Origin of the sequence: Rheinheimera mesophila (genome assembly GCF_000986865.1) — a bacterium.
GTDB classification, from domain to species: domain Bacteria; phylum Pseudomonadota; class Gammaproteobacteria; order Enterobacterales; family Alteromonadaceae; genus Pararheinheimera; species Pararheinheimera mesophila.
This window is the reverse complement of record NZ_LAVS01000030.1, coordinates 1-43602: the sequence shown is the minus strand read 5'-3', so window position 1 is coordinate 43602 and position 43602 is coordinate 1. Positions and strand designations below refer to the sequence as shown.

Here is a 43602-nt window from a genome sequence, read left to right as displayed (position 1 = left end):
TTAGATACTACACCTGCACCTACTGTGCGGCCACCTTCACGGATTGCGAAGCGTAAACCTTCGTCCATCGCGATTGGGTTGATCAGCTCAACCACAAACTTCAGGTTGTCGCCTGGCATTACCATCTCTACGCCTTCTGGCAGTTCTACTGAACCAGTTACGTCTGTGGTACGGAAGTAGAACTGTGGACGGTAACCTTTGAAGAATGGAGTATGACGACCACCTTCTTCTTTTGATAATACGTACACTTCACCTTCGAACTTGGTGTGTGGCTTGATTGAACCTGGCTTCGCTAATACCTGACCACGTTCTACGTCTTCACGCTTAGTACCACGTAACAGTGCACCAATGTTCTCACCTGCACGACCTTCGTCTAACAGTTTGCGGAACATTTCAACGCCAGTACAAGTCGTCGTCACTGTGTCTTTCAGACCTACGATTTCTACGGCTTCACCTACTTTGATGATACCTTGCTCTACACGGCCTGTTACTACTGTACCGCGACCAGCAATTGAGAATACGTCTTCGATTGGCATGATGAATGGCTTATCAATCGCACGTACTGGCTCTGGAATGTAAGAATCTAAAGCTGCTGCTAATTCCAGGATTTTTGGTTCCCACGTCGCATCGCCTTCCAAACCTTTTAACGCTGAACCACGGATAACCGGCAGATCATCACCTGGGAAGTCGTAGTCTGACAGAAGTTCACGTACTTCCATCTCTACCAGTTCTAACAGCTCTTCGTCATCTACCATGTCACATTTGTTCATGAATACAACGATGAAAGGTACACCTACCTGACGAGATAACAGGATGTGCTCACGTGTTTGTGGCATTGGGCCGTCTGTTGCAGCTACAACCAGGATTGCGCCGTCCATCTGAGCAGCACCAGTGATCATGTTCTTCACATAGTCAGCGTGGCCTGGGCAGTCTACGTGGGCGTAGTGACGGGTTGGAGTATCGTATTCAACGTGAGACGTGTTGATCGTGATACCACGTGCCTTCTCTTCCGGCGCTTTGTCGATTTGATCGAAAGCGAACGCCTGACCACCGTAGTGCTTAGCCAGTACGTTAGTGATAGCAGCAGTTAAAGTAGTTTTACCGTGGTCTACGTGACCGATGGTGCCCACGTTAACGTGCGGTTTATTACGTTCGAATTTAGCCTTAGCCATTTTAATTACCTTCTGTTAAATAGATCCAACTTTAAAGTGGACCAAATTAAGTGATTAATCGTTACTACCAGTACTGCTACGAGCTGCAATAATTGCTTCAGTCACGTTGCTTGGTGCTTCCATATACTTCAATGGTTCCATTGAATAAGAAGCACGGCCCTGGGTCAATGAACGCATGCTGGTTGCATAACCAAACATCTCAGACAGAGGAACCTGAGCGTCAACGATCTTGATACCACCAGGAGCATCTTCCATACCGTTGATGATACCGCGACGACGGTTTAAATCACCTACGATGTCCCCCATGAAGTTTTCCGGTGTTACCACCTCCACTTTCATGATAGGTTCAAGGATCACTGGTTTAGCTTGCAGTGCGCCTTTTCTGAAGCCCATAGAGGCGGCAACTTTGAACGCCATTTCGTTTGAGTCCACATCGTGGTATGAACCATCGAATACGGTAACTTTCACGTCAATGACCGGATATCCAGCAAGGATACCGTTTTTCATTTGTTCGATAATACCTTTGTCGATAGCCGGAATGTATTCTTTTGGAATCACACCACCGACCACAGCATTAACGAACTCATAGCCTTTGCCTTCTTCCTGAGGTTCGAGTCTTAGCCAACAATGACCAAATTGACCACGACCACCAGATTGACGAACAAATTTACCTTCAACTTCAGTGCTGGCGCGAATAGTTTCGCGATAGGCAACCTGAGGTTTACCGACGTTGGCTTCCACCTTAAATTCTCGTTTCATACGATCCACGATAATTTCCAGGTGCAATTCACCCATGCCAGAGATAATAGTCTGACTGGTTTCTTCGTCGGTGTGAACACGGAAAGATGGATCCTCAGCAGCAAGTTTGCTCAGAGCAATACCCATTTTTTCCTGGTCCGCTTTAGTTTTTGGTTCCACTGCAATAGAAATTACCGGTTCCGGGAATTCCATACGCTCCAGTGTAATGACGTGATCCGGGTCACATAAAGTGTCCCCTGTAGTCACATCTTTAAAACCTATGCCAGCAGCAATATCACCTGCACGGACTTCTTTGATTTCCTGACGGTCATTGGCATGCATCTGCACCAGACGACCAATACGCTCTTTCTTCTGCTTCACAGGGTTATACACACTGTCACCAGAGTTAATCACGCCGGAATAACAACGGAAGAAAGTCAAAGTGCCAACAAAAGGGTCAGTTGCGATTTTAAACGCAAGTGCCGCAAATGGCTCATTGTCATCAGAGTGGCGTACGCCTTCTGATTCATCTTCGTTGATCCCTTTGATCGCTTTCACTTCAGTTGGTGATGGTAAGTATTCAATCACAGCATCAAGCATCGCCTGAACGCCTTTGTTTTTGAATGCCGAACCACAAAGCACCGGAACGACTTCGTTAGCAAGAGTACGTTGACGCAAAGCTGCACGGATTTCGTCTTCAGTTAGCTCTTCGCCTTCTAAATAACGCTCCATCAGCTCTTCATTCGCTTCAGCCGCAGCTTCCACCATGTTCGCACGCCACTCTTCACACTCAGCCAGCATCTGCGCAGGAATATCTTCGTACGTGAAGGTCATACCCTGGTCAGCTTCATTCCAGTTGATCGCTTTCATTTTTAACAAGTCAACCACACCAGTGAAGTTATCTTCAGCACCAATAGGTAACTGAATAGGAACTATAGTGTGATTCAGACGATCACGGGCTTGCTTCACTACACGCAGGAAGTTAGCACCGGTACGGTCCATCTTGTTCACGAAGATCAAACGTGGAACTTCGTATTTATTTGCTTGACGCCATACAGTTTCAGTTTGAGGCTGAACACCTGACGAGCCGCATAATACAACCACTGCACCATCAAGAACACGCAGGGAACGTTCGACTTCAATAGTGAAGTCGACGTGCCCTGGTGTATCGATCAGGTTAATACGGTGCTGTTCGAACTGTTGCTGCATACCAGACCAAAAGGCCGTAGTGGCAGCGGACGTGATAGTGATACCACGTTCCTGCTCTTGCTCCATCCAGTCCATAGTGGCTGCGCCATCATGAACTTCACCAAGCTTGTGCGAACGACCTGTGTAGAACAGCACACGTTCGGATGTTGTGGTTTTACCCGCGTCAACGTGAGCACAGATACCAATATTACGGTAGAGCTCAATAGGAGTTGTACGTGCCACAATCGAATCCTCTTAAAAAGGTCTGTCTTACCAGCGGAAATGAGCAAACGCTTTGTTTGCTTCAGCCATACGGTGAACGTCTTCACGTTTCTTAACAGCAGAACCTTTATTCTCAACGGCATCCAGCATTTCACCAGCTAAACGCTGGGCCATTGATTTCTCGCCACGTTTACGGGCAGCTTCAACCAACCAACGCATAGCTAAAGCATTACGACGAACCTGACGAACTTCACATGGAACCTGGTACGTAGAACCACCCACACGGCGTGATTTAACTTCTACCGTAGGACGAATGTTGTCTAATGCAACTTCGAACAGATCCAGTTCAGCTTTTTTAGATTTTGTCGCAGCGATGTCTAATGCGCCGTATACAATTGATTCAGCTGTAGATTTTTTACCGTCGATCATTACGACGTTTACGAACTTGGCAAGTAATTCACTTCCGAACTTAGGATCTGGAAGGATTTTACGTTGACCTATGACGCGTCTTCTTGGCATTCGAAACTCCGATTGCTTCAGGGGATTCCAAAACTTTTAATGAAAAAAGTTACTTAGTTTGGCCTTACTTAACGGAGTTAAGTTATTTATTCTTCGGCCGTTTAGCGCCGTATTTAGAACGGCCTTGCTTACGATCTTTAACGCCAGCACAGTCTAAAGTGCCGCGTACGGTGTGATAACGCACACCTGGAAGGTCTTTTACCCGGCCGCCACGGATCAGAACAACGCTGTGTTCCTGTAAGTTGTGGCCTTCACCGCCGATGTAAGAAGTCACTTCGAATCCGTTGGTTAAACGAACACGGCATACTTTACGTAATGCAGAGTTAGGCTTCTTAGGTGTGGTGGTGTATACGCGGGTACAAACACCACGCTTCTGTGGGCAAGCTTCAAGCGCCGGCACGGTGCTCTTAGAGACCACCTGGCTGCGCGGCTTACGCACTAGCTGGTTGATTGTTGCCATTAAATACTCCTGGTTAATAACTACCTATAAACGTGAAAATTCCGCACCCAGTTTTGGGGCTGCGGAATTCTACTGGTCAACCTTTGACCTGTCAAGGAACAAAAAGGGGTGGCCATTGGCTGGCGACCACCCCAGTTTGCGGCTTTGACTTATTCGTCGTTGCCAGACAAGTCCATATTCAGAGCGTCAGTCAGAGCCTGTTCAGCACTTTCTGCACTCATCGCCGGTTCAGCGACTTCGCCATTGGCGATACGTTGACGCTGACGGATACGGTTTTGGTGATACGCAAAACCAGTACCTGCCGGGATCAGACGACCGACAATAACGTTTTCTTTCAGGCCACGCAGCTCGTCGAACTTTCCGCCAACCGCAGCTTCTGTTAATACGCGTGTGGTTTCCTGGAACGACGCCGCAGAAATGAAAGAGTCCGTTGACAGTGATGCTTTGGTAATACCTAACAACGACCGCTCGTACTTCGCAGGGATTTTACCTGCAGCTTCCAGTTCAGCGTTTGCGATATTAACGCGTGACACTTCCGCCATTTCACCTTCTAAGAACTCACTGTCACCCGGGTGAATGATTAAACATTTACGCAGCATTTGACGAATGATGGTCTCGATGTGCTTGTCGTTAATTTTAACGCCTTGCAGACGGTATACATCCTGTACTTCATTTACGATGTAACTGGCTACGTGGTGGATACCACGTAAACGCAGGATATCGTGTGGTGACTCTGGACCTTCGGAGATCACTTCACCTTTTTCGATACGTTCACCTTCGAACACGTTCACCTGACGCCATTTCGGGATCATCTCTTCATGAGAATCACCTTGCTCTGGTGTGATGATCAGACGACGTTTGCCTTTGGTTTCTTTGCCGAAGCTAATAACACCAGAAATTTCGGCCAGTATGGCAGGGTCTTTTGGCTTACGGGCCTCAAACAAGTCAGCAACGCGTGGCAGACCACCGGTGATGTCGCGTGTTTTCGAGCTTTCTTGTGGAATACGGGCTAATACAGCACCGGCTTTTACCTGAGAGCCATCCGCCACTTCAATAGTGGTGAAGCTCGGTAAGCGGATTTCCTGTAATGCACCATCGTCCATTTCTAAAATTAACTTAGGTTCTTTCGCATTGGCCTTGGACAGGTCTTTTACCACAGTACGGGTTAAACCAGTCAGGTCGTCCTGCTGAACTTCAGTGTTGGTATCGTCCACATCGCTGTGCGATACCTTAGCACCACGCTCTACGATAATTGGGTGTGAGTGCGGATCCCAGCTTGCAACGATTTGGCCTGATGTGACCTTGGCGTTGTCATCTGTGGCTAACACAGAACCGTATGGCAGCTTGTAACGCTCTTTCTCACGACCTTGTTCGTCAAACACTGTGACTTCAGCCGAACGTGAGGTGATAACAATCTTGTTCTCACTGTTACGTACGAACTTGGCGTTGTGTAATTTCAGGATACCTGAGTTTTTCACTTGTACGCTGTTCTCAGCAGATGACCGCGACGCCGCACCACCGATGTGGAATGTACGCATCGTTAACTGTGTACCTGGTTCACCGATGGACTGAGCGGCAATAACCCCCACAGCTTCACCGGCGTTGATGATGTGGCCACGGGCCAAATCACGACCATAACACTTGGCACACACACCAAAGTTGGTCTGACAGGTAATTACAGAACGAACATAGACTTCGTCAATCGAGTGTTTTTCAATCGCATCACACAGCTTCTCGTCCAGCATAGTACCGTCTTCAACCAGCACTTCGCCCGTTGCAGGAACCACTACGTCACCGATCACTACACGACCTAATACGCGCTCACGCAGACCTTCTACAACGTCACCACCTTCAATCAGTGGTTTCATCATGATGCCTTCGGTTGAGCCACAGTCGGTTTCCGTCACCACTAAGTCTTGTGCAACATCAACCAGACGACGAGTCAGGTAACCGGAGTTTGCTGTTTTTAACGCTGTATCCGCCAAACCTTTACGAGCACCGTGAGTAGAGATGAAGTACTGCAGTACGCTCAGACCTTCACGGAAGTTCGCTGTAATTGGCGTTTCGATGATTGAACCATCTGGTTTAGCCATCAGACCACGCATACCGGCTAACTGACGGATCTGAGCTGGAGAGCCCCGTGCGCCAGAGTCGGCCATCATATAAACAGAGTTAAATGACGGTTGAGTGACTGTGTTGCCATCGCGATCCACAACTGACTCTTTCGATAAGTTGTCCATCATCGCCTTAGATAAGGCTTCGTTGGCCGTTGACCAAATGTCGATGACTTTGTTGTACTTTTCACCGGCCGTAACTAAACCTTGTTGGAACTGGTCCTGGATCTCAGCCACTTCCGCTTCTGCAGCAGAAATGATATCAACCTTGGCTGCCGGGATGACCATATCGTCAATGCCAACAGACACACCAGATAACATGGCGTAGTGGAAACCTGTGTACATGATCTGGTCCGCTAAAATAACGGTATTTTTCAGACCAATGCGACGGTAAGAGCCGTTCAGTAAACGTGAAATCTGTTTCTTACCCATAGCCTGATTGACTGAATCAAAGGCTAAGCCTTCCGGCATGATGGAGTACAGAATGGCACGGCCTACTGTAGTGTCACGTACTGCAGTCACAGAAGTACGGCTGCCGTCTTCGGCAATAGTTACTTCAGTGATACGCACTTTGACACGGGCGTGTAAGCTGGCAACACCGGCACGGAATGCTTTTTCGGCCTCTTTCGGGCTCTTAAACAGCATGCCTTCGCCTTTGGCGTTGATGGCATCACGCGTCATGTAATACAGACCCAATACAACGTCCTGAGAAGGAACGATGATTGGTTCACCGTTGGCTGGCGACAGAACGTTGTTGGTCGACATCATCAGCGCACGGGCTTCTAACTGAGCTTCAATGGTCAGAGGCACGTGAACGGCCATCTGGTCACCGTCGAAGTCGGCGTTGTATGCAGCACAGACCAATGGGTGTAACTGGATTGCCTTACCTTCGATCAGTACAGGTTCGAATGCCTGAATACCTAAACGGTGCAGTGTTGGTGCACGGTTTAACAGCACCGGATGTTCACGGATCACTTCGTCCAGAACGTCCCATACCGCGCCTTCTTCACGTTCAACCATCTTTTTAGCCGCTTTAATAGTGGTGGCTAAACCGCGGGCTTCTAACTTACCGTAGATGAAAGGCTTGAATAATTCTAAAGCCATTTTCTTTGGTAAACCGCACTGGTGCAGACGTAAAGTAGGACCTACTGTGATGACAGAACGGCCTGAGTAGTCAACACGCTTACCTAATAAGTTCTGACGGAAACGACCTTGTTTACCTTTGATCATATCAGCCAAAGATTTCAGAGGACGCTTGTTCGAACCTGTGATAGCGCGGCCGCGACGACCGTTGTCTAACAACGCATCCACAGCTTCCTGCAACATACGCTTTTCGTTACGTACGATAATATCAGGCGCTGACAGGTCCAGAAGACGCTTCAGACGGTTGTTACGGTTGATCACACGGCGGTATAAATCGTTCAGATCAGAAGTGGCAAAACGGCCACCGTCCAATGGAACTAAAGGGCGCAGATCCGGTGGCAGTACTGGCAGTACTGTCATGATCATCCACTCTGGTTTGTTACCAGAGGTGTGGAATGCTTCCATCAGTTTCAGACGTTTGCTGATCTTCTTACGTTTGGTTTCAGAGTTGATAGTTGGCAACTCTTCACGCATTTGTTTGATCTCTGTGGCCAGATCGATGCCACGTAAAATGTCCAGAATAGCTTCTGCACCCATTTTGGCTTCGAACTCGTCACCATGCTCTTCCAGCACGTCCAGATATTCTTCTTCAGTCAACATCTGACGACGCTCTAAAGAAGTCATGCCTGGTTCAGTCACCACATAAGATTCAAAATACAGTACACGTTCGATATCACGTAATGTCATATCTAACAGCAAACCGATACGGCTTGGCAGTGATTTCAGGAACCAGATATGGGCTGTTGGGCTGGCCAGTTCAATATGACCCATACGCTCACGACGTACTTTAGTCAGCGTAACTTCAACACCACATTTTTCACAGATCACACCACGGTGTTTTAAGCGTTTGTATTTACCACACAGACACTCATAGTCTTTGACCGGGCCAAAAATCCGCGCACAAAACAAACCATCGCGCTCTGGCTTGAAGGTACGGTAGTTGATCGTCTCAGGCTTTTTCACTTCACCAAAAGACCATGAACGGATCATGTCTGGTGAAGAAAGGCCGATACGGATCACATCGAATTCTTCGGTTTTAGTTTGTTGTTTCAGAAACTTTAATAAGTCTTTCACCTTTGCTCTCCTGTAAGAGGTTAACCAGCAAGGGGCGGCGTACCGCCCCGGACAATTCGATTAGTTTTGCTAACCGGGGTTATTCCTCTTCCAATTCGATGTTGATACCGAGTGAACGGATCTCTTTCATCAATACGTTGAAAGATTCTGGCATGCCTGGTTCCATGCGGTGGTCGCCATCCACGATGTTTTTGTACATCTTGGTACGGCCATTCACGTCATCAGACTTGACTGTTAACATCTCTTGCAGCGTGTATGCTGCGCCGTATGCTTCCAGAGCCCACACTTCCATCTCACCGAAACGCTGACCACCAAACTGGGCTTTACCACCCAATGGTTGTTGAGTAACCAGACTGTACGAACCAGTAGAACGGGCGTGCATCTTGTCGTCAACCAAGTGGTTCAGTTTCAGCATGTACATGTAACCCACAGTGACCTTACGCTCGAAGGTATTGCCGGTACGACCATCGTACAATGTGATCTGACCGCTGGTCGGTAAGTCACCTAAAGTTAACAACTCTTTGATTTCGCTCTCTTTGGCGCCATCAAACACTGGAGTAGCTACAGGTAAACCTTTACGCAGGTTTTCTGCTAAACGACGTACTTCATCATCCGTGAAGCTCTCGATATCCACGTCCTGACGTGATTCACCCAGAGCATAGACCTTTTTCAGGAACTCACGGATTTCCGCGACTTCTTTCTGGTCTTTGATCATGCCGTCAATCTTGTCACCTATACCACGGGCCGCTAAGCCCAGGTGAGTTTCCAGGATCTGACCTATGTTCATACGAGACGGTACACCCAGCGGGTTCAGTACGATATCAACCGGCTGACCTTTTTCGTCATATGGCATATCTTCCACAGGAACAATGGTAGAAACCACACCTTTGTTACCGTGACGACCGGCCATCTTGTCACCAGGCTGGATACGACGTTTCACAGCTAAGTACACTTTAACAATCTTCAGAACGCCTGGAGCTAAATCGTCACCCTGAACAATCTTGCGACGTTTGGCTTCGAATTTCTTATCGTATTCAACACGGATTTCTTCGTACTGAGCCGCTAATTGTTCCAGATCGTTTTGCTTATCTTCATCCGCCAGACTGTAGCCTAACAGCGCATCACCACGTAAGCCGTTCAGCTTAGTGCGGTCAACGCCTGTACTCTCAATCAGGTTACGGGCACGTGAGAAGATACCTTCTTCAAGGATGCGGAATTCTTCATTCAGGTCTTTCTTCGCCTGTTTGACTTCCATCTCTTCGATTTCACGGGCACGTTTGTCTTTTTCAACGCCATCACGGGTGAACACCTGAACGTCGATCACTGTACCAGTGACAGAGTTAGGCACACGTAATGAGCTGTCTTTTACGTCGGATGCTTTTTCACCGAAGATAGCGCGTAACAGTTTTTCTTCTGGCGTTAACTGGCTTTCACCTTTAGGTGTGACCTTACCAACCAGAATATCGCCGCCTTTCACTTCAGCACCGATATAAACGATACCGGCTTCGTCCAGCTTAGATAAAGCAGACTCACCTACGTTTGGAATATCGGCAGTGATTTCTTCAGGCCCTAATTTGGTATCACGAGCGATACAACTCAGTTCCTGAATGTGAATAGTGGTTAAACGATCTTCCTGCACTAAACGCTCGGATAACAAAATCGAGTCTTCGAAGTTGTAACCGTTCCACGGCATGAATGCCACGCGTAAGTTTTGACCTAACGCCAGTTCACCTAAGTCCGTAGACGGACCATCGGCCAGTACATCACCACGTTCAATCGGCTCACCATGGTTTACACATGGACGCTGGTTGATACAGGTGTTCTGGTTAGAGCGGGTGTATTTCGTCAGGTTGTAGATGTCGATACCGGCTTCACCGGCAACCATTTCTTCTTCGTGTACTTTAATCACGATACGGCTGGCGTCGACATAGTCCACAGTACCACCACGTTTCGCTACTACAGTTACACCAGAGTCTTTGGCAACAACACGTTCTACACCAGTACCTACTAACGGCTTATCAGCACGTAAGGTAGGAACGGCCTGACGTTGCATGTTTGAACCCATTAATGCACGGTTAGCGTCATCGTGTTCCAGGAACGGGATCAGAGCAGCAGCAACAGATACGATCTGTTGTGGTGCAACGTCCATATACTGAACCTTGTCGGCCGGCATTAAGGTGAATTCGTTTTTGTAACGGCACGGTACTAAGTCTTCAACCAGACGGTTTTCTGCGCTTAACTCGGCGTTCGCCTGAGCGATCACAAAGTTACCTTCTTCAATCGCAGATAAGAAGTCGACTTCGTCAGTCACAATCCCATCTTCAATACGACGGTAAGGTGTTTCGAGGAAACCGTATTCGTTGGTCTGGGCAAACATAGACAGCGAGTTGATCAAACCGATGTTTGGACCTTCTGGCGTCTCGATTGGACAAACACGACCGTAGTGGGTTGGGTGAACGTCACGAACTTCGAAGCCTGCGCGCTCACGGGTCAAACCACCAGGGCCTAGGGCAGAAATACGACGTTTGTGCGTCACTTCTGACAGTGGGTTGTTCTGGTCCATAAACTGAGACAGTTGGCTTGAACCAAAGAACTCTTTCACTGCGGCAGAAATAGGCTTAGCGTTGATCAGATCCTGTGGCATCACAGCGTCCAGATCACCTAAAGACAGGCGCTCTTTGACTGCACGCTCCACACGGACTAAACCAACACGGAATTGGTTTTCAGCCATTTCACCAACAGAACGGATACGTCTGTTACCCAAGTGGTCGATATCGTCCACTTCGCCTTTACCGTTACGAATGTCGATTAAGACTTTCATCACAGCCAGAATATCTTCTTTCGACAGCACGCCTGTGCCAGTGCCTTCTTCGAAATCAACACGGCGGTTGAACTTCATACGGCCTACAGTGGACAGGTCATAACGGTCTTCAGAGAAGAACAGGTTTTCAAATAAAGTTTCAGCAGCTTCACGTGTTGGTGGCTCGCCTGGACGCATCATGCGGTAGATTTCTACCAATGCTTCCATGCGGTTGCTGCTTGGATCGATCCGGATGGTTTCAGAAATATAAGAACCCTGGTCCAAATCGTTAATGTAAAGAGTTTCGAAACTTTCGTAGCCCGCTTTGGCTAGTTTTGCTAACAGCTCCAGTGTGAGCTCTGCGTTCGCCTCGGCAATAATCTCTCCGGTTGAACGGTCAGCGTAATTTTTTGATAAAACGCGGCCTACGACATATTCATGAGGTACTTCCATCAGTGTCATGCCAGTTTTTTCTAACTGACGCACGTGACGGGCAGTAATACGACGACCAGCTTCTACTATCACTTCGCCATCGTTGTCTTTGATATCAAAAGCTGCTGTTTCACCACGTAAGCGGTTTGCCACCACTTCCATCAACAGTTTGCCGTCTTTAATTTCAAAACGGGTGCTTTCGAAGAATGTACTTAAAATATCTTCAGTACTTAAGTTCAGCGCACGTAATAAAATAGTGGCTGGTAATTTACGGCGGCGATCGATACGCACGAACAGGTTATCTTTGGCATCAAACTCAAAGTCTAACCATGAACCACGGTAAGGGATCACGCGAGCATTGTATAACACCTTGCCCGAAGAGTGCGTTTTGCCACGGTCGTGGTCAAAGAATACACCCGGACTGCGGTGCAGCTGAGAAACGATAACACGTTCAGTACCGTTGATCACAAAAGTACCGTTTTCAGTCATCAGTGGGATTTCGCCCATATAGACTTCTTGTTCACGGATATCTTTGATTGTACCTGGTACTTCTTTATCAAATAACACCATGCGCAGTTTGACACGCAGCGGAGCTGAGTAAGTCACACCACGAATTTGGCACTCTTTGACATCAAAAACCGGCTCACCAATACGGTAGCTGACATACTGCAGCTCGGCACTGCCTGAGTAGCTCTTGATTGGAAATACAGAACGGAATGCAGCTTCTAAGCCGTATCCACCTTCTGGATCAGGTTCGATAAATTTGCTGAACGATTCGATTTGAATCGACAGCAGATATGGCACATCCAAAACCAAAGGACGTTTGCCGAAGTCCTTACGGATACGTTTCTTTTCAGAATAAGAGTAAGTCATGGGGTTCCTCAGCTTGCTGATTTTTTACCCTACCTACCCTCTAAGGGGCGGCTTGAATGTTGCCGACATGGCAACATTGGGGTGGGGAAAATCAATGTCCCACAGCGCAAAAAGGCCGGTGGTTATTTCACCACCAGCCTAGCCTGAAATCAGGCGTATAATCCAGACAAATCTGGATTATTTAACTTCAACAGTAGCACCAGCTTCTTCTAACTCTTTCTTCAGAGCGTCAGCTTCAGCTTTAGAAACTGCTTCTTTAATTGGAGCTGGAGCAGCTTCAACTAAATCTTTAGCTTCTTTCAGGCCTAAACCTGTAGCACCACGTACTGCTTTGATAACAGCAACTTTGTTCGCACCAGCAGCAGCCAGAATTACGTTGAATTCTGTTTGTTCTTCAACAACAGCAGCTGGACCAGCAGCAACAGCAACAGCTGCAGCAGCAGAAACGCCGAATTTTTCTTCCATAGCGCTAACTAATTCTACAACTTCCATTACAGACATTGCAGCGATAGCATCTAAGATTTGATCTTTAGTAACTGACATTGCTCAGATTCCTAAATTAAGGGGACGTATCCCGTATTAAACTTTAATTCTAAACAAAACGTAAAATGACGTTGTTTAGCCTTGTTTTTGGTCGCGAACTGCGGCGATGGTACGTACCAATTTGCCGGCTGCTGCTTCTTTCATAGTGCTCATTAAACGTGCGATAGCTTCGTTGCGCGTTGGCAATGATGCTAAAACGTCAATGCTTACTGTGGCGCCATTGAAGGCTGCGCCTTTCAGCTCAAACTTAGCATTGTCTTTGGCGAAATCTTTGAAGATACGCGCTGCAGCACCTGGGTGCTCTTTAGAGAATGCAATCAGTGTTGGGCCAACGAACGCGTTGCTTAAACACTCGAATTCAGTGCCTGATACTGCACGGCGTACTAACGTGTTACGGACAACTTTCATCCACACGCCAGCTTCACGGGCCTGCTTACGCAGTTCTGTGATTTTACCTACAGTGACACCACGAGCGTCTGCAACTACCGCAGATAAAGCACCTATGGCAGCTTCCTGAACTTCAGCAACGATCGCTTTTTTGTCATCAAGCTTAATAGCCATTGGCTCTTAACTCCTGGTTCATCCAGACGGTATTGTCTGGTTGCCTACACAACGTTAGAAAGTAAAACTTACTGTCTAACGCGCGATTTACGGTGAGAGCCAGATTGATAGGAATCTTTCTGGGGCTAACACCGTCTGCGTAGGTTGTTGTTTTAAGCCACTTCTTTTTTAAAAAAAGTTGCGGCACCTACGGTCTTGGACGGAAGCCGGAAGTCTTGCGAACAAGATTCCGGCTTCTACCCGAATTTTTGAGCGCGAGATTATAAAATAACCATGCACTCCTGTAAAGCAGCTATTTCAGCGGGCTGAATTAGATCTTGGCGTCTAAAGAAGCTTGATCCAACACGATACCAGCGCCGTGCGTAGTAGAGATAGTTACTTTCTTGATGTAAGTACCTTTAGCTACTGATGGCTTAGCACGTTTCAGAGCAACTAACAGAGCCTCAACGTTTTCTTTCAGCTTGTCAGCGTCGAAGTTTACCTTACCTACTGTAGAATGGATGATACCATTCTTGTCGTTACGGTAACGGACCTGACCAGCTTTAGCGTTTTTCACTGCTTCAGCAACGTTTGGAGTTACTGTGCCGGTTTTCGGGTTAGGCATTAAACCACGTGGGCCTAAGATCTGACCTAACATACCAACAACACGCATTGCGTCTGGAGAAGCGATAACAACGTCAAAGTTCATTTCGCCTTTCTTAACTTGCTCAGCTAAGTCTTCCATACCCACGATGTCAGCGCCTGCAGCTTTCGCAGCTTCAGCGTTCGCACCCTGAGTGAACACAGCAACACGTACAGTGCGGCCAGTACCGTGTGGTAACACAGTAGCGCCACGAACGTTTTGATCTGATTTACGAGCGTCGATGCCCAGGTTGATTGCAACATCAACAGACTCAACAAACTTACCAGCTGTTAATTCTTTTAATAACGCAACTGCGTCATTGATCGCGTATTCACGAGTAGAATCTACTTTTGAACGGATTAATTTAGCGCGTTTTGATAATTTAGCCATTGATTAACCCTCTACCACTAAGCCCATAGAACGAGCAGTACCAGCGATAGTGCTGATGGCCGCTTCGTCGCTACCTGCAGTCAAATCAGCACGTTTGATCTTCACGATCTCTTCCAGCTGAGCCTGAGTCACTTTACCCACTTTCTGAGTATTTGGACGGCCTGAACCACCTTTTAAACCAGCAGCTTTCAATAATAAGAAAGAAGCAGGTGGAGTGCGGGTTTCAAATGTAAATGAGCGGTCGCTGTATACAGTGATCACAACTGGAATAGGCATGCCTTTTTCCAGTGATTCTGTACGGGCGTTGAAACCTTTACAGAATTCCATGATGTTCACACCGTGTTGACCCAATGCTGGACCAACTGGTGGCGACGGGTTTGCCATACCAGCTTTAACTTGTAATTTTACAAGTGCCGTGACTTTCTTTGCCATGTTTCACCTCAATTTAGGGTATTCGCCTCGTAAGTGCGAGGACACTTACTCAAACGGCTCCCCTGACGTTAAAAAAGGCCGCGATTATATTTTAATCAGCGGCCCGTTACAAACTATTTCTGCTTAAGCTTTTTCGACCTGGCCAAATTCCAGTTCAACAGGAGTAGAACGCCCGAAAATCAGCACTGATACTTTCACGCGGCTTTTCTCGTAATCCACTTCTTCAACCACACCGTTAAAGTCAGCAAATGGACCTTCAGTCACACGTACTACTTCACCCGCTTCGAACAGGGTCTTCGGTTTCGGCTTGTCGGCATTGTCCTGCAGACGGTTCAGGATCGTCATGGCTTCTTTTTCAGAGATAGGAGCAGGACGATCTGAAGTACCACCGATAAAACCTAAGACACGAGGCACACTTTTCACTAAGTGCCAGGCCTCTTCACACATTTCCATCTGAACTAACACATAGCCAGGGAAAAATTTGCGTTCAGACTTACGTTTTTGGCCAGCGCGCATTTCCACAACTTCTTCAGTCGGAACCAGTACTTCACCAAACTTGTCTTCCATATTCTGGATCTTGATATGCTCACGCAATGAAGTCGCTACGCGCTGTTCAAAACCCGAAAAAGCCTGAACTACATACCAACGCATTTTTCCTGACATAACTTAGATCCCCAGACCTGTGATAAATGATACAAGGCTTAATAAAATTGAATCTAAGCCCCAAAGTAACAACGCAACAATCACAGTTGCGACCATTACAATAATAGTGGTTTGCATGGTTTCCTGACGGGTTGGCCATACAACTTTGCGAACTTCAGTTCTGGCTTCTTTGGCAAACTCAATAAATGCAGAGCCTTTGCTGGTCTTCGCAGCAATAAAAGCTGCCAGACCGACTAAAACCACTATGCTTGCAGCTTTTTCAACTGCAGAAAACTCATATATATAGTTGGCTGCGACCATCAGGGTCAGCAGAACTAAAACGCTCAGCCATTTGACTAAATCTAAGCCGCTTTTTGGGGTTTCACTCGTTGCATTCATGCTTTAACTCACTTTCCCATGGCTTGTTGTTACAAGCTACTACTTCGACTAACGTGTAAAACACCTTAGCGCCTAATATAAGTGGCAGGGGCGGAGGGATTCGAACCCCCAACCATCGGTTTTGGAGACCGCTGTTCTACCAATTGGAACTACGCCCCTACAAAAAAATTGTGCTGACCAACAACGCAGTCCCACAAAAATAGCCGCTCATTATACTGCCTTAGACGACTAAAACAAGACAAGGATCCGACTTGGAACTATTTAATCAGGGTTAGCTGCGTTGAACTCAAGCCTGTAGTTGTTAATTTTCCGGCTTAAGTCAGCAAAGCGACATCATTAAATACTACCTATATAGCCAAAGTCATTGGAGTTGCAGGGCGGCGGCAAGTGATTGAGACCCCGGGAGCATAGTTTCCTATGTGACTGGGGCGAAACCACGCAGCCAACAAAGCTGCAGCTTCAAGTACGAAGGCTATATAAAAAAGGCCCCGAAGGGCCTTTTTCAACGTGCTGACAATTAAGCCAGTACTTTAGATACTACACCTGCACCTACTGTGCGGCCACCTTCACGGATTGCGAAGCGTAAACCTTCGTCCATCGCGATTGGGTTGATCAGCTCAACCACAAACTTCAGGTTGTCGCCTGGCATTACCATCTCTACGCCTTCTGGCAGTTCTACTGAACCAGTTACGTCTGTGGTACGGAAGTAGAACTGTGGACGGTAACCTTTGAAGAATGGAGTATGACGACCACCTTCTTCTTTTGATAATACGTACACTTCACCTTCGAACTTGGTGTGTGGCTTGATTGAACCTGGCTTCGCTAATACCTGACCACGTTCTACGTCTTCACGCTTAGTACCACGTAACAGTGCACCAATGTTCTCACCTGCACGACCTTCGTCTAACAGTTTGCGGAACATTTCAACGCCAGTACAAGTCGTCGTCACTGTGTCTTTCAGACCTACGATTTCTACGGCTTCACCTACTTTGATGATACCTTGCTCTACACGGCCTGTTACTACTGTACCGCGACCAGCAATTGAGAATACGTCTTCGATTGGCATGATGAATGGCTTATCAATCGCACGTACTGGCTCTGGAATGTAAGAATCTAAAGCTGCTGCTAATTCCAGGATTTTTGGTTCCCACGTCGCATCGCCTTCCAAACCTTTTAACGCTGAACCACGGATAACCGGCAGATCATCACCTGGGAAGTCGTAGTCTGACAGAAGTTCACGTACTTCCATCTCTACCAGCTCTAACAGCTCTTCATCATCTACCATGTCACATTTGTTCATGAATACAACGATGAAAGGTACACCTACCTGACGAGATAACAGGATGTGCTCACGTGTTTGTGGCATTGGGCCGTCTGTTGCAGCTACAACCAGGATTGCGCCGTCCATCTGAGCAGCACCAGTGATCATGTTCTTCACATAGTCAGCGTGGCCTGGGCAGTCTACGTGGGCGTAGTGACGGGTTGGAGTATCGTATTCAACGTGAGACGTGTTGATCGTGATACCACGTGCCTTCTCTTCCGGCGCTTTGTCGATTTGATCGAAAGCGAACGCCTGACCACCGTAGTGCTTAGCCAGTACGTTAGTGATAGCAGCAGTTAAAGTAGTTTTACCGTGGTCTACGTGACCGATGGTGCCCACGTTAACGTGCGGTTTATTACGTTCGAATTTAGCCTTAGCCATAAATAGACCCTTTTTAGCAAACGGTGGTTGTATGAAATAAGTTTTTTAGATTGTACAGCAAGAGAGGCTTTCAAGATGGTGCTGATACCCAGAATCGAACTGGGGACCTCATCCTTACCAAGGATGCGCTCTACCGCCTGAGCTATATCAGCAACTTGATCTGTTTGGAGCGGGCAGCGGGAATCGAACCCGCATCATCAGCTTGGAAGGCTGAGGTAATAGCCATTATACGATGCCCGCGGCCTACTCGTAGCTATTGCACTGAAGATGGTGGAGGGGGAAGGATTCGAACCTTCGAAGGCAGTGCCGGCAGATTTACAGTCTGATCCCTTTGGCCACTCGGGAACCCCTCCACTAATGGTGCCGCTTATCCGAGTCGAACGGATGACCTACTGATTACAAGTCAGTTGCTCTACCAACTGAGCTAAAGCGGCTACGTCAGTGGGTGCGAATTCTAGTGGAATGCCCCACCCCACGCAACAGGAAATAAAAAAAAACTTATAAATTACGGCCTGAATGCTCAATAAGTACACAAAACGGTCAATTCGGCGGAATATAACGGGCTAATCCCTGAAAGATCAATTGAGGTTCAACACGAACGGGCAGATCGGTCAGGTATTTTTGTAACAGCAGTGCGTCACCCCCGGTTAACACAATAAGCTGCACTGGCTGAAGCGCAAAAGCCTGGCGAATAGCTCCCACCAAGGCAGCAATGGCTCCCTGATACAAAGCTGTGGCAGTATCTGTCGCAGGCGATAACTGCGCTGTCTCCAGTTCTTTGGAAAATACTTTAGCAGTTTTGCTCAATACAGCTTCCTGTTGCAGTTTTTGCCCGGCCATAATCCAGCCGCCCTGATGTTGTCCGGCGCTGCTGAGCCAATCAATAGTTAAAGCTGTACCAGCGTCTGCTATTAACAGATCGGTATTGGGATATGACTCCGCTGCTGCCACTAATGCCAGCCAGCGATCGACACCCAATAAATGCGGCTGCTGATAACTGTTACTGACACCAAAAGCCTGAGCTTCACTTTGTATCTGAGTAAAAGGAATAGCAGAGGGGACCTGCTGTCGGATAGCCAATACCCTGCTATCTGCGGCCACACTGGCGCAGTACACTGCTTTTATTTGCGACCACTGTGCTGTGCTGATATTTTCCAGTTGTATTTCGGTAAGCTGGCCGGCATCAAATAAACGCGCTTTGCTGCGGCTGTTGCCTATATCCAGTAGTAATTCCATCACAGTGCCTTTCTTAAGCTAAGTTCACCACCATAAAAGCTTTGCTTCTGACCATTGATCTCCAGCACCAGCCCACCTTGCGCATCCACACCGGCACAAAGACCCGTCATAGTTTGACTACCACTGGATAAAGTGACTTGCTCACCGGCAAATTGATCCAGCAGATTAAACTCCTGCACATAACCGGCAAAACCCTGCTGGCTAAACTGTTGTAATTCCAGCACCAGTTGATGCTGCAACAAAGCCACCAGTAGATTTCGGTCTATCGGCTGACCCAAAGCCGAAGTCAGATCAGCCCAGGGCTGGTCCACAGCTTTGTCGGTTTGATCCGGCATACGAATATTCAGACCTAACCCTATCACCACATCACACTGAGCATGAGTTTGCCCTGCCAGTTCAACTAAAATGCCACCGAGTTTTTTATGCTCCAGATACAAATCATTGGGCCACTTCAGCCGGACCGGTAACTGCCATTGTTGTTGCAACACTTTAGCAACGGCGAGCCCAACCACTAAACTTAAGCCCATAGCGGCCTGAATGCCCTGTTCCAGTTGCCAGTACATTGAAAAATATAAATTGCAGCCAAAAGGCGAAAACCATTGTTTGCCACGCCGGCCACGGCCCGCGGTCTGAGCTTCAGCCACCAGCACGGCACCTTTTTCCAGTACCACACCTTCTTTTAGCTTATGCATCAACTGACTATTGGTGGAGTCCGTAACTGACTGCACCCACACCGGCGCCTGCTGCAGTTGCACTGCTTTAATGAAGGCAGCGTCAAGCAATTGCACGGGCTGAGCCAAACGATAACCTTTGCCTTTAATTTTGTATAAGTCCAGGCCGTACTGTTGCAACTGTTCCAGATGTTTAGCCACAGCGGTGCGGCTTATCCCCAACTGCTCACCCAACCACTGGCCGGAGCACAAAGCGCCATTGGCCAGGTAATGCACCAGTTGACGCTGCACAACCAGACTATGAGGTAAAGTTTTGCGTGCTTCAATGGCCAAGTAATCGCACCTCGGGTTCCAGCTCAACTGCAAACTCTGTTGCAACTTTTTGCTGTATTAAGCTGATCATCTGCAGCAACTCTGCGGCTGTGCCCCGACCAAAATTCACCAGCACCAGTGCTTGTTTGTCATAACAGCCGACATCGCCAATGCGCTGCCCTTTTAATCCCACTTGTTCTATCAGCCAGCCAGCAGCAAGTTTTACCCTGCCATCCGCTTGTGAATAAAATGGCATAGCCGGATAACGCAACTGAATGGCTTCAAACACAGAGTGACTGACCACAGGGTTTTTAAAAAAGCTGCCGCAGTTAGGTAACACAGCAGGGTCTGGCAGTTTAGACTGGCGCACAGCAATCACAGCTTGTGCCACTTCAGCGACAGAGCTGTGTTCAGTTAAATGCTCTAATCCTTTGTAGCCTAATTTCGGCTGCCCTTGTTTTTTCAGTGTCAGCCCCACAGCCACTATCACACCCTGACCGGCAAGAGCCGTTTTGAAAATACTGTCGCGGTAGCCAAAACCACAGTCGCTTTTACTTAAACGCTGTACTGCACGGCTTTGCCAGTGGAAAAAATCGACGTAGTCGCAACAATCCGCCAACTCGGCACCATAAGCACCTATGTTTTGCACCGGAGCTGCACCTACAGAACCTGGGATCAGAGACAAATTTTCCAGCCCCCACCAGCCCTGAGCCACTGTCCAACTGACCAGTTGGTGCCAGTTATCCCCTGCTTCTATATGCAGCTGTACCTGATACTCGTCTTCTGCCAACAGAGTCCGGCTTTTCGCTAAATAACGCAAAATCGTCTGTGTTTGATCAGTCAGAAAAATACTGTTACTGCCCTCGCCCAACAACAAAGGAGTGGTTGTGGGCTGATAAGCTGTTAATTCAGCTAAAGACTCCAGCTCAACTAATTCTGCAAGCTGTGTATCCAGGGCAAAAGTGGAATAGGGTTTTGCAGAGAGCTGCTGTAACAGACGCATAAAAGTACCAGAGAACCAAAGTAGGGTTATTCTACTGGTTCCGGCGCAGCAGGCCAAAAAAATCTCTGCCCTGACCAACAAAAACCTCGTTAACCCTGCTTAAAAACTATGGCATCATAAGGCGAAACAGGTCCAACCAGAGAGTTTTATGTTACATCACACCTATATCAAAGTCCGGGGTTATCACCTGGACGGTTATCAGCACGTCAATAACGCCCGCTATTTAGAATTTCTGGAAGAAGCCCGCTGGGGTTATCTGGAACAACATGGTGATATCGAACATTTCGAACAGTTGGGTTTGGCCTGGGTGATCGTTAATATCAATATTAACTACAGAGCTCAGGCGACTACGGGCCAGCAATTGCGTATTGATACTGAATTCAGCGCTATTAATACCAAAAGCTCTGTCATTCATCAGAAAATCTGGCTGGATGGTACAGACACCTTAGTGGCTGATGCCAATATCACTTTTGTCTGTTTAGATAAAAAAACCGGTCGTGCTGTGGTGATTGAAGGGGATTTAAAAAATCGTCTGGAGCCGCGGTTGGCTCATCCAACCGGCATATAAGCAGAAATAAAGCCAGTCCCTTGGCTTTTAGGAGTCAAACCAGTCCGTTAATACGGGCTGGTTGGTGTGTAGAAGCTTGCTTTACTGCCATCCAGACTGATCCGGGTTGGCACTACAGAGGTGGTGTTGTTGATTAAGTTGTATTGATCGCCACTGACCAGTTTATACCGCAACAGGTTGTTCACTTTCACTGGCAAACCACAACTGGTTTGAGCGTATTGCGTCTGAGCATCCGATTTCAGGATATAGACTTCATTAGTCCCATCTACTATGCCCTGACCTGCACTGTTGATAAACAACGAGGTAGCTTCTGATATGGCCACGACACGGCTGGCAGCGCCCACTTTGGCCTGGAACACCATGGAACGTCCCATCCGGTCACGCTGACGGAAGTGAGTATCGTTGATCACCCCTTGCAACGCAGGGAAATTCAGAAAACCTGTGCTGATGTTAATAGTTTCATGGCAGAAATCTGTCACAGCTTCAGCACTGATAGCTCCAGCTACTCCATCCGGATCGTAAATATGCTGACTCAACACATGATCGCCTGCTGAAGTGCCACCTACCACACCACCTTTGTCATACACATGCTGGATAGCTGACTGCACTTTAGTTCCCTGCCAGGCATTCAGATAAGCCGACTGATCCCCACCAGCCAGCCAGACAAACTCAGCCGAGCGAATCGCCCAGTCGACATAATCCGAATTGGCCTTGGTGACAGTGTCAACAATGATGGTTTCAACCGAAGCGGCGTTGGTTAAACCCTGCAGATAGGTGTTATAGGCATTGGTACCCGCAGTGCGCAGCACCACTACATTACCACCCTGAATATGCGGACCAACGCGCAGACTAAAAGCATTGTCCACGTCGGTACCGCCCCCCATCAGCAACAAGGCAGGATTGGTTAAAGTGACACAAGTGTCAGTGCCAGCTCCCGTCATATAACTGGTCAAATTACTGGGTTTAGATGGTCTTGCGCCATAGTTACAACCTGAGGTTGGCGGTGGATTTTCGCCACCACCGGCGCTGCCAACAAAATTGGCGGTCAGCTGGTAAGTTCCTGTGCCACTGTACCGGGTGACTTTGATGTAATGACGCCCAGCCGGAGAGGCGGTATAAGTACCGGTTTCCGGGTTAGCACTGCTTTGCCCTGACAGAATATAACTGCCGGAGCTGCGATACAGATACCAGTCAAAGTCTTTGCCTGAGCCATGACTTAAACTGACACTAATATCCCCTGTTGCTGTGGTATCAAAATAATACCAGTCCACATCCGAACTGCTGCCTATGCTGGCGGCTACAGCTGTGCCACTGCATAAGGCACCATCAGCTGTGCCTTCGGTATTATTGCTTTCACTTTCTTGTTGCAAACAGGCGAAGCTGTGGCTGCAAAATAGCAGCGCCAACACGCCTAAGAGAGGTGCTTTCATTTTTATTTTCCTGCTTCTTTTTATGGTTTAGAAAAGGCCAATAGGCCATGGTTTTACAGGCAGCCACAAAGCTACCTATAAAATTCGGTCAGATTAGGTGCGGATATTTATTCGTCGAACCACTCAGATAAGTGGTAATCAGTGGAGCACGCGTGCAGACTTGCCGGAGCTGCTGTCCGGGCAAATGTTACTGAGCAAGCGTGGATTGAAGTCATAAAGTGTCAAAACTAAATAAGCGATGTCATTCAATATTTATGCTTTTGCATGATCTGTCAAGGCGAAAGAATGAACACCCATGGGTCCTTTGATAAAACTGCGCATTGACCGCAAACCTCATGACAACCAAAGCAGGCCTATGTAAAGCTAAGTAGATCTCAAACAACAAGAGTCACAAATATGGAATTAATTAGCTGGGAAGACTTTAGTGCAGTTGAACTCAGAGTCGGTACTGTCATTGAAGTGACGGATTTCCCGGAGGCACGCAAAGCTGCTTATAAACTTAAAGTCGATTTTGGCGCTGATCTGGGGGTGAAACAATCCAGTGCCCAAATCACTACTGTGTATAGCAAAGAGCAGTTGCTGGGAAAGCAAGTGATTGGGGTGGTGAATTTCCCAACCAAGCAAATAGGTCCTTTTCGCTCTGAATGCCTGATCACAGGCTTTTACCGTCCTGATGGCGCTGTGGTATTGGCAGTACCTGAACAAGAAGTGCCCAATGGCACTAAATTAGCCTAAAGCCTTAGCCCATAACTCAAGCTTCTGCTCTTTGCTTTGGCTGGCATGGGCCGGGCTGCTGGAGGGCAGCTGAACATACTTTATGTCTGTGCGGTGTTTCAGCAGAGGCAATAGATGCCGTTTAAACTCTTCAGCTGCTTTGGCACCGTTAAAACAGATCTTCCGGATCTGTGGCTCTGCTTCCAGCAATTGCGGTATCGCATTACAAATCACACTGCTTTTTTTAATGGCACTGTCCAGACTACCGGGCCGCTCGCAATGTGCTATCACATCCCACAAGGCTATGCCTTGAGCTGTCAGCCACTGACAACGCTGCTGATACCCAAGCTCAACCGGAATGCCAAACAGCTGCTGCATAAAAGGCCAGAATAAATTACGGGGATGGGCGTAATACCGTTGTTCCAGCAAAGAAGCGGCGCCCGGCATACTGCCAAGCAACAACAGACGAGGCCTGGTTCCAATAATTGGAGCCAGGCCTGTTAATAACTCCGAACTCATATCAGGACGTTTTTAAACCCGGCTGATATTGCAAGGCTTTTTGCCAGGCCATCTCAGCCTGGATAGGCTCACCGTCTTGCTCAGCACAATAGGCAAGCATGGCATAGAGCACGGCATCTTCCTGATGATCCCTTAACCAATGCTGTAGTTGCTTACGTAGCAATACCACATGACGTTTTAACGGAATTTGCTTCAACACAGGCCATGCCAAAGGCAAATCACTGTAGGCTAAGTGATCTACCAACAGCTTTTCAGCCTGTTCAGCCTGACCTGATTTCACCTTGGCCCAAACCCGACCTAATACGGCAGCCATCGACTTACGTTCTTTCGACGGCAACGCCAACCAATACTCATTACTTTCGTCGAATAAGCCCTGAGCCGCCAGATTACGGATAGCCTGCGGATAGATCTGATAACGTAGTGCTTGCCACTGCGCTTTGCTAAACCACTTTTGCTCTATGGCTTTGAGTACGGTATGGAAAACTTCAATATTGTGTCCTGCGGCTAACAGCGCCTGAAAATACAAAGGCGCTAATAAGGGGGCATCTGTTGGAGTCTGCATAGCCGGCTGCACTAACTCCAGTGCAGCTTTGGCCTGATTCTGACGCAATAATAAATCCGCTTTGACATAACAACTCTGTGCTTTTGTAGCATCCAGTTGTTCAGCCAGTTGCATAGCTTTAGTGGCATGCCCGGCCTGCAAAGCAGCGTAGCAGGCCATACTCTGGCGCAGCATAGTAAATTCTGGCATAGCATCAGAGCGGTCAAAATACTGTTCAGCATCCTGAAAACGCCCTGCAGCCAAGGCCAAAGCCGCTTGTTCAAACGCTAAACGGGCTTTGCGTTGCTGACGACCACGAAACGGATTGAGAGTCCAGTTTCGAAACCCCAAGAACGGCCGTAAAATTCGTAACATCAGCCATAACAAGCCCAGGCTTAACAACAGAAGAATAACAAAGCCCACCAGCGTCATTTCAATGGTCCATGGCCCCAGCACCAGCATCAGATAACCCGGATTCTGTGTCAGCCATGGTCCAAGCCACATGGCCGCAGCCAGCAGTAAAACCACCGTCAACAAACGGATCATGGCTGAATCTCCACCACAGTTTGACGCATCAGTTGATCAAGCACAGCGCTGGATTGCAAAGCGGCTGGCGCAGGGAAAGCCACAGGCAAAGCAGCCAATTGAACTAATTGCTCTGATGCAGCTTTGACCTTTGGATCCACAGCCGCAAAATACCGCTGTAAGGTATCCATCGCCTGCTGTAACGCCGCCTGATATAACTCATTCTGATATTTCATTGCCGCCAGTTCAGCCAGTAATAACTGTTGCTGTAAGCTGTTGCGCAAACTCAGTTGCTCGCCAGCGGATAACACCGACAAGTCTTCTGGTTGAGTTGGGCGCACATGCACTAACGAACGCCAGAATGAATGCCAGTGCTGCAGTAAAGTAGACTGCCAATCCGAGCTAGTGGCAACGACAGGTGCAGCATCCCCCAGTTCACGTTCGCTTTGACGCAGCGGTAATTCATGCACCGCCTGACGCAGACTAGTTAAACTCAGTTGAATTTTGGCTAAGTCAGGTAAAGCATTTTTCTCTAACTCTGCTACATCAGCCTGAATCGCCTGACGTAACGGCTGCATGCTACTGTCCTGCAATAAAGCCAATTGCTGTTCTGCGCCTTGCAACAAACGCAGGGCCGCAGCCATATCCTGTTCTAACCAGATTTTTTGTCCGGCCAGTTGCAACAACTGTTGAATTTGCCAGAGCTGCCAAGTGCGACCATGACTTAACTGCTTTTTACTGTCCAGTTGCAGCTGGAGCAAAGCCTGCTGCTGTTGCTGACTCAAAGCGTTTTGTTGTTTTTGCTGATCCAACACCAAGGCCAGTTGCTGCTGCACTTGATCGGTCAGTTGCTGATGTTGCTGTTTACCTTGTTCGTTTTGTTGTTCTTGCTGTTGTTGCAAAACCTGCTGCTGTTGCTGCAATTCAGACCATTGTGGCCATAACCACCAAGCCGCTGCCGCTATGCCAGCCAGCAAAACCAGGTTCAGCAATAAAGACAACCAGGCAATAGCACGGCCTGTTTTGGCTGATGGCAAAGGAGTGTTTTTGTTTGATTCTTTGTTAACCTGTTCTTTGGGAAGGGGAGATTCAGAGGCAGTAACAGCCACCGGCGTATCAGTCATGACAAGTTCCTCTTAACTGGCAAATCGCCTCCAGTAACGCCTGATCATTGGCACTGGCTGACAAATAAATACGGGATGCGTCGATCCCAAGTTCTATCGCGGCCTCTTTCATCCGCGGGCTGACCATAATCCAGAGCTGCTGTTGTAACCAGCTATGTTGCTCTTTGGGCAGTAACTCAAAAATAAGCTGTAAAATTTCGTTGCTGGTCACCACAATACATTGAATATGTTGCTGATGCCACTGGTCTGACAAGCTTTGACCATCTAAAGGTAAAGGCACCCGGCGATAACTTTGCACATAATGAATATGAGCTCCACGCTGCTGTAAGCCTTTTTTAATCAGCTCACGGCCTGCATTGCCCCGTACTATCACTATATGCTTATCGACTACATCCTGTAGTTGAGGCAACGCCAACAGTCCTTCACTACGCTGATCCGCAGGCACCAGTACTTCACGACCACTGCATTTTTCCAACACTGTGGCTGTGGTTGTACCAACAGCTATTAATGGTGCAGTAATGTTTTTGCAATCGTATTGTTGCTGCAGACAACTGACCGCGCTGACACTGACAAAAATCACCTGGTCGGCCTGCGCCAGTAAAGCGCCGGCCTTGGCTTTTAACGGCACTAACTGGGTCGTGATCAAAGGCTGATACAAATACGGGATCGCCAGCTCATCCAAACTGGCCAGCAACTGATCTGCTTTGCCCGCTGGTCTGGTGATCAGCACAGGGCTTCGTGGATCCAGCAGTGGAGCTATCATGCTGATCAAGCCTGACGATAGACCGCATCCAAAATGCGATCGGCACCTAAGGCCAGTAATTGCTCAGCCAGTTGAGCGCCCAACTGTTCAGCTTGTGTGGCTTCCCCTTTGATTTCAGAGCGTAAAATTTCAGAGCCATCCAGTTGTCCGACCAAACCACGCAGCCAAAGTTCATTTTGATGTAACACTGCAAAAGCGCCGATAGGTACCTGACATCCGCCCTGCAATTTGCGGTTCATTGCCCGTTCGGCCAGCACACAAATGCGGGTTTCTTTATGCTCCAGTGGAGCTAACAACTGTTGCACAACCAAATCATCACTACGGCATTCAATACCGACCGCACCCTGACCATTGGCAGGTAAACTGGTGCCAACGTCTAAAAAGCTGGCAATACGCCCTGCAAAACCTAAACGTAGTAAACCCGCTGAAGCCAGAATAATGGCGTCAAATTCCCCTGCGTCTAATTTCGCAAGGCGAGTGTTGACATTGCCACGTAAGTCTTTGATCTGCAGGTCGGGTCTTATCGCTTTGATTTGACACTGACGACGTAAACTGGAGGTGCCGATCACAGCGCCCTGCGGTAAATCGGCTAGCTGTTGATAGTGATTAGAGACAAAAGCATCGCGTGGGTCCTCACGCCGGCAAATAGTATGCAGCATCAGTCCTTCAGGAAAATCGACCGGCACATCTTTCATACTGTGCACTGCTATATCAGCACGACCTTCCAGCATGGCCGTTTCCAGCTCTTTAACAAACAACCCTTTGCCACCAATTTTGGCTAATGGCGTATCCAGAATTTTATCGCCCTGTGTCGACATAGGCACCAGCTCAACCTGTAAGCCCGGATGAGCCGCTTCCAGTTCAGCTTTCACAAAATTGGCTTGCCATAAAGCTAACGCACTTTTGCGGGTGGCAATGCGGACGAGGTTCATAGGTACTCCTTAAAACAGCGAAACGTAGCAGCAGCGGAATGATGATAAAGGCTGGTCTGCCTGAAAATGCCACCTAGTATATACCCAAAAGTACAGTAGCGGGCAGGGCTTGCGCCTGCCGAACTACTATTCCAGAGTGAATAGCAAAGTGTCGGGTTCAACCAAGCTTCACCTACCAAGGCTATATCATTGGTAATGAAAGTGATGGCTAAACAATAGGTTTTGTTGTGGATCAAGGATTTCGACCCGCCACTCGCCTTTTTGACTGGCGTCGAATTCTTTTCTGCTGTAGGTACGCCAGTAATCCAGCTTGACCGGCAGTTTAATCCGGGTCATCAGTTTGCCCTCGTAATACCATAAGTGTTCGATGTGCTGACCATTTAAACCTTTGACTTCAGAATACAAAGCCAACTGTGGTATGGCAGAGGCATCAATCCTTTCACCCAAACTGCGGGCTTTGGCTGAAGGCGTTTCATTAGTTAGCAGTACCAGTCTCAGTATGCCGGAATCTGCAGAAAATAATGCTGCCGCACTGTCTTTCTGCACTGCGGCAATGAACGCAGTGTCCGTTGCTGCAGGCGGCGCGATCAAGGCTTGATTAGATGACAACGGCGCTTCCGCCGCTTTTACAGCGTCAGTCGCGGTTATTTCGCTGGCTACAGCTTTATCAGCTTGTGGTTCAGGATTGTGCTGCACAGCGTGCAGCACCAGCTCTGGTGTGGAGACGTCAATAGATTCGGCGGTTATCACCACGGGAGCAGTTTCAGCGAGTGGACTCATCACGGCGTCAGGGGAGTCTACATTTAACCAGCCATACAACAACAAGGCAGCAGCACAGAGTGTCAAAGCAGCACCGGCAATACGACGCCAGTGCCAGTGTTGCTCTGTAATTGGCTCTGGCAAATCAGCAGAAGGCGCTGCAGTAGCGCCCAAACTGACCCGAACCACCAGTTTTTCCTGTGTTGTTGCCACTTTCACTATTCCATTTTTACAGTGCTGGTAATTGCTGTTGAATAAAACGACTGATATCGGCAATTTGTTGTGGGCAAACGCTATGCCCCATACGGTACTCTGACCACTTCACATTAAAACCGGCAAATTTTAACGCATTAAAAGCCGCCTGACCTGCGCTGTAAGGCACCACTTCGTCGTGAGTGCCATGGTTCACCAGTACAGCAGTAGTTTTGTTCGCAGTCGTCATTTCTTCTTTTAACTTGCCCGGCACCGCCATATAAGTGGACAGCGCCATCACACCAGCCAGTTGATAAGGCAAACGTGGCAGCAGGTGTAAGGCAATCACACCACCCTGACTAAAACCTGCCAATAGAATACGACTGGCTGGTATACCCTGTTCAATCAGTTTGTCGATCAGCGCTGTGACCGCAGCGGCAGACTCCCGCACACCGGTTTCGTCTGCTCTGTCGTTTAAATCCCAGGTTTTAATGTCGTACCAACCACGCATCTGCATACCACCGTTGATCGTGATAGGACGCACAGGTGCATGCGGGAACAAAAACCGGATTTTATGGTGTTTGGGCAAACCCAGTTCCGGCACTATAGGTGCAAAACCATCACCTGAATCACCTAAACCATGTAACCAGACCACAGCAGCATCAGCTTGAGCTGCAGGTTTTACATCAACAAAAGGAAGTAACGCCATACCAGTTCTCTTGTCCTTTACTCTGCCTGTGGAGTCAGTTTGACCTGTTGCCCGGATTGTTTACTAAAGGCTTCAGAAATTAAGGCCCAGAACTCAGCGCCCGTTCTGTTATCAATCCAGACACCGTCTTTTAATTCAAAATGATGGCCATTAAATTTAGTCGCCACCCATAGCTGATGCAGTGGCGGCTGTTTATTAATAATCACCTTGCTGCCTTCAGGAAAACTGATACTTAACAAACCACCGTGCGACTCATAATCCAGATCCAGGTCCAATGCTTCTATCGCATCTTCCACTGCAAGCAGCACCTGATCGGTCAGTTCGTCATATTCTACGTCATTCATCGGTTTCACCTGTTTGCTTTTGCTGTTAAGGATGCGATTATAGAGCGCAAAATAATTAATGAAATAAAAACCATGAATACAAAGCGACAAAGACTGGTGTGCATCCTGTTGCTCAGCCAATGGTTACTGGCCTGTGGCCAAAAAGGTCCTTTGACATTACCTCAAACCCCACAACCCAATAAAGCGCAGGCAGAACAAGCTGCGCCAGCCGATCAGCCAGTCGTTTCAAAGGAACAGTAGTGGATTACTTTAATTATCAGAATCAGAACTTATTTGCCGAAGGCGTTGCGTTAGCCGATATTGCCGCAGAATTTGGCACACCGACTTATGTCTATTCCCGTGCCACCATTGAGCGCCACTACAAAGCCTTTGCTGAAGCTGCACCCAGCCGGGATTTACTGGTCTGTTACGCTGTCAAAGCCAATAGCAATATAGCCCTGCTTAACCTTTTGGCCCGACTTGGCAGTGGTTTTGACATAGTGTCTGAAGGTGAATTACGCCGCGTTTTGCAAGCCGGTGGCGATGCAAAAAAGGTTGTGTTCTCCGGTGTAGGCAAGTCTGTCACTGAAATTGAGTTTGCGCTACAAACCGGCATCAAGTGTTTTAACGTCGAATCTATTCCCGAGCTGGAACGTATTCAGCAGGTGGCCAGCCGGTTGAATATCATTGCGCCTATTTCTATCCGGGTGAACCCGGACATCGACGCCAAAACCCATCCTTATATTTCTACCGGCTTAAAAGCCAATAAGTTTGGTATCGACATTAACGATGCGCTCGCCATGTACCAGCAAGCCGATGCCGCTTCGCATTTAAAAGTCTGTGGTGTCGATTGTCATATCGGCTCGCAGCTAACCGAAACCCAGCCGTTTTTAGATGCCTTAGATAAATTACTGGCCTTGATCGACAAATTAGCTGCGGTGGGCATTCATCTCTCTCATATCGATATAGGCGGTGGTTTAGGTGTGCCTTACGATGGCGAAACGCCGCCCCATCCGGCTGAATACGCCGCCAAAGTGGTTGAAAAACTGGCGGCTTACCCACAACTGTCACTGATTTTTGAACCGGGCCGCGCCATTATGGCCAATGCCGGTGTACTGCTGACCAAAGTGGAGTATTTAAAACCGGGGCAGGAAAAGCATTTTGCTATTGTCGATGCAGCGATGAACGACTTGATTCGCCCGGCACTATACAGCGCATGGCAATCCATTATTCCGGTGCAGCAAAAGTCGGATGTCCAGGCGCTGACTTATGATGTAGTAGGTCCGGTCTGTGAAACCGGTGATTTCCTCGGTAAAGACCGCGCTTTAGCCATAGAACCGGGTGATTTACTGGTGGTGCGTTCAGCAGGTGCTTATGGTTTTACCATGAGTTCCAACTACAACAGCAGACCCAGAGCCGCCGAAGTGCTGGTGGATGGTGATCGCAGCTATTTAGTCCGCCAGCGTGAACAATGGCAGGACCTGTGGCGCGGTGAACAGTTGGTACCCTGAATGACCCCAGACAATAAATTTAAAGACCGCAACAACCAGACCTTAGTACATTTCTCCAAAATGCACGGTTTGGGCAATGACTTTATGGTGATAGATGCTGTCAGCCAAAATGTGTTCTTAACCAAAGAACAGATCAAAAAGCTGGCCGACCGTAACTTTGGCGTAGGTTTTGACCAGTTGCTGATGGTGGAACCACCTTATGACCCGGATCTGGATTTTCATTACCGCATCTTTAATGCCGATGGTTCTGAAGTAGAACAATGTGGCAATGGAGCCCGCTGTTTTGCTAAGTTTGTCCGCTATAAAGGCTTGACTAATAAATACAAAATTTCGGTCAGTACTAAATCTGGCAAAATCACTTTGTATGTAGAGCAGGATGGTCAGGTGACGGTGAATATGGGTGTGCCGCAGTTTGATCCGGCTAAAGTGCCTTTTAAAGCACAAAAGCAAGAGCTGAACTATATTTTGCACAGCGAAGACGCCACCACCTTATGTGGTGTGGTATCGATGGGCAATCCGCATGCCGTCATATTGGTCGATGATATTCAGACAGCTCCGGTGCATCAGTGGGGGCCGGTGTTTGAACATCACGAACGCTTCCCTGAGCGCGCCAATATAGGTTTTATGCAGGTGCTGTCGCCTTCTCATGTCAAATTAAGAGTATGGGAACGTGGTGCTGGTGAAACCTTAGCTTGTGGCACAGGCGCATGCGCTGCTGCTGTGGTAGGCCAGATGCAGAAAAAATTACAAACCCAGGTAAGGGTGGATTTACCGGGCGGCTCATTACAGATCCGCTGGCAAGGACCTGGCCAACCCGTCAAAATGACAGGGCCAGCCGAACATGTTTTTGATGGACAATTATTCTTATGAGCGACCTTCCTCTCGATACAGCGCTGGAAAACCCTGAACTGGCCGAAGCCAGCCTGATTGTGGATTATCTGTATGATCATCCTGAATTTTTTCTGCAGCATCCGGAGCTGCTCAGCCGCTTGCGTTTACCGCACCAGCAAAGAGGTGTGGTGTCTTTAGTGGAACGTCAACTGGAACTACAGCGCGAAAAAATCCGCGCGTTAGAAGACGACATTACCCGCCTGATGGGTATAGCCCGCCAGAACGAACAGATTTTTTATGCGCTGAACGATCTGCACTTAGAGTTATTAAAAGCAGCCGATCAAACCGCCTTAATCAGTGCACTGCAGGCCTTTACCACCAAAATGCCACTGGTGCAAAGTTGTGCCTTGGTCGATTTGCAGCAAAACACCGATCAGGTTGCGCAGTTACAGCTGATTTTGCAGCGCCGTTTAAGTGGCAAAAGCTATTATTTTGGCCGGTTAAATCGCGATGAAATGGCCGCCTTATTTGAACCCCATATTCATTCTGTGTCCTTGCAACTGCTCAAGCTGTCTGAAGATCAACAGTTCCTGTTGGCTTTTGGCAGCGACTCAGACGAGCATTTCCAGCCCGGCATGGATACCCTGTTTTTGGACCACTTGGCCAAGCTGGTGTTAGCTGTTTTACCTTCTGCTGTTTAAATGATGGAACTTCAGCCTGAACTCGCTGACTGGCAAGCCGACTTGTCGGCTTTTCTGGCTTATTTAAAGCATGAACGGGGTTATAGCGACAAAACGCTTACCAGCTATCAATTACAGCTTTGTGCTGTCGCCAGCCAGCTTGCAGCACAAGCCAGTCATTGGGTTGAGCTCAGTGAAACTCAGTTACAACTGCATATCTCTTCGTGCCGCAAAAGTCTGAAGGCACGCAGCTTAGCGCTTCGGGTCGCGTCTTTGCGTAGTTTTTACCGTTACCTGGTGCAACAAGGCAAACTAAAAGAAAACCCGGCTACCTATTTACAAGTGCCCAAATTCGACAAACCTTTGCCCAAAAACCTCGACGTGGATCAGGTCAATCATCTGCTGGAGTTTGACACCAGCGACGACGCCCTCGCCTGTCGTGACAAAGCCATTTTAGAATTATTTTACTCCTCAGGTTTACGGCTGGACGAACTGGTCAGCGCCAACCTGCAGGATATTGACTGGTCCGAAGCCTTAATACGGGTGCGCGGCAAAGGTAATAAACAGAGAGTGCTGCCGATAGGCCGGATGGCGATAACAGCTATCAAAGACTGGCTGAAAGTGCGCAGTGCTTATGTCGGCGCAGAGCCGGATGCGTTGTTTTTAAGCAAACAAAAAAACCGCATCAGCCACAGGCAAGTGCAACAACGCGTCAACCTCTGGTCGAAACGTCAGGGTTTGGCCCAGCATTTACATCCGCATATGCTGCGCCACTCCTTCGCCACTCATATGCTCGAATCCAGCTCAGACCTACGCGCCGTGCAGGAACTACTGGGCCACGCCAACCTCAATACCACTCAGGTCTACACCCACCTGGATTTCCAGCAGCTGGCCAAGGTGTATGACAATGCGCATCCAAGGGCGAAGAAGAAGGGGTAAAATCACAGCTTCAGCCAACTCTATGGGCGCCAGATAAAAAACTACACGGCCAGTCTCTCTTATTCAGTGCAAATAATGCATTCCAGCGTACCCGACAACTTTCGCTACAAAACACCATTACCTCGCTTTTCTTGCGTTACATGAGTGCATATAAAAATAAAAAACACATCAAATCATAAGGTTAGTCATTTTTTGCAAAATAATTCAAAATTAAACTTGCGAAATAATAGTTATCGCAATAATATAATCACAAATAGGGTCGAACAGCTAATGCAACAGCAGTAAAACGACCAGATAAAGCAGTACAGATTCGGTCCTAAGGACTGGCAGTAACAGTAGTAAAACCGGGTGAGTTCACACATTTTTTTAAATCAAATAGTTATTGCGATAACACATATCGCAAACAAATAAAATTATCAGAGGAATACATCATGCAAGTACTTTACAAAGCAACAGCCACTTCAACTTCAGGTCGTGACGGTCGTGCAGTCTCTTCAGACGGCGTTTTGGATGTGAAATTAAGCACTCCTAAAGAATTAGGCGGCGCTGGTGGTGCAGCCACTAACCCTGAGCAGTTATTTGCGGCCGGTTACTCCGCCTGTTTCTTAGGCGCCATTAAATATGTCGCTTCACAACAAAAAGTGCTGATTAGTAGCGACGCGAAAATCACGGCTGAAGTGGGTATAGGTCAAATTCCGGGTGGTTTTGGTCTGGATATCGAGCTGCAAATCAGCTTACCGGGCTTGAGCAACGAAGTAGCGCAGGATTTAGTGACTAAGGCGCACCAGGTTTGTCCTTACTCGAATGCAACCCGCGGCAATATTGATGTGCGTTTAGTGATTGTTAGCTAACAGCACTGAACTAAGCCCGATAAACATAACTTTTTTTAGCCAATAACGTATCGCGATAACAGTTAGATGAATAAGATTCCTGTGATCGCGACCCACTAACCGCTGCGGCGAGGAGATTAACATGAACAGATTTCGTAAAATTGTAGGTTTAACCGTGATAGCTTTAGGTATCAACAGTGCATTCGCCGCTGGTGGTCCAGGTGTAGAACAACACACTCAGGGCTTTTTAAATGCACTGGCGCAGGGCGGTGGTACACCTTTAGAGCAACTGTCGCCTAAAGATGCCCGCGCTGTGTTAACTGGCGCTCAGGCCGGCGCCACATTACCTGCTGCGGATGTCAGCGAAAAAATCATCACCATCGATGGCAAGCCATTAAAACTGGTGGTAGTACGTCCAGCAGGCAGCAAAGGTGTATTACCAGCTTTTATGTTCTTCCACGGTGGTGGCTGGGTATTAGGTGATTTCCCAACCCACGAACGTTTAATCCGTGATTTAGTCAGCCGCTCTGGTGCAGCCGCTGTGTATGTGGATTACACCCCATCACCAGAAGCCAAATACCCAACAGCTATTAATCAGGCTTATGCAGCAACCAAATGGGTAGCAGAGCATGGTAAAGAGCTGAACATCGACAGTTCACGTTTGGCCGTTGCCGGTAACAGTGTCGGTGGCAATATGGCGGCAGTCGTCGCGTTAAAAGCCAAAGAGGCTGGTACTCCAAAACTGAAATTCCAGTTGCTTTTATGGCCTGTGACAGACGCGAACTTTGAAAATACATCGTACAACCAGTTTGCCGACGGCTACTTCCTGACCAAAAACATGATGCAGTGGTTCTGGGATAACTACACCACCAACCCTGCAGAGCGTAACGAGATTTATGCCTCACCACTGCGTGCCAGCATAGAGCAGCTAAAAGGTTTACCACCAGCACTGGTACAAACCGCCGCTTTGGATGTCCTGCGTGACGAAGGTGAAGCTTATGCCAACAAACTGGATGCGGCTGGTGTAACTGTCACTTCAGTACGCTACAACGGCATGATCCACGACTTCGGTTTGCTGAATGTGCTAGCCGATGTACCCGGCACTCAGGCTGCACTGGACCAGGCCGGTCAGGCACTGAAAAAACACCTGAACTAAACACTGCTGCTGCGATATTGAGAGCCTCTGGTTGAGGCTCTTTTGCTCAATTGAGTCCGCAGTTCACAGGTGGGCGCCGCCTTGGTGAGCGGTTCACCTGCCACCTCAGGAGTATTATCCAAGCAGTATGGTCAGTATTTATAATCAGCTAGATACAGCACAAATTATTATGAGTACACTGAGTTAATTCATTATCTGCTCCTGAAGATTTATGCGTTTTTACAAAGCCCTGCTGCCTTTTAAGGCGATCTCTTTTGATTTGGACGATACCTTGTATAACAACGGCCCTGTGATTGAGCAGGCTGAACTGGCGATGCAGCAAAAATTACTGCAGTTAGCCCCTCAGCTTGGCTTGATCTCCCCTGAATTCTGGTGGCAAAAACGTAAAGAACAGGCTCAACTTAACCCGGAAGTTCGGCATGATGTCAGCCGCTGGCGCTTACTGTCGTTAGAACAAGGTTTAATGGAGCTGGGCATCGGTCGCTGTGAAGCGGGGGAAACTGCCGAACTGGCTTTTAGCGCTTTTTATACCGCCCGCAGTAATTTAACAGTGCCGGATTCCAGCCATCAGTTGCTCAAAGCCTTAGCAGCACGTTATCCGCTGGTGGCTATTACCAATGGCAATGCCGATTTAACTTTGCTGGGCATTCGTCAGTATTTTCAGCAGGCTTATCATGCCGGCCCCAGCGGTAAAATGAAGCCCTACCCTGATATGTTCCATAAAGCCTGCCAGCAACTAGCGATTAAACCCCATGAACTGCTACATATAGGCGATAACAGCAAAGCTGATGTACGGGGTGCACTGAATGCCGGTTGTCAGGCGGTGTGGCTGAAGCATGAAGCGCATTTTCAAACTGCGGTATTACCGCATCTGCAAATTGATTCGTTGGAACAGTTACAGGCTTTGCTTTAAGCCTCAATCCTATTATCAATAGCTGGGGCAACAAAGCTGTAGGGTGTATACCCAAGTTACTTGAAGATGCAGGGAGGCGACAAGCCAGTGAGACCCCAGGAGCATAATAAACCTATGTGACTGGGGCGAGATGGCGCAGTCAACAAAGCTGCAACTTCAAGGACGACGGGTATATAATGCAGCAAATTTTGCGACAGGTACTGACTGCTAATGGATGTCTCTTTTTTACTGGATGGCTTAAACGATAAACAACGGGACGCGGTAGCCGCTCCTCCTCAGCATATGCTGGTATTAGCCGGTGCCGGTTCGGGCAAAACCCGGGTTTTAGTGCATCGTTTAGCCTGGCTAATGCAGGTGGAACGGGTAGCGCCTTATAGTTTATTGGCTGTGACTTTTACCAATAAAGCTGCACAGGAAATGCGCAACCGTATCGAACAAACCATAGGAGTCAGTTTAAACAATCTGTGGATGGGTACTTTCCACGGTTTATCACACCGCATGTTGCGGGCCCACTATCTGGAAGCAGGCTTACCTCAGGGTTTTCAGATCATCGACTCAGACGATCAATACCGCTTAGTGCGTCGGGTATTAAAAGCGTTGAATTTAGACGAAAAACACTGGCCACCGAAACAAATTCAATGGTTTATCAACGCCCGCAAAGACGAAGGCCAGCGCCCGGGCACTATGGATGCACACGGCGATTTCAGCCTGCAAACCATGATCAAAATTTACGCTGCTTATCAGGAAATGTGTGACCGCTCGGGTTTGGTCGACTTTGCCGAAATTTTACTGCGCAGTTTTGAACTGCTGAAACAACAACCACAAATCCGCGGCCATTATCAGCAGCGTTTCCGCCATATTCTGGTCGACGAGTTTCAGGATACCAACTCTATTCAGTATGAATGGTTAAGGTTACTGGCAGGCACTGAGAGTAAGGTGATGATAGTAGGTGACGACGACCAGTCCATCTACGGCTGGCGTGGCGCGAAAGTGGAAAACATTCAGCAGTTTTTAAGGGACTATCCTGAACCTGTCACTATCCGCCTGGAGCAAAACTACCGTTCTACTGGCACTATTTTAACAGCCGCCAACTCTGTGATTGCGCATAACAGCGACCGTTTAGGCAAAGACCTTTGGACGGACGGCGAACAAGGCGAAGCCATTTCGCTCTACACAGCTTTTAACGAGCTAGACGAAGCCCGTTTTATTGTTGGCCGTATCCGGGAGTGGAAACGTGAGGGCGGCAAGCTGATTGAAGCTGCAGTTTTGTATCGCAACAACGCCCAGTCGCGGGTGCTGGAAGAAGCTTTAATTCAGGACGGTATTAACTACCGTATCTATGGCGGCTTACGTTTCTACGAACGTCAGGAAATTAAAGATGCTTTGGCTTATCTGCGGCTGATTAATAACAGGCAAGATGACGCCGCGCTGGAACGTATTATCAATACCCCGGTGCGTGGTATTGGCGATACCACTATGGACAAAGTGCGGGAAAATGCCCGTTCTTTGCAAATCACCTTATGGCAAAGCCTGCAGCAGATGCTGGCCACTAAACAACTGACTGGCCGCGCCGCTAATGCCATCAGCACCTTTGTGCAGCTGATTGACCAGCTCGAGGCCGACAGCAAAGATTTAAGTCTGGATGAGCAAGCCGATCATGTGATCCAACTGTCTGGCCTGATGGCGATGTATCTGGCCGAAAAAGGCGAAAAAGCCCAAACCAGGGTGGAAAACTTAAACGAACTGGTCAACGCCTGCGCTAACGCTACTTATGTCAATACCGAAGAGATGACGCCATTGGCTGCGTTTTTATCTCAGGCTGCTTTGGAGGCCGGTGAATACCAGGCGGAAGAACATTCAGACGCTGTGCAGCTGATGACCTTACACAGCGCCAAAGGTCTGGAGTTCCCATTGGTATTTATCTGTGGTCTGGAAGAAGGCATGTTTCCAAGCCAGCAAAGTGGCGATGACAGCGAGCGTTTGGAAGAAGAACGCCGCTTATGTTATGTCGGTATGACACGCGCTATGCAGAAGCTGTATTTAACTCATGCCGAAAGCCGCCGTTTGTATGGTCAGGAGCAGTACAACAGACCATCCCGTTTTATCCGTGAAATTCCGGCCGACTGTTTAGAGGAAATCCGCCTGACCACTAATGTCAGCAAGCCGACTCAAATGAACCGTTTTGGTAGTGCCGCCAGCCACAGCGCCTTTGAAAATACCGGTTTTAAACTGGGCCAACGGGTGTTACACGATAAGTTTGGTGAAGGTACTGTACTGAATTATGAAGGCACAGGACCACAATCCCGTATTCAGGTGAACTTTGACGAACTGGGCAGTAAATGGCTGGTGACAGCTTACGCCAGGTTAGAACCGGTTTAAGCCATGACCGACCTGCTGCAGATTATTCGCCAGCAACAACATGCTTATCAAAAGCGTGGCTGGCGTTTACCGATTTGGTTAGCAGGTTCTGAAGCTTACACACAGCAGCAACTTAGTGCTTTAGCGCCTGAAGCTGTGAGTTATTGGTTAGGCCAGCAAGCTCCTGTTGGTTTTAAGTTGTTATCCGCCAAACAAAAGCAGCAATGGCTGGGCACAGAATGTGATGTGTTGGTGGTGGATGCCCGCCATGCTGTGGACTGGGATTTAGTAGCAGCCAGCAGCGGCTGCTTAAAAGCCGGTGGGCTTTGGTTATTTGTTACCAACGAACCCGATCTATGGCGACGACAGCCTAACCCAGCCGCCAAAAGAGTATTACCCTACCCTCTGGATGCAACAACTTATACAGGTTTATTTAAACAGTTTTGGCTAGAGCAAATGCAGGGTGCTGATTGGCTGCAGCTTATTGAAGGGCAACCTGCAGTGGTCCCTGCCTTGCCAGAAGTTATTGATCGACCGCAAGCTGACTTACCTTATCGCACGGCTGAACAACAACAAGCTGTAGCTGCTATCCATAAAGTAGTCACAGGTCACAGACGTCGCCCTTTGGTACTGACTGCTCACCGTGGCCGTGGTAAATCCAGTGCTTTGGGCTTAGCTGCGGCTCAATTAGCGCAACAAGGTAAAACCGATATTCTGCTGACAGGCCCTTCGCCTGTTGCTGTGCAAACTGCATTGTTTATCGCTGCGGATCTATTAAATCAACCCTATTACTCTGGCCAAAATCAGCTATTAAACGGCACTATTCGCTTTGTACCTGTTGATGCTTTACTCTCAACAAAGCAGCAGAACACTGTGATTCTGGTGGATGAAGCTGCGGCAATTCCAACCCCTCAATTACAACAATTGACGGACTTGTATAGCCGTTTGGTGTTCGCGACCACAGAGCACGGCTACGAAGGCACAGGTCGTGGTTTTCAGTTACGCTTCCAGAGTTATTTACAGCAACAGTGCCCTGGTTTTCAAAAACTGCATTTGCATCAGCCGATCCGTTATCAGGCGAACGACCCACTGGAACATCTGATTTTTAAAGGTTTTTTACTGGAGCAAACAGACTCTGTTATTACTGAAATTCAGCAACCACAACTTATCAGCTACCTGGTAAAAGATTTACTGTTGCTCCCTCAAAAACTACAACAAATTTTTAGTTTACTCAGTCTGGCGCATTATCAAACCGATGTGATCGACCTCTGGGCTTTATTGGATAACCCGGCGCTAAAGCTCTATACACTGGAGCAGGATCAGCAGGTCATCGGCTGTGCTTTAATCAGTGTTGAAGGCGAGCTGGATACAACACTGTCCAGCGCGGTAGCCCATGGCAAACGCCGGGTGCAAGGACATTTATTAGCTCAAAGCCTGGCTTTTCATTGTTTACAACCTGAACTGGCGACAGAAAAAATGGCCAGAATTCAGCGTATTGTGGTGCATCCTTCAGTCCAGATGAGGAGGCTTGGCAGTCAGCTATTAAGCGTTGTAGTGGAGGATTTACTGGACCAACAGTATCTGATTGGCAGCAGTTTTGGTGCCAGCTTGGCTTTAGTAAAGTTCTGGCAAAAAGCTGGCTTTTATCCTGTGAAACTCAGCCAACACCATGATCAAGCCAGCAACGAAGTCTCAGTCCTGATGCTGCATGGAGAGCAATTTAAGCCATTACAACAACTGTTTTCCAGACAGTTGTATTGGCAGCTTGCTGATAAACAACGCACTCTGGATCCGGCTTTGGCTTTATTGTGGGCTGAACCTCCTTCTATAGAACTCACACCACAGCAAGTTACTCAACTGCAGTTATTCCAGGCAGAATTGCGTCCTTTTGAACTGATAGAAACCCATCTGTTGTGTTGGTTTAATTTGTTTTATGCCAAAGTGGAGCATGAAACAGCGCTGATGTTAGTACAACGGCTGTGGCAAAAACATGAATGGCAGCAAATGCCAGTGTCTGCGGCAAAACAAAAGCTGCCAGAGCTTTGTAAACTGCTGCATTTATGAGCCAGAACAAGGTTTACTCCGACATTTTCTACTAAACTCTGAGCTATGAACGCTGTAAGAGTACCAATTTATGCCACGACTAAGCATGTCATCTATACGATCAATGCTGTTGTTAGTCTGCGTCTCTACTGCATCTGCACAAGCAGAAACTATTCAACTGGGAATGTCTGTGCCTCTGACTGGCAATGCCAGCGGTATAGGCCAAAGCTATAAAAATGGCGTTGAACTAGCCATTAATCAACTTAACAAAGAGGGTGGCGTTCAGGGTAGCAAAGTACAGTTGCTGGTAAAAGATGACCAATATGAACCTGAGTTAACTGTACGCAATACCAGACAATTTATCTTAGAAAATAATGTTTTGGCCTTATTTGCTTATGTAGGCACGCCAACATCGTCTGCAATTCTACCCTTGCTACAGCATTATCAAATTCCGTTTATAGCTCCTTTTAGCGGTGCCTCTTTATTACGTCAGCCAGAATATAGTTTTATTTATCACTTACGAGCAGGTTATGACGAAGAAACGCAAAGTCAGGTGGAATACCTGCTGCATGACAGTGAAACTCAAGTCGGCTTGTTGTTGCAGGCAGATGAATTTGGCGCTTCTGTTGAGCAAGGTTACCTCAAAGCGTTGCAGCTAAAAGGTATAACACCAATAGTCACAGCACGTTTTCAGCGTAATAGCACAGCAATAGAAGCCGGAGTGTCAGCTTTGATCAAAGCAGGGGCTGAGCTGGTGTTTATGGTAGGCACCTATAAGCCTTTGGCCGAAGCCATCAGTTTTGGTCGGAGTAAAGGTTACAGGCCGCAATATGCAACGGTATCTTTTGCTGGTTTGCAGCAGCTCAGTGCCTTACTGCATAAAGATGACAAAGTCATGGCCACTATGGTGGTGCCTAAGCCTACGGATACAAAGTGGCTTTTAGTACGGGAATACCAAAGATTGATGATTCAACAGGCTACAGATCCTTTATCTGATGTTGGATTAGAAGGTTTTACTGCTGGTACTTTAGTGGCTCAAGCGCTGAAATTATGCACTTTGCCTTTAAAGCGACAGTGTTTGCTGCAGAAATTGCGTGAGCAAAGTTCAGTTTTCGATTTTCCTTTGCTGTTTGATCCGAATAAACAGCAGGCGTCACAGCAGGTATTCAGGGTAAGGGTGACAGATCGGGGTGTTGAGGATGTGATGTAGAGTGCGATCACCAAAGGTATTGCGGAATATTTAAGCCAGATTTGTTCTGAATTTGGGCGCGGTGAACTACATTAGTGCGGGCGGTCATGCGATAGCAGAACCTCTTGTCCGGCCGCTTGCAGAGCGCGCGGCGTGAAACAGGCGTGACGCCAAACTGTTTGCGTCCCGTTTTTCCTGTTTCACCCTGGTGACCGCCTGTGGCAACGCAAATAAAAAACCCCGCTCAGTGAGCGGGGTTCTGTATTTGGGAGCCTGGCGGTGAACTACAGTGCTCGACCCATCCTGGGTCTCGTCCCTGCGGGACCCGCCGTTGGCGGTCCAAATTGGCTCCGGGCTTTTGTATTCCGGGCCTCCTGCCCTCCACCCTTCGGGGCGGCTGCGCCGTTCAAAAACATTCCAGACGTTTTTGTCGCATGGGGGATGCGCTGCTCGAATGGTCCACCACTAAATTCACATAAGCAAAAAGGCCCAGTCGTTAGACTGGGCCCTTTGGCTTATTTGGGAGCCTGGCGGTGAACTACTCTCGCATGGCATCTGCCACACTACCATCGTCGCGGCTGCGTTTCACTTCTGAGTTCGGAATGGATTCAGGTGGTTCCACAGCGCTATTGCCACCAGGCAAAAACTGTTTTTATGTCTTTAACAAGCAAGCTCGATAGAATTCTGTATCACACCACACACAAACACCTTGGGCGTTGTATGGTTAAGCCTCTCGGGCAATTAGTATGAGTTAGCTTAACGTGTCACCACGCTTCCACACCTCACCTATCAACGTTGTGGTCTC

The 43602-nt window shown here is 48.1% G+C and carries 38 protein-coding genes, 5 tRNA genes and 2 rRNA genes; 13 read left to right on the top strand and 32 right to left on the bottom strand.

Annotated elements, in window-relative coordinates:
- The 21 genes from tuf (SD53_RS11120) to murB form a co-directional block, all read right to left on the bottom strand.
- Positions 1-1172 (bottom strand): elongation factor Tu (tuf, locus tag SD53_RS11120; RefSeq protein ID WP_046520308.1); only part of this gene is annotated, 1172 nt, incomplete at its 3' end.
- 54 nt (positions 1173-1226) lie between these two features.
- A complete protein-coding gene (gene fusA / locus SD53_RS11115) occupies positions 1227-3341 on the bottom strand; it encodes an elongation factor G (protein WP_046520307.1) in 2115 nt (704 codons plus the stop codon).
- A 27-nt stretch (positions 3342-3368) separates the two neighbouring features.
- Positions 3369-3839, bottom strand: a complete 471-nt coding sequence (gene rpsG / locus SD53_RS11110) for a 30S ribosomal protein S7 (RefSeq protein ID WP_046520306.1) — start codon at positions 3837-3839, stop codon at positions 3369-3371.
- An 82-nt stretch (positions 3840-3921) separates the two neighbouring features.
- Complete coding sequence (gene rpsL, locus SD53_RS11105; protein WP_008899789.1) at positions 3922-4299, bottom strand: 30S ribosomal protein S12; 378 nt, start codon at positions 4297-4299, stop codon at positions 3922-3924.
- A 149-nt stretch (positions 4300-4448) separates the two neighbouring features.
- Positions 4449-8630, bottom strand: coding sequence for a DNA-directed RNA polymerase subunit beta' (rpoC, locus tag SD53_RS11100; protein ID WP_046520305.1), 4182 nt, complete (start codon positions 8628-8630; stop codon positions 4449-4451).
- Positions 8631-8709: 79 nt separating this feature from the next.
- Positions 8710-12735: a DNA-directed RNA polymerase subunit beta gene (gene rpoB / locus SD53_RS11095; RefSeq protein ID WP_046520304.1), complete on the bottom strand. Its 4026-nt coding sequence runs from the start codon at positions 12733-12735 to the stop codon at positions 8710-8712.
- A 177-nt stretch (positions 12736-12912) separates the two neighbouring features.
- Positions 12913-13278: a 50S ribosomal protein L7/L12 gene (rplL, locus tag SD53_RS11090; protein ID WP_046520303.1), complete on the bottom strand. Its 366-nt coding sequence runs from the start codon at positions 13276-13278 to the stop codon at positions 12913-12915.
- A 75-nt stretch (positions 13279-13353) separates the two neighbouring features.
- Positions 13354-13839: a 50S ribosomal protein L10 gene (gene rplJ, locus SD53_RS11085; protein ID WP_046520302.1), complete on the bottom strand. Its 486-nt coding sequence runs from the start codon at positions 13837-13839 to the stop codon at positions 13354-13356.
- A 310-nt stretch (positions 13840-14149) separates the two neighbouring features.
- Positions 14150-14851 (bottom strand): 50S ribosomal protein L1, encoded by a 702-nt coding sequence (gene rplA, locus SD53_RS11080; protein WP_046520301.1) that lies wholly within the window; start codon positions 14849-14851, stop codon positions 14150-14152.
- Positions 14852-14854: 3 nt separating this feature from the next.
- Positions 14855-15283, bottom strand: a complete 429-nt coding sequence (rplK, locus tag SD53_RS11075; RefSeq protein WP_046520300.1) for a 50S ribosomal protein L11 — start codon at positions 15281-15283, stop codon at positions 14855-14857.
- Positions 15284-15406: 123 nt separating this feature from the next.
- On the bottom strand, positions 15407-15934 hold the full coding sequence (nusG, locus tag SD53_RS11070) for a transcription termination/antitermination protein NusG (protein WP_106693149.1): 528 nt from the start codon (positions 15932-15934) through the stop codon (positions 15407-15409).
- 15 nt (positions 15935-15949) lie between these two features.
- Positions 15950-16324 carry a preprotein translocase subunit SecE gene (gene secE, locus SD53_RS11065; protein WP_046520298.1) on the bottom strand — a complete coding sequence of 125 codons (375 nt, stop codon included), beginning with the start codon at positions 16322-16324 and terminating at the stop codon, positions 15950-15952.
- A gap of 82 nt (positions 16325-16406) precedes the next feature.
- Positions 16407-16483, bottom strand: a tRNA-Trp gene (locus SD53_RS11060).
- A 358-nt stretch (positions 16484-16841) separates the two neighbouring features.
- Complete coding sequence (gene tuf, locus SD53_RS11055; protein ID WP_046520297.1) at positions 16842-18026, bottom strand: elongation factor Tu; 1185 nt, start codon at positions 18024-18026, stop codon at positions 16842-16844.
- Positions 18027-18102: 76 nt separating this feature from the next.
- Positions 18103-18178: transfer RNA gene (locus SD53_RS11050), tRNA-Thr, on the bottom strand.
- 13 nt (positions 18179-18191) lie between these two features.
- Positions 18192-18266 (bottom strand) — tRNA-Gly (locus SD53_RS11045).
- A 28-nt stretch (positions 18267-18294) separates the two neighbouring features.
- Positions 18295-18379: transfer RNA gene (locus tag SD53_RS11040), tRNA-Tyr, on the bottom strand.
- 5 nt (positions 18380-18384) lie between these two features.
- Positions 18385-18460, bottom strand: a tRNA-Thr gene (locus SD53_RS11035).
- A gap of 106 nt (positions 18461-18566) precedes the next feature.
- A complete protein-coding gene (locus SD53_RS11030; protein ID WP_046520296.1) occupies positions 18567-19262 on the bottom strand; it encodes a type III pantothenate kinase in 696 nt (231 codons plus the stop codon).
- Positions 19262-20266, bottom strand: coding sequence for a bifunctional biotin--[acetyl-CoA-carboxylase] ligase/biotin operon repressor BirA (birA, locus tag SD53_RS11025; RefSeq protein WP_106693148.1), 1005 nt, complete (start codon positions 20264-20266; stop codon positions 19262-19264). The genes SD53_RS11030 and birA overlap by 1 nt, the downstream gene beginning before the upstream one ends.
- On the bottom strand, positions 20256-21248 hold the full coding sequence (murB, locus tag SD53_RS11020; RefSeq protein ID WP_046520295.1) for a UDP-N-acetylmuramate dehydrogenase: 993 nt from the start codon (positions 21246-21248) through the stop codon (positions 20256-20258). The genes birA and murB overlap by 11 nt, the downstream gene beginning before the upstream one ends.
- A gap of 148 nt (positions 21249-21396) precedes the next feature.
- On the opposite strand from murB, the gene SD53_RS11015 reads away from it, so the two are divergent.
- Positions 21397-21816 carry an acyl-CoA thioesterase gene (locus SD53_RS11015; protein ID WP_046520294.1) on the top strand — a complete coding sequence of 140 codons (420 nt, stop codon included), beginning with the start codon at positions 21397-21399 and terminating at the stop codon, positions 21814-21816.
- Positions 21817-21863: 47 nt separating this feature from the next.
- Here SD53_RS11015 and SD53_RS11010 read toward each other — a convergent pair whose 3' ends face one another.
- Positions 21864-23246 carry a pre-peptidase C-terminal domain-containing protein gene (locus SD53_RS11010; RefSeq protein WP_046520293.1) on the bottom strand — a complete coding sequence of 461 codons (1383 nt, stop codon included), beginning with the start codon at positions 23244-23246 and terminating at the stop codon, positions 21864-21866.
- Positions 23247-23642: 396 nt separating this feature from the next.
- On the opposite strand from SD53_RS11010, the gene SD53_RS11005 reads away from it, so the two are divergent.
- Positions 23643-23981, top strand: a complete 339-nt coding sequence (locus tag SD53_RS11005) for a tRNA-binding protein (RefSeq protein WP_046520292.1) — start codon at positions 23643-23645, stop codon at positions 23979-23981.
- On the opposite strand, the gene SD53_RS11000 is transcribed toward SD53_RS11005, so the two are convergent.
- From SD53_RS11000 to cyaY, 8 genes are all read right to left on the bottom strand, one after another.
- Positions 23973-24479: a DNA-deoxyinosine glycosylase gene (locus tag SD53_RS11000; RefSeq protein WP_046520291.1), complete on the bottom strand. Its 507-nt coding sequence runs from the start codon at positions 24477-24479 to the stop codon at positions 23973-23975. The two genes, SD53_RS11005 and SD53_RS11000, sit on opposite strands and share 9 nt — an antisense overlap.
- 1 nt (position 24480) lies before the next feature.
- Complete coding sequence (locus SD53_RS10995) at positions 24481-25566, bottom strand: heme biosynthesis HemY N-terminal domain-containing protein (RefSeq protein ID WP_046520290.1); 1086 nt, start codon at positions 25564-25566, stop codon at positions 24481-24483.
- The gene (locus SD53_RS10990; RefSeq protein WP_046520289.1) at positions 25563-26669 is read right to left on the bottom strand and encodes a uroporphyrinogen-III C-methyltransferase; all 1107 of its coding nucleotides are present in this window, start codon (positions 26667-26669) and stop codon (positions 25563-25565) included. Before SD53_RS10990 ends, SD53_RS10995 begins: the two co-directional genes overlap by 4 nt.
- A complete protein-coding gene (locus SD53_RS10985) occupies positions 26662-27432 on the bottom strand; it encodes a uroporphyrinogen-III synthase (protein ID WP_046520288.1) in 771 nt (256 codons plus the stop codon). The genes SD53_RS10990 and SD53_RS10985 overlap by 8 nt, the downstream gene beginning before the upstream one ends.
- A gap of 5 nt (positions 27433-27437) precedes the next feature.
- Positions 27438-28364 carry a hydroxymethylbilane synthase gene (gene hemC, locus SD53_RS10980; protein ID WP_046520287.1) on the bottom strand — a complete coding sequence of 309 codons (927 nt, stop codon included), beginning with the start codon at positions 28362-28364 and terminating at the stop codon, positions 27438-27440.
- Between the two features lie 186 nt (positions 28365-28550).
- Complete coding sequence (locus SD53_RS10975; protein ID WP_125061007.1) at positions 28551-29336, bottom strand: DUF2914 domain-containing protein; 786 nt, start codon at positions 29334-29336, stop codon at positions 28551-28553.
- Between the two features lie 16 nt (positions 29337-29352).
- Positions 29353-30024, bottom strand: a complete 672-nt coding sequence (locus tag SD53_RS10970) for an alpha/beta hydrolase (RefSeq protein WP_046520285.1) — start codon at positions 30022-30024, stop codon at positions 29353-29355.
- A 17-nt stretch (positions 30025-30041) separates the two neighbouring features.
- Entirely contained in the window at positions 30042-30368 is a 327-nt protein-coding gene (gene cyaY, locus SD53_RS10965) for an iron donor protein CyaY (protein WP_046520284.1), read from the bottom strand.
- Positions 30369-30440: 72 nt separating this feature from the next.
- Here cyaY and lptM point away from each other — a divergent pair, with 72 nt between their 5' ends.
- The 11 genes from lptM (at position 30441) to SD53_RS10915 (ending at position 42818) form a co-directional block, all read left to right on the top strand.
- Positions 30441-30608 (top strand): LPS translocon maturation chaperone LptM, encoded by a 168-nt coding sequence (gene lptM, locus SD53_RS19015; RefSeq protein WP_148092662.1) that lies wholly within the window; start codon positions 30441-30443, stop codon positions 30606-30608.
- On the top strand, positions 30608-31858 hold the full coding sequence (gene lysA, locus SD53_RS10960; RefSeq protein WP_046520283.1) for a diaminopimelate decarboxylase: 1251 nt from the start codon (positions 30608-30610) through the stop codon (positions 31856-31858). The genes lptM and lysA overlap by 1 nt, the downstream gene beginning before the upstream one ends.
- The gene (dapF, locus tag SD53_RS10955; RefSeq protein WP_046520282.1) at positions 31859-32728 is read left to right on the top strand and encodes a diaminopimelate epimerase; all 870 of its coding nucleotides are present in this window, start codon (positions 31859-31861) and stop codon (positions 32726-32728) included. It begins immediately after the preceding gene.
- Complete coding sequence (locus SD53_RS10950; protein WP_046520281.1) at positions 32725-33390, top strand: DUF484 family protein; 666 nt, start codon at positions 32725-32727, stop codon at positions 33388-33390. The genes dapF and SD53_RS10950 overlap by 4 nt, the downstream gene beginning before the upstream one ends.
- On the top strand, positions 33391-34308 hold the full coding sequence (gene xerC, locus SD53_RS10945; RefSeq protein WP_366246855.1) for a tyrosine recombinase XerC: 918 nt from the start codon (positions 33391-33393) through the stop codon (positions 34306-34308). It abuts the gene before it with no gap.
- Between the two features lie 431 nt (positions 34309-34739).
- The gene (locus tag SD53_RS10940; protein ID WP_046520280.1) at positions 34740-35159 is read left to right on the top strand and encodes an organic hydroperoxide resistance protein; all 420 of its coding nucleotides are present in this window, start codon (positions 34740-34742) and stop codon (positions 35157-35159) included.
- A 121-nt stretch (positions 35160-35280) separates the two neighbouring features.
- Positions 35281-36294, top strand: a complete 1014-nt coding sequence (locus SD53_RS10935) for an alpha/beta hydrolase (protein WP_046520279.1) — start codon at positions 35281-35283, stop codon at positions 36292-36294.
- Between the two features lie 211 nt (positions 36295-36505).
- Positions 36506-37207: an HAD-IA family hydrolase gene (locus tag SD53_RS10930; protein WP_046520278.1), complete on the top strand. Its 702-nt coding sequence runs from the start codon at positions 36506-36508 to the stop codon at positions 37205-37207.
- A 210-nt stretch (positions 37208-37417) separates the two neighbouring features.
- Positions 37418-39586 (top strand): DNA helicase II, encoded by a 2169-nt coding sequence (gene uvrD / locus SD53_RS10925; RefSeq protein WP_046520277.1) that lies wholly within the window; start codon positions 37418-37420, stop codon positions 39584-39586.
- Between the two features lie 3 nt (positions 39587-39589).
- Positions 39590-41629 carry a GNAT family N-acetyltransferase gene (locus SD53_RS10920; RefSeq protein WP_046520276.1) on the top strand — a complete coding sequence of 680 codons (2040 nt, stop codon included), beginning with the start codon at positions 39590-39592 and terminating at the stop codon, positions 41627-41629.
- Between the two features lie 85 nt (positions 41630-41714).
- On the top strand, positions 41715-42818 hold the full coding sequence (locus SD53_RS10915) for an ABC transporter substrate-binding protein (protein ID WP_157850018.1): 1104 nt from the start codon (positions 41715-41717) through the stop codon (positions 42816-42818).
- A gap of 504 nt (positions 42819-43322) precedes the next feature.
- On the opposite strand, the gene rrf is transcribed toward SD53_RS10915, so the two are convergent.
- Together rrf and SD53_RS10905 are read right to left on the bottom strand one after the other, a co-directional pair.
- A 5S ribosomal RNA gene (gene rrf / locus SD53_RS10910) occupies positions 43323-43437 on the bottom strand.
- Between the two features lie 80 nt (positions 43438-43517).
- Positions 43518-43602: ribosomal RNA gene (locus SD53_RS10905) — 23S ribosomal RNA — on the bottom strand; the annotation flags it as partial.

Bases quoted from the DNA above. Each gene is read 5' to 3' on its own strand.
- rpsG (WP_046520306.1), bottom strand. From the start codon at position 3,839: ATGCCAAGAAGACGCGTCATAGGTCAACGTAAAATCCTTCCAGATCCT.
- rpsL (WP_008899789.1), bottom strand. From the start codon at position 4,299: ATGGCAACAATCAACCAGCTAGTGCGTAAGCCGCGCAGCCAGGTGGTC.
- rpoB (WP_046520304.1), bottom strand. From the start codon at position 12,735: ATGACTTACTCTTATTCTGAAAAGAAACGTATCCGTAAGGACTTCGGC.
- rplL (WP_046520303.1), bottom strand. From the start codon at position 13,278: ATGTCAGTTACTAAAGATCAAATCTTAGATGCTATCGCTGCAATGTCT.
- rplJ (WP_046520302.1), bottom strand. From the start codon at position 13,839: ATGGCTATTAAGCTTGATGACAAAAAAGCGATCGTTGCTGAAGTTCAG.
- rplA (WP_046520301.1), bottom strand. From the start codon at position 14,851: ATGGCTAAATTATCAAAACGCGCTAAATTAATCCGTTCAAAAGTAGAT.
- rplK (WP_046520300.1), bottom strand. From the start codon at position 15,283: ATGGCAAAGAAAGTCACGGCACTTGTAAAATTACAAGTTAAAGCTGGT.
- nusG (WP_106693149.1), bottom strand. From the start codon at position 15,934: ATGCGTTGGTATGTAGTTCAGGCTTTTTCGGGTTTTGAACAGCGCGTA.
- secE (WP_046520298.1), bottom strand. From the start codon at position 16,324: ATGAATGCAACGAGTGAAACCCCAAAAAGCGGCTTAGATTTAGTCAAA.
- tuf (WP_046520297.1), bottom strand. From the start codon at position 18,026: ATGGCTAAGGCTAAATTCGAACGTAATAAACCGCACGTTAACGTGGGC.
- SD53_RS11030 (WP_046520296.1), bottom strand. From the start codon at position 19,262: ATGGAATTACTACTGGATATAGGCAACAGCCGCAGCAAAGCGCGTTTA.
- murB (WP_046520295.1), bottom strand. From the start codon at position 21,248: ATGCGTCTGTTACAGCAGCTCTCTGCAAAACCCTATTCCACTTTTGCC.
- SD53_RS11015 (WP_046520294.1), top strand. From the start codon at position 21,397: ATGTTACATCACACCTATATCAAAGTCCGGGGTTATCACCTGGACGGT.
- SD53_RS11010 (WP_046520293.1), bottom strand. From the start codon at position 23,246: ATGAAAGCACCTCTCTTAGGCGTGTTGGCGCTGCTATTTTGCAGCCAC.
- SD53_RS11005 (WP_046520292.1), top strand. From the start codon at position 23,643: ATGGAATTAATTAGCTGGGAAGACTTTAGTGCAGTTGAACTCAGAGTC.
- SD53_RS11000 (WP_046520291.1), bottom strand. From the start codon at position 24,479: ATGAGTTCGGAGTTATTAACAGGCCTGGCTCCAATTATTGGAACCAGG.
- SD53_RS10995 (WP_046520290.1), bottom strand. From the start codon at position 25,566: ATGATCCGTTTGTTGACGGTGGTTTTACTGCTGGCTGCGGCCATGTGG.
- SD53_RS10990 (WP_046520289.1), bottom strand. From the start codon at position 26,669: ATGACTGATACGCCGGTGGCTGTTACTGCCTCTGAATCTCCCCTTCCC.
- SD53_RS10985 (WP_046520288.1), bottom strand. From the start codon at position 27,432: ATGATAGCTCCACTGCTGGATCCACGAAGCCCTGTGCTGATCACCAGA.
- hemC (WP_046520287.1), bottom strand. From the start codon at position 28,364: ATGAACCTCGTCCGCATTGCCACCCGCAAAAGTGCGTTAGCTTTATGG.
- SD53_RS10970 (WP_046520285.1), bottom strand. From the start codon at position 30,024: ATGGCGTTACTTCCTTTTGTTGATGTAAAACCTGCAGCTCAAGCTGAT.
- cyaY (WP_046520284.1), bottom strand. From the start codon at position 30,368: ATGAATGACGTAGAATATGACGAACTGACCGATCAGGTGCTGCTTGCA.
- lptM (WP_148092662.1), top strand. From the start codon at position 30,441: ATGAATACAAAGCGACAAAGACTGGTGTGCATCCTGTTGCTCAGCCAA.
- dapF (WP_046520282.1), top strand. From the start codon at position 31,859: ATGACCCCAGACAATAAATTTAAAGACCGCAACAACCAGACCTTAGTA.
- SD53_RS10950 (WP_046520281.1), top strand. From the start codon at position 32,725: ATGAGCGACCTTCCTCTCGATACAGCGCTGGAAAACCCTGAACTGGCC.
- xerC (WP_366246855.1), top strand. From the start codon at position 33,391: ATGATGGAACTTCAGCCTGAACTCGCTGACTGGCAAGCCGACTTGTCG.
- SD53_RS10940 (WP_046520280.1), top strand. From the start codon at position 34,740: ATGCAAGTACTTTACAAAGCAACAGCCACTTCAACTTCAGGTCGTGAC.
- SD53_RS10935 (WP_046520279.1), top strand. From the start codon at position 35,281: ATGAACAGATTTCGTAAAATTGTAGGTTTAACCGTGATAGCTTTAGGT.
- SD53_RS10930 (WP_046520278.1), top strand. From the start codon at position 36,506: ATGCGTTTTTACAAAGCCCTGCTGCCTTTTAAGGCGATCTCTTTTGAT.
- uvrD (WP_046520277.1), top strand. From the start codon at position 37,418: ATGGATGTCTCTTTTTTACTGGATGGCTTAAACGATAAACAACGGGAC.
- SD53_RS10920 (WP_046520276.1), top strand. From the start codon at position 39,590: ATGACCGACCTGCTGCAGATTATTCGCCAGCAACAACATGCTTATCAA.
- SD53_RS10915 (WP_157850018.1), top strand. From the start codon at position 41,715: ATGTCATCTATACGATCAATGCTGTTGTTAGTCTGCGTCTCTACTGCA.